The organism is Paenibacillus rigui (genome assembly GCF_002234615.1).
GTDB classification, from domain to species: domain Bacteria; phylum Bacillota; class Bacilli; order Paenibacillales; family NBRC-103111; genus Paenibacillus_S; species Paenibacillus_S rigui.
Map to the genome: position 1 here is coordinate 288,357 of NZ_NMQW01000008.1, position 57,671 is coordinate 346,027.

A 57,671-nucleotide genomic window follows, 5' to 3' on the forward strand; every position below is an offset into this window, starting at 1 on the left:
GGCGATGTGTTATTTGCGCTTATGCTGTATGGGGTATTCGGAGACCGGTCTTTCGTGGGCATACTCAAATTCGGACTGGCGCTTGGCATCGCGATGCTCATCTTCCTGTTCTTCGTCGTCATCGCGGGATCGCTGGCGTTTTTTATGGGGAATGCCGAAGGGATCAGCCAGCAGCTGTTCAACGGGCTTCTTGCCTTCTCGACTTATCCGACGGGAATATTCAGCGGGTGGGGGAAGCTGATATTGTTTACGATCATCCCTGCCGGCTTTATAAGCTATTTGCCCATCGGCTTGCTGCGCTCGGTCGATCCCTTCTTTTTGGGGCAAGCGCTTGGTGCAGCTCTTCTGCTGGCTGTCGGGGGAACGCTGTTTTTTTACGCAGGCTTGAAAAAATACAGCTCAGGCAATCGGATGGATATGCGAATGTGAGCCGTGTCTTCCCCAGAAAAGCCCGGGGTCCCAGGTTGTTTTCCCGCGGATGGTGTCAAAAGTTGTATACTTATCGGACAAGATTAGGTATAATGATAGGGAATAGAGACCTATGGACACGGAATGATTTTGCCGCAAAGGAGACCGGAACTCATGAAGGCTGAATATATTAATCCTTTTTTGGAGTCTGCCAGAATTGTCATTGAGCAAGTCGCAAATATACGGCCTTCCACGGGGCAGCTTGGGATCAAAGACGTCAAGTTCGTAGAAAAGTACATATGGATTCAGATCGGAATGACCGGACAAATGCAAGGGGATGTCGTTTTCGGGCTGCATGAGGATGTAGCGTTGAAAATGGTTTCGGCTATGATGGGCGGATTTACGATTACGGAAATGGACGACATGAGCAAGAGCGCTATCTCGGAGCTCGGCAACATGATCAGCGGCAATGCGAGTACGATGCTGTTCAATCAAGGGGTTAAGGTGGATATTACACCGCCGAAGCTGCTGCATTCCGCGAACTCGGCCGGATTTTTACCGAAGAAAGCTCTAACCATTCCTCTGATCATGGATGGCATCGGCGAACTGGATATTCAAGTATTAATGATGTAAATGGAGAGTGGGACGTCTTCCTGTGCAGGGAGCGGACCACTTTTTTTAAATAGATAAGCGCAGCATTCCTATTGGCGATAAAAGCAGCCTCTTACCGCGGTCGGTCTTGTGCAGACCTGGATAGAGGTTTTTTCATGTGCAATCGTGCTACAATAACTTATCTGCATCTATATAGAGGGAGGTTATGATCATGTGGAAGGGTAAAATTGCTGTCATCACAGGGGCGTCCAGTGGAATCGGAGCGATCATGGCGCAGCAGCTTGCAGCCCGGGGCGCCGTACCGGTACTCATGGCGCGCTCGGAGGAAAAGCTGGACGCGGTGGCAGCCACGCTTGGCAGTAGTGAATACGGCAAGTACACGCTGGACGTTACCTCGACCGGGCAGGTGATGGAGGTGATGGGTCGGGTGATTGAACGCTACGGCCGGATTGATATATTGATCAATAATGCGGGCTACGGGGTGTTCGATGCGTTCGTCACGGCATCCCTCGAAGAAATAGACAATATGATGGACGTAAACTACATGGGGACCGTGCGGTGCACGAAAGCCGTACTGCCTCATATGCTGAAGGCGGGCAGCGGTCATATCGTAAATATTGCCTCGATGGCGGGCAAGATCGGGTCGGCGAAGTCATCAGGCTATACGGCAACGAAGCATGCTGTTCTCGGTTTCACGAACTGCTTGCGCCAGGAGCTGGTCGGGACCGGCGTCTATTTGAGCGCAATCAATCCCGGGCCGATTGATACGCCCTTCTTTGATAAGGCCGATCCTTCCGGCAATTATGTGAAAAATGTGAAGTGGTTTATGCTAAAGCCGGAACGGGTGGCCTCTAAGGTGCTGCACGCCATTGAGAAGCGAATACCGGAGGTGGACATGCCTTTTGTAGCGGGCTTAGGGGTGAAAATGTTTCAGCTGTTCCCGCGGTTTTTCGACAAAGTCGCCTCCGGTATGCTCAATAAAAAATAATTCGGCTGTGCCGGGAATCATACTGAGGAACAGAGGCTATTCCTCTTTGCCGGCTGCATCGTCCTTGTTGCGGGCTTTCAGAGCAAGGTTCAATTCGCGAACCTCCTCGTATAAGGAACGAATCGCAGCTTTGCCCTCAGGATGGGACTGATTCCAGTGGCTGGCCAAGGCCGGCATCGTTTTATGGATATGATTGTAGATCGACCAGATCTTGATTTTCTCAACCATCTCGGGAGAAGCATCGCCGGTCAGCAGCTCGGCAAATTTCTCGACCAGGGATTCAAATTCAGTAGCAAACGGATTGCCCATAGAAAGAAGCTCCACCTTTCAGAACATAATAATAATCAGTCTAGCGTACGACGGGGCACGTGTCAAAAGAGGGGCGTTCCTTTGCCGGCTGCATCAGGAAGGACGGGTCTGTTTCATCTTAAGAGGAAGAAAGGGGGGAAGCTGTGAAGCACAGGGATACAGAGCGATTGCAGGAGCGCAGCAGCCTGACCGATCCTGTGATGGCAGTGTCGGCAGCGCCGAACGGTGCTTTACTGGAGCGGGAGACGCTGAACAGCTTGCGGAAAGGAATTTTACTGTACCGGCTCACTTATTGGAGCGAGGGGTTAAAGGTTAAAGGATACTTGGCCGTACCCGAAGGAAAGCCGCAAAGCCCGGGACTTATATACTGCCGCGGGGGCATCCGCAAAGTAGGCATGGTGCGCAAACGGCGCATCCTGTCGATGGCCCAAAGGGGATATGCGGTATTCGCGCCATTTTACCGTGGCAATGAAGGGGGCGAGGGGCGCGAGGATTTCGGCGGTGAAGACCGCCATGATGTGTACCATGCCATCACACTGATGCAGTCGCTCCCTGAGGTGGAGCCGGGTCCTGTGCCGCTCATCGGTTTTTCACGCGGGGCCTTGATGGCACTGCAGGCAGCCAAGGATTGCGAGCTGGCGGGCCCTGTCGTCGTATGGGGCGGCGTAAGCGATTTGTTCGATACGTATGAGGAACGGGTCGATCTGCGGAGGATGCTCAAAAGAGTAGTCGGTCACCCCCGCAAGCAGCCGGAAGCGTATGAGGCCCGCTCCCCTGTATATTGGCTGGAGCAGGTGAATTCCCCGGTTTTCATTGTACACGGTACCGCGGATCCGCAGGTCGGCGTCGGTCATGCACGCAAGCTGGCGGAGGGCTTGGAGCGACTCGGCAAAGATTATGCAATGGAGCTGTACGACGGGCTGGAGCACCGGTTTCCGAAGGAGGATGACGAGCGGGCGCTCGATGCGGTATTCCGCTGGATAGCCAAGAAACAGGAAGCGGGAGGCAGCGCTTGATGTTCTGTCTTTGCATTGGTATGATGCAGTTATGAAAGGAGGCGTTTCTAGGTTGAACAGCCATTTTACTTCTTTACCTATTGATGATTTTTATGTGCGCCGGCTTCGCGAATTGAATATTGAATCGCCCTCAGCTATCCAGGCTGAAGCTATTCCCGTTGCGATGGAGGGTAAGGATGTTGTTGCGCAATCACAGACAGGTTCAGGCAAAACATTGGCCTATTCACTGCCGTTACTACATAAAATAGACAAGACCGCCAAAGACATACAAGGGGTTGTGCTGGTGCCTACAAGAGAGCTGGGCATGCAGATTGTACAAACCCTGGAGCAATTAACGGAGGGGACCGGTATTCGTGTCCAGTCCTTGATCGGAGGTGCGGCGATCAGCAGGCAAATCGATCGATTGAAGCTTCGTCCTCATCTGGTTGTCGGGACACCCGGACGGATTATGGAGCTGCTGAAGATTCGCAAGCTGAGCTTTCATCATGTCCGTACGGTCGTCGTAGACGAGGTCGATCAGGTGTTCGAGCTGGGCTCCATGCAGGAAGTCGAGGCGATTTTGAAAAGCATGATGCGCGACCGTCAGGTGCTGTTCTTCTCCGCAACGATGCCGCAGCCGGTTCAGGCGGTCATTGACCGCTGGATGCGCGATCCGGTTTATGTGCAGGTGAACCCGGAGCACCGTACTTCACAGACGCTGGAGCATCTGTTTTTCGTATGCGATGAGCGGGATAAAATAGATACCCTGCGCAGAATTGTCCGTTTATACAATCCTCCTGCGGCTATTGTCTTTGTCAATGAAACGGATGACGTGGCGGAGGTTGTAAACAAGCTGCAGTACGCCGGATTATCCATCGAATCGTTGTACGGCGAGGCGGGCAAGCAGGAGCGGGCCAAAGTCATGCAGCAGTTCCGTGCAGGGAAGTTCCAGCTTTTGCTGGCAACAGATATTGCCGCGCGCGGACTGGATATTCCGCATGTGACACAGGTGATCAATCTCGATCCGCCGATCGACGCTGATCATTACGTTCACCGCGTCGGCAGAACCGGCCGAATGGGCAAGCGGGGAACCGCGATATCGATCATTACGCCGAAGGAACGGTTCATCATTAACAAGTTTTCCAAAACCCTTGGCATCGATATTCAGGAAAGAGAGCTGTCTTACGGCAAAGCCGTTGAGCCGGGGCAGGAGCGCAAATGGGATGAGCAGCGTCGTGCCCGCGTAGAACCGGCCCGCCGAAGCAGTCCAGGTACGGCGGAACCGAAGCCTGCCGACAAGCCGGCGCCACCGAAGCTTGAGGCAGCCAAGGCACGTATTTCCGCTGAGCCGGCGCGTCCGGTGAAGAGTTCAGCCCCAGCCGAGGCTTCCAACGGTGCCGCGCCAGTGAAGCAGCCGTCTGCCGCTGCGCCGGCGAACAAACGCAAAAATGACCGGGTACGTACGAAGGAACGCAAAAATAAAGGGGCGCCTCGTTGGTTGAAGGAGAAGCAGCAAAATAAGCCTACAACGTAAAAGCGCGGTGAAACAGCAGCGAAGAGGGCGAAGCGTTTTGGAGAAGTGTGTGGTATAAGCCGACTGACTTTGGAAGCACAGCCTTGGGAGTAGAAGCCCGCCATGCGGCGGGCTTTTCTCGCCGGAGCTCTTTGACCCGGGAGGGGTTAGGGAAATGGGGAAGCTTTTTCGTTCGGTATTGTCTTTGGCTGTTGTGGTCGCCTTGCTGGCAGCCGCCGCCTATTGGTATGCCCGTCCGACGCAGGCGTTGGATCTGGCCTACTCGGAGCTGCCGGTGCGCAGCAAATTGACGGAAATACTGGCTAACCGCAAGCTGGAAGTGACTCTGAACGAGTCTGAGGTCAATAGCCTGCTGAAGAAGGCTTTGGCAGCGCATGCGGAGGTTCAGGAGGGAGTGCGGATAACCGGTGCCCGGTTCTCGCTTGAGGGAGACCGATGGATTGCCGATGTAAACCTGCTGTACAAGCAGCAATGGGAGGTAGGAGCGAAGCTGTATTTTACCATGCAGTGGCATGAGCCTTACCTTACAGCGGTACACACAGGGACGCAGATCAGGCAGGCGGGAATACCTGTCGAATGGTTCCAGCTGAAGCCGCTGCAAATTCCGCTTAATGATTATTTACCCAAGCCGGCTGGCGTGCGGGGGATTGCATTTGAGAACCATGAGGTGAAGCTCGCCTTAAAGCTGCGCTAGTAAAAAAAGAAAGCCTAATCCCGAAGTAGCGAAGAGGGGATTAGGCTTTTTTGCAATAAAATGTCGCAGGTGCGCTCCTTGCTGCGGCTTGGCCGTGCTTTGGGAGCCGTTATCCGCATGCGCGGCGGCGGGCTCCCTTACCGGTTGCCGCGCTCGCGCTGCTGCTTGTGAATCTTCTTCCATCGCTCCTTCTCGACGCGGGCCGCGGCTGCATCGGTTCGCCGCTTGGCGTAGGCCGCTTCGCGCTGCAGCTTGAGGAAGCTCGCGTAGCGGTTCGCCTGCAGCGTCCCGTCGGCCAGCGCGGCCTGGATGGCGCAGCCGGGCTCGCTGTCGTGGCTGCAGTCGGCGAAGCGGCAGCGCAGGGCGAGCTCGTCGATGTCCGCGAACGCTGTGCTCATCGCGTCGCTGCCTTCCCACAGCTGCAGCTCACGCATGCCCGGCGTGTCGATGACCAGCGCACCGCCGGGCAGGACGACGAGCTCGCGGTGCGTCGTCGTATGCTTGCCCCGGTCGTCGCCTTCGCGGACGCCGCCCGTTCTTTGCCGCTCCTCACCGTACAGCCGGTTCAGCAGCGTCGATTTCCCGGCTCCCGAGCTGCCGAGCAGGGCGATCGTCTCGCCCGCGGCCAAGGACTGAACGATGGGCTCCACGCCATCATCGGTCAGGCTGTTCACGGCGTGTACCGGCACGCCGAAGGCGATGGCCTCGACTTCGGCGATACGGCTTGCCACGTCACCGCACAAATCTTTTTTGGTCAGCACGATTTCGGGTTGGGCGCCGCTCTCGTAGGCAATGAGTAGATACCTTTCAAGCCGCCGGACATTGAAGTCCAGATTCAAGGCCATGACGAGAAAGACGCGGTCGATATTGGTCGCGACGATCTGCTCCTCTACGGTATTTCCCGCCGCTTTGCGGGAAAACTTGCTCAGCCTAGGGTACACACCGTGGATGATGGCCTTGTTCTCTCCCGGCAGCTTGGTCATCCAGACCCAGTCGCCGACAGCGGGGTAATCCTCGCGCACAGCCGCCTCATGCCGGAATTTCCCTGACAGCTCACCCAGCCATTCGCCGTCCTCCGAATAAATCCGGTACATGTGCTTATGCTCCAAAGCAATGCGACCGGAACCATAACCTTCCTTCTGCTGCTCCGCCCAAAAGGGCTTAAAGCCCAGCGCCTCGAGTGTATAAATGGGTTGCGTAATATCGTTCATATATCCTCCCGTTATCGTATAATTTCATTTTTACTTGATTTGCTTGAACATGAACTCTCATACAAACATCACTCCGTTCGATTAGAATACGCACAGTATATGCAATAAAAGACAATTTCAACAGGTACAAAATGATTATCATAAAAACTTTACCGAATAAAAGCCCCTCGCCCGATGAATCGACGCGCGGTCAAAGGGAAGGGGCTTGCCTATTTGCCTGCCAGGCTTTATTTTTTTCTTGTTTTTACATAGGACGGGTACGTAATTTCGCCGGTATCGAGCTTGGCGATTTCGTCCGCGGTCCAGCCGGCGATTTTGTTGTTGCCGGTTACACCGGTCAGCTTGATTTTGTACTTGGTCTGCAGGTAGCTGTCCAGCTTCGGCATATCCGCTTCCTGCAGCTCCTTCAGTTTTTTCTTGCCCTGCAGCTGTCCCATCAGAATGCCGATCGTCTCTGCCGCCAGACTCGTATTCGGCTGAATACGAGCGCTGCCGAAGGCGATAGCAGAGGCGCCGACATTTTTGCCTGCCATAATGACGTTATCGTAATTTTTGAGCAAAAAGCTCCGCAACGGCATCCCGTATTTATCCGGACGGCCCATTTCGATTCCCCACTTGTTGGCGCTGGTGCCTTGAAGATCAAGCGGGTAGCCGGCGATACTGACGTTGTCCCAGAACATTTTGGCGCCGAGCATATCCGACGGCTTCAGCACATAATCGCTCTCATAATGGTTGTACTCACGGATGTACAAATAGCTCGGGAACCCGTTAAGCTCCGCGTGCTCCCAGCCGACGATATTTTTACGGAAATGGTTCAGAATGAGCGGCATTTCCTTCTTTCCAAGCTCCATAGCCTCAGCTACCGATTTATCGTCGGAAGGATCCACCGTGTAGACCAGGAAGGCATTGATAATGACTTCGCCGTCCCGCTGGTTCACCGCGTTCAGCCCCCGCAGGAAAAGCCTGTCGCTGCTCGGCTTGTAAGCCGAGGTCATGCCGCTTAACCCGATCGCAAAGCTCTCATTGACCGACCCGCCGCCGTATTTGGCGCTGCGCTGCTGTGGGGTCAGGCTGTTGAACGAGGCGTTAAATTTCGCCCAATCCACATTTTTGAACTTCATCATGAAGCCGGCACTCATATATTCGATGTTCTTTTGACCATAAAATTGCTCCAGGCCCGGCATCCGTTTTACGTCGAGCTTACTGAGCAACGCGGCATAATCCGTATTGTCGACCCAGTAGCCTGCCTTGATTTTTTTCTTGGTGCCTGCTTTATCTATGTAGTTGACGGATTCGATGGCATGGGGGCCGAATTGCCCTGGAATTTGCTTGACCTCTTGGATTTGGATGCCGGATTCGACGGGAATATCCTTTTTCAGCTTATCAAAATAGGAGGTGAACTCCGGCAGCTTGCGAATTTTTCCGCTGCGGAAGCCGTCGAACAGCTCTTTGGCCCGTCCTTGTACAAGCAGCTGGTATTTATCATCCCGGGTTTCATCCAGGAACAGCATTTCACCCTGCAGCACTTGTCCTCCAAACGCTTCACGGGGATCGAGGACCTTCACCTTCAAGCCTTCGTCTGCCGCGGCTCTTGCCAAATACAGCCCTTCCAGTTCACTGCCGAAGACGACGACATCGACTTTCTCGCTAGGGATTTCAGGCTCCGGCGCTTGTTTTTTCACCAGTTCGCCGGTTTTGGCATCGCCTGCCGATGGGGTCGCCTGCTGCTCCCCGGGAGCTGCTCCTTTTCCGTAAAAAAATATGCTGTACACCGCGGCCAATGCGACTAAAGTAAAGATGGCTATGCCGATCGACAGCTGCTTTCCTTTCCGTTTCATTCCGATGGCTCCTTTCCAGCTCTGCGGTTTCACGAGCTTCGTGTGATGGCGACGTGACGTGGCACCACACACCTTAGTAGAATAACATTTTTGAGGCTTGTTCAAAAGACCCCCACAAACGATCCGGGCCCGGCGAAACGTTTAGTAAATCCTAGGAGATGCTTCACCAATACTATCGTATCTATTTAAAAAGGAGAATGACGATGAATAATACGTTTAAAAAGGTTATGGCTACGGGCCTGACAATGGCTATGGTATTTGGGGGAGGAACGGCTGCGTTTGCCGATGGCAAAGGGAAAGACAAAGCTAACTTGAAATGGAACAACAAAAAATCTTGGGATAGCAACAAAGTGTGGGACAGCACCCGCAACGTATGGAACATTAAGAGCGATGATAACAGCAAAGACATTAACATAAATATTAAACTGACTTTTGACGATGTAAAAGGCTCCGATGTGGAATGGGCCATGAGATACATTGCAAGCCTGGCGTCCAAAGGCGTATTTGAAGGTTACGAGGACGGTACGTTCCAGCCTCGCAAAACGATTACTCGCATCGAGGCCATCACGGCGGCGGTTCGTCTGATGGGCCTGAAGGATCAAGCGGAATCGGCTGAAGCGAAGCAGTCTAACTTGAACTTCAAAGATGCGGATAAAATTAAATCCAAGTATCCATGGGCTGTCGGGTATGTTGCGGTAGCGCTTCAAAACGACCTGTTCGAGGAATCTGACGATTCGGTACAGCCGGAGAAGGAAGCGGACCGTCTGTGGGCGACGACGCTGCTGATTAAAGCGATGAAGCTTCAGGATGAAGCGAAAACGAAAATGAATACGAAGCTGACCTTCAAGGACGCGGACAAAATCCCGGCAGGCTCCGTCGGTTATGTCGAGGAAGCGATTGAGAAGCATCTGGTTGACGGCTATGAGGACAACACGTTCCGTCCGAACCGTCCTGTCACTCGTGCCGAGCTGGCTGCATTGCTGGATCGCACAGGCAACCAGCTTCCGGATAATGCATCCTTCAGCGGCGCGACCTTGTCTTCTGCCGTAACCAATAACACATTGACTTTGACGAAGGATGGTCAATCTTACAGCATCGAGCTGGATGCCAACGCCTTTATTTTCCGTGACGGCTCCAAAGTGAGTGCATCCGCGCTGCAAAGCGGCGATGTGGTCACAGTTCGCACTTATAATGGTAAAGCCTACTATGTAGAAGTAACAACGCTGGTCAATGGCGGACAGCAGCAAAAAGATTTCACCGGAGCTACACTGACATCTGCAGTGAACAATAACGTCATCACCTTTACAAAGGACGGCCAATCGTTCAGCTATGAGCTGGCCTCCAATGCAACAATTGTTCGTGACGGTGTTACGAATGCAAGTGCATCTTCGCTCAAAAACGGCGACATTGTGACGGTCCGCACTTCGGGCGGCAAAGCTTATTATGTGGAAGTAACGACACCGGTCGTAGACCAGCAAAAAGACTTCACAGGAGCGACAATCACTGCCGCGGTAAACAATAACACACTGACGTTTACGAAGGACGGGCAATCGTACAGCTATGCATTGGCTTCCAACGTAACGATTATTCGTAACGGCTTAACGAATGTCAGTGCATCCGAGTTGAAAAACGGCGACGTGGCAACCGTGCGTATTTCTGACGGTAAAGTGTATTTCGTGGAAGTGACGACGATGGCAGCGAAGGAAATAAACTTTACAGTTCTGGGAACCTTCAATTCGTTGACTCGCAATTCCGGTGGCAGAATCAACACGATCTCTATCAACCAAACCTTGAGCAGCGGTACTGTGCAAACAGCCGTGTACAACGTGACAACGACTTCAGATTTGACTTTTGAATGCGGCAGCCAGTCTGATTTGACGGCCAATCGTTCGATCGAGCTGAGAGGAAAAGACCAAGTGGTTCACACCATTGTGATTCGCTAATAAGATATAACAGAAAAAGGTTAGAATACACGAAACCCGTCTTTCAGCCAGGCTCACGCAGCTTGGCCGGAAGACGGGTTTTATTTTGTAGATATATAAGTTACACAACATGCGTCTACCTTGACAAACGCATGCCATCTGGTAAGATGGCGAAGCTGTTTATCCTTATTCGATCGAAACCAGATCCCGGGTTAACCGGTTCAGCCTCTCGCATCCGTTCTCTGTAATGAGAACCATATCCTCAATCATCATTGAGCCCAAGCCGTAGCCATAATAGGGCGTTTCCAAGCAAATGACCATTCCCGGCTGAAAAACGGTTGTCTCCGAAGGAGCGAGGAAGGGGCCTTCCTCTGCGGCAAGGCTTAAGCCCGCGCTGTGGCCGAGATGGCCGCGATTGTAATTGGCCAAGCCCGAGGAGCGAATAAGATTCATCGCCTCTTGAAAGGCCGTCTGCATTGGCATTCCTGGCTCGATCATTTGCAGCAGGCGGTCATGGCCAAGCTTGAGCGCGCCATAGATGCGCTTCATTAAGTCCGTCGGTGGACCCAACACGAAGGTACGGGCAATATCGGAGCCATAGCCGGCAACATCGACACCAACATCAAATTTGATCAAATCTCCCCGTTGACTGGGACGTGTATCAAATACTTGTACAGGGGCAAATTGAGCCCCGACAGAAACCATATGAAAGCGGGCGTTGGAGCCGTCACTATATTTCATTAATCCTCTGCGGAAGGCTTCCACAATTTCTGCCGCGGAGCTGCCTTCCTTGATTTCAGTTACTGCGGAAACAATGCCGTCCTCCGCATAAGTGCATGCCTTGCGCAGCTGGGCGATCTCCCATGGGGTTTTTATCGCACGCAGCTTTGTGAACAGAGGGCCGGCTTCCACCAGCTGGGCTATGCCGGGACAGGACTGCTGCAGTGCAATGATGGAAGGGTGCCGCATGGCACTTAGCTCGACAGAGATTCTTCCCTGGGCAGCACCATGTTCAGCGAGGAGCTGCTGCAGCACCTTGAACATTTCCTCTGCTTGTGGAGAGACCGGCCGTTTTCCTTCGAATTTCCCGCCGATGAGACCCAAGGGATCGTCTACATCTACCCAGGTCGGATAAGTCCGGATTTCCAGATGAGGGCTGTTTGCTACGCCTGCCGCTTCAAAATCATTCATGATCAAGACCGTTTTACGGCTGGGGTCCCGGAACAGGACAGCAAGCGCCACATCACTCATACGCAGCGTGTACATGAATGCGCTTTGGTGGCCGGATAAATAATAAAAGTTTTCACAGCTGGAGGCAATGAGAGCATCGATCTGTTCGTTCTCCATGATCAACCGGGCACGCTCGGTAATCGTTCTAAAATGCTCCTGATCTACATGAACCACAATCTCAACTCCTTCGGATTAGGTTGACCTATCTCCGGCTTTATTCGGACTCGTGAGCCATCTGCCGCAAAAATTTGCGTGCCCGCTCCGTTTGGGGCTGGGCAAAAAAATGCTCAGGGGCTCCTTCCTCTTGAATGATGCCTTCGCTCATAAAAATGACCCGATTCGCCACCTCTTGAGCGAATTTCATCTCATGCGTGACGACAATCATCGTCATCCCTTCCTCGGCCAGCTGCCTCATGACCAACAGCACCTCGCCGGTCAATTCCGGATCCAGTGCCGATGTCGGCTCATCGAACAGCATTATCTGAGGCTGCATTGCCAGAGCGCGTGCAATGGCAACCCTCTGCTGCTGTCCTCCCGACAGCCGGGAAGGATATTCGTGCTTTTTCTCTGCAAGTCCTACTTTACTCAACAGCGACTCGGCCAGCTCGATGGCCTGCGGCTTAGGCATATTTTTCACTGTTACAGGAGCCGTGATCACATTTTCCAGTGCAGTCAAGTGGGGGAACAAGTTAAATGATTGAAACACCATCCCGGTCAAGCCGCGAAGCGCACGGATCGCGTTCTTCTTTGCCGAGCCCGTCATGGAGGAGTCCAGCAGGACGCTGCCAACACGAATCGATCCTGCATCTGCCTCCTCAAGCCCGTTCAGGCAGCGAAGCAGAGTGCTTTTCCCTGAGCCGCTGGGACCTAAGAGAACGACAATTTCCTTGGCACGAACGCTGAGGTTGATATCCTTCAGCACCGTCAAAGTATCGAAACGTTTACTAAGATTTGCAACTTCTATCAAACCCACTCACACCCTTAATAAGCCTTTGATAATTTTTTCTCGATGCGGTCAAGAATGTTGGAGAAGAACATGCTCATAATCCAATACATGAGAGCGATGGCAATGTAAAAAGGCATGGCGACATAATATTGCGCAATAAGCAGCTGGGCGGAGCGCAGCAGCTCGGTTACCGTCACGATCGAAACGAGTGAAGTCTCTTTCAGCATACCGATAAACGTATTCCCCATAGGGGGAATCGCCACTCTTGCCGCCTGGGGAAGTATAATCTTGCGCATCGTCTGCCAAGGAGACAGCCCGAGAGATAGAGCGGCTTCCGTTTGGCCCTTCGGCACCGACAGGATCGCCCCCCGGAATGTCTCGGATAAATAGGCTCCAATATTGATACTAAGCGAAATATAGGCCGCTGTGAGCGGCCCTAGGGTAATACCGTAATCGGGTAAACCGTAATAAATGATGAAGATTTGCACAATAATCGGCGTACCGCGGATGATGGAAACATAGCCTCTAGCCGCATTGCTAATCAGCCAATTACCTTTAAGCCGGGCAATGGCGACCAGCAGTGCGATGATAAATCCGAAGAACATCGAGACGATGGTGATCAGCAGGGTATAGTATGCGCCTGTAAAAAGAAAGCCCAGATTTTCTAAGACGAGTTCCATGAATTGCGGCCTCCCAAGGCATGATTACTTAAAAGCTCGGATCCACACCAAACCATTTCTGATGAATTTGCTTCAGTGTTCCATCGGTTTTCATCTCATTCAACGCTTTGTTGATGGCTTCCACCAGCTCCGGATTATTTTTACGGGTAGCGACACCTGCGAAGTCTTCCTTGATCGGTGCGCCTACCGCTTTTAAGTTCAATTTGTTTTTCTCAATCAGCGGCTTCAGGGCAAACATGTTGTTGATGGTCGCATCAATTCTTCCAACGTTCAAATCTGTGAGAGAGGTGATGACATCGTTGTACGTGGCGATTTCAAAATTGCCGACTTTCGGCATTGCAGTTTCGCGCAAATATTTCTCGTCATTCGTGCCAAGACCGACACCGATCTTCTTGCCTTTGAAATCCTCAATTGCCTTGATTGTGTTGTTATCGCCTTTCACGACGACATTAACCGAGTTCTTGATGTAAGGAATAGAGAAATCCATTGTCTTCTTGCGATCTTCCGTAATGGTTACCTGGCTGATCAGCACGTCGTATTTCTCTTTTTGCAAACCTTCAATCAATCCCGAGAATTCCCCGGTAATGAATTCAGCTTGTACACCCAGCTTTTGTGCCACGGTTTTTGCAATGTCAGCGTCATAGCCGTCAACTTCTTTTTTATCGTTCAAGAAGTTGTAGGGGGCGTAAGTTCCCATCAAGCCCACTTTGATTTTGCCGTTTTTCTTAATTTGCTCCAGCAGATTGCCGGAAGCAGGGGTCACCGCGGCTGTGTTTTTGTTGTCAGTCGCCGGATTGGCTGCCGGCTGCTTGTCCGCTGCCTTTCCGCATCCCGCCAAGGCAAGTCCAACGATAGCAAGCAGCGAGACGGTTTTTAATAATGGTTTAACCTGAAATTTCATTTTGATGCACCCCTTAGTCGATTTTTATTTATGGTTAGCCAAGCAATCCCCGGAATTCGAACCTTGCCGTTTCTTCAGCAATTTGGGATGGGGTATACGGGGAATGGTAATCCACATCCTGCATAGGCCCGAATAACCACTTGGTCAAAACTCCTGTAATTAAGGAAACGAGAATGTTGACACGAAGAGCGACATCGGCCAACTTAGGAATCATTTCCAGCTCAATGGCCCGGTTCACATTTTTCTTAAACGCGTCCTCGAAGCTAATCCAGGTTTGCGATACGGCCTCGCGTACTGTCGGATCCGCGCCTTGACCCTTAATAAGTAAAAATGCCATTAAATCTCGATTCTGATGACCGAATTCGAATAAATCCGTCAACAATCTGGCAGAGGAGCTAATCATATCGTCAACCGTTCCCGCATGCTTACGATACCCCTGCTCAATCACTTGAGTCAGCTTTGCTTTGCCGTTGTCGATGAGACGGATAGCAAGCTGCTCCTTACTTTCGAAATACCAGTAAAACGTGCCTTGGGATACGCCGGAAGCCTTCACAACGTCTGAAATTTTCGTATTGTGATATCCTTTGCGGGCGAACAATTCCAAAGCCGCTTTCATTAATATCTGCTCCCGCTGCTGTTCTTCATTCGATAATGTTGCCAGATTCATAAACTCCTTTCTTCTTAACTGACTCGTCAGTCAAGTCAATTCCGATGGGTTTACTATAGTATATTAGCTTATAAATCGTCAAGCTTTAATTATTATGCACTCGAATGCACTGTATTATAAAAACGACAAATTCTTGATTTTAGTGACAAAATTATACAAATATATTAGAATGAATAGGAATCAATAGGACTAAGTATTCAATTTTTTGCATTTCTTTTCGACACGAGGTACAAATCGCCGCTACTAGGAAGTGATATTTCCTAATTACGAAATCGTCTGACGAGAGGGGTGTTGATGAAGTGAAAGATGCTGTGCATCCTATTTTGGATAGGCTGCTGGACAAAGACAAGGAAACCTATGAGCACGTTTTACGGGTAGGGACACTTGCCCATTGCTGGACTTCCCAGCTGGAGCTGCTTGAGTATGAGGAGCGTGAAGCCTTTGTCGCGGGATGCTTCATCCACGATATCGGGAAAATTTTGATTGATACGAACATTTTGCAAAAGACCTCCAAGCTGGATCGGGAAGAATGGACCCTGATGAGGATGCATCCGGAGCTGGGGGTAACTTTGCTGTCCATTGAAGAGATTAAGAATCCCAACATACTGGACATTGTCATGTATCATCATGAACGCTGGGATGGGCTTGGCTACCCTCAGGGACTTCAAGGTACAAATATACCGAAGCTTGCCCGGATGTGCTCTATTATTGATGCGTTCGATGCCATGCTGTCAGACCGTCCGTATAAAAAAGGGATGTCGCTGGAAGAGGCCAAGGCAGAGCTGCTGGCCCAAGCGGGTATTCAATTTGATGAAATGTATGTGAAGCAGTTTTTGAGCCTGCCGGATCACCTTTTACATCATCCGACATTAGACGATCTGGAGCAGATGGAACTCCAAGGAACTATTTTAATGAGCATACTTCCCAAAATGGGAAGTTGTTTGTAGAGCCCCTTGTACGGTAACCTTGATTCCAATTTGGGAGGAGCGGACACCTTGTCCTTACGGCCTGTCAAGATTGATCTCTAATTTGAAGTGTTTCGCAGAGATTTCACCAAGCGACAGCGTACCATCATTCATTTCATCTCCTTATTATCCTTTGAGCTGGATAAGTCGTCTGCTATTATTCCTAAGCTGCAGGACTTTGAGCTTTGCGGAATTTCATCAACCAAAATTAAGGCTGAGCTGGTAGAGCTGGCAGAAGCCCAGGTTATTATTTGGGATAAAGACATTCATGAATTCAAAATGAATTTGAATTTCGAGGAGTGGCGCGTGGCCGTGAACAGCAAATGGATGGAATCGCGATTCCAGGACTTGCTCCTCATTAATAAACGTCATTCGGAATGGCAATGAATTGAAATAAAGGAGTTTTTATATGAATGCCAAGAAAGTGTTCTCAAGAAAAGCAACCCTTTCCTTAAAAATGTCGGAGTTTGAAGTGCCTCCCATGCAGGATCTGCTTGTTATCGGACGTAAGGCTCCTATTGGACCGGAGGCAGTGAGACGGATGGCTGAGGCCCTATCGCCCGAGCAATTTACCGTTATTAAGATCGATCATCCTAAGGTGGAAGCGGTCTTAATCCGTAATTCTCTGCTGCAGATGCTGGAGAAGGAGGTTTTAATCAATATTGTATTGGAGGAGGCAGAACGTTTGATCAATGATACGATGGTCATTCGATCCGAGCTCAAAATCGAAGTATCGGTGCAGCGGGAGGTGGAATTGCTGTGAAGGTGAAGGAGATCATGTCTTCGCCGCTCCGAACGGTTTCCTCTAACAAAAGTGTCCAGTTTGCGGCAGAGCTCATGGAAGAGCTTAGAATCGGGTCACTGGCGGTTATGGACCACTCGGAAATTACAGGAATCATTACATCACGTGATGCCAGAAAAGCACACCCGAACCGGATTGTTGCGGATGCGATGACCCCTGAGCCGATTACTGTCTCTACAGACAGCTACGGCTGGGATGCACTGCAGGTGATGGAACGCCACGGCATTGAACGGCTGCTTATCAGGGAAAGCGAACAAGTCGTCGGGATCATTACGCGAGATGCGATCCGTGTCCGGTTGAGCGAGCTTTTGGACCCGTTAACGGGCATGTTTCGTTCAGGTTACATTCAAAGCATTGGGGAGGAGATGCTGGACAACCGGCAGCCCTTCCATTTACTTTTTGTAGATATGAATAATTTCGGTAAAATCAACAAGGTTTACGGACATCCTGTCGGAGATGATGTGATCAGAGGCTTTGCGGAACGGATTCGAGCCTTGTCGACCTCCCAGGATTTTTTCTGCAGGTATGCCGGGGATGAATTTGTTATTGTTACGCTGCAAGCGGAGGAGGATGTACAAAGCCTGGTTCGGAGGCTGAGCGAGCCGTTTATCGTCTCCGGGGTCCCGGTTACATCCGCAGTTGGTGTTGTAGGCCCCTCAGAGCCGGCGTTTTTTTCCCTTTCCTTCCGGGAAATTGTGAGTAAGGCAAGCCTCCAATCGTCTACGATTAAGAAGATGGAGCTGCTTCGGCGCAATTAGTAAATTTTCAGAAAATTCACTGGACAGACGTTTCCAAAGGTGTATAATAATAAAATTACTTAACAACCGGAGGAAGCTATGACCCATTCATCCATCAAGCTTGAAGATATCCTTGTCGCCAGTCATGTTCTGAAGGATGTCGTACATCACACGCCTTTGCAAAAAAACTTTATTTTGTCGGAGAAATATAATTGCAACGTCTACTTGAAACGGGAAGATTTGCAGGTGGTGCGTTCCTTTAAAATCCGCGGAGCTTACAATTTGATGCGCAGCCTGCCGGAGGAGAGGCTCCTTCGGGGTGTCGTGTGCGCAAGCGCGGGCAACCATGCCCAAGGGATGGCTTATTCCTGTAAAGCGCTAGGCGTACAAGGGAAAATTTTTATGCCTACGACCACGCCGCGCCAAAAAATTTCGCAGGTGAAGCTGTTCGGAGGATCATTCATTGAAGTCATTCTCATCGGAGATACCTTCGATGATTCGTTGAACGAAGCGCTGCGGTACAGCGAGCGGGAGGACCTGCAATTTATTCATCCCTTCGATCATCTGAAGGTTATTGCCGGGCAAGGGACGGTAGGGATGGAGCTCATGTCAGATATGCGTGATCCCGTTGATTTTGTATTCGCAGGCATCGGCGGGGGCGGCTTGGCTGCAGGTGTAGGTACATATATCAAAAGCATCAGCCCCTCAACCCGGTTCATCGGAGTCGAATCAACCGGAGCGCCCTCGATGAGGGAGGCTTTCGATCGAGGTGAGATCGTGACTCTGACGGATATCGACAAATTCGTGGATGGTACGGCCGTCAAGCGGGTTGGTGAGGTGACGTATGAGATTTGCCGAGATGTCGTTGACGATATCGTCGTGGTGCCTGAGGGCAAAGTATGTACGACGATTTTGGATCTGTATAACGAGAATGCGATCGTCGCTGAGCCGGCTGGCGCGCTGACGATCACTGCGTTAGATTTTTACCGGGAACAGATTGCCGGCAAGAACGTAGTCTGCATCATCAGCGGCGGAAATAACGATATCGACCGGATGCAGGAAATCAAGGAGCGCTCCCTCATTTACGAGGGATTGAAGCATTACTTTACCGTCGAGTTCCCTCAGCGGGCAGGAGCGCTGCGTGAGTTTCTGGATGAGGTGCTTGGGCCTAACGATGATATCGTCCGCTTTGAATATACGAAGAAAACGAGCAAGGAGAACGGCCCGGCGCTTGTTGGCATCGAGCTGAAGAACAAAGAGGATTATGGGCCTTTGATTGAACGAATGGCGGCCAAAGGCATCAAGTATGTGGAGATTAACAAAAATCCGCATTTGTTCAACTTATTGATTTAATTTATTGATTTTGATCGTGACCCAATGACCGGCCGGGCTCCCTTCCAATGAGGGGAGCGTCGGTTTTTTTGTTCTTAACAGGGATGGGGGAATCGCTTCATGCATGGCTGCTTAACCTATACCGCGTCAACCGGTTATGATTGGAGGCTTCACCTATAAAAATCCCCTCCGCCTGGAATCGCTTGAGCCAGTTGACGGCGGCACGGCTGGTCATTTGGAACGCATCAGCTACATCCCGCGGCTTCAAAATCCCGTTTCGCTGCCGGGCCATCTGAATCAATAGGCTCCTGCGCAGCTTCCAAATATCCGCATCCTGCGGCTGAAGCTCCGTCTTGCTCTGCTGGGACCACCAATGACCAATGGCCTGCTTGATTTGCCGCTGGCAGTGATGCGGTTCATTCTCTACTTGATCCGCAGAAAACCGGAGGACGAGCCAACCCGAGAGGACAAGCTGGTTGTGTGCTGTCCACCTTTTATTTAGCTCCTCCTGTGAGATGGACGAGGAGAGAAGAGGGCAATCGGTAATTTCAATGAGCAGCTTCAGGTTGAAGCGGTTGTACATGAATTGAACCCAATCCTGATGTGCCTTATGGGATTCTTCACATACTTCGTATGGAAAACCGGCTTGCAATCCGTGGTAATCGTACTGAAAAGCAGGGCCCCAGACTTGCTCCAGGAAGAGCAGCTCGGAGCGCGTCCAATCGTTTTCTTGCCTGCATTGCTGTTGGCTGTATCTTATTAAATTCGGATTCATGGGCTTGTTCTCTCCTTGGTATAGAAAAATAAAACACCCCACAGCAGGTAAGACTGCCGCGGGGTGTGCTTCACTCCGAATAGGGATTCAATTCGTTATTCAAAACATGTGTTAATTATTGTGCAGCGACCTTCTCCAAATCCTGTACGCCTTGGAAAATGGTTTGGAAGAGCTCTTCCAGATTCGCTTCCTCAATGCAAGAGAATGCGACGCGCAGGTCGGTATCGCCAAGAGCAATCGTGCCGACGCCGTACTTATCAAGCAGGTGAACACGAAGCGTTTCCGCATCGACGGTTTTCAGCTTCAAGCACATGAAGTAGCCGGAGTTGAAAGGATAGTATTCCCATGCCGCATCGAAGCTTCCTTGATCCAGCAAATCCTTCACTTTGTTGGCACGGCCCTTCATGATCTCGAATTTCTCCAGCTTTTGGGCGTGGAATTCGGGTGCTTTCAATGCATGAAGCACGAATGTTTGGGAAGGATGCGGTCCGCTTGAGATCGTCGCACGGATGATTCCCAGCGTTTTTTGCTCCAGCGCCGCCAAGGTTGCTTCGCTTTGTCCGGTATAGGTAATGAAGCCGACCCGGAAGCCCCATACGAATTCTTCTTTGGTCGCGCCATCGATTTTGATGGACAGTACACGCGGATGAAGATCGGTCAATTGACCTGCCAACGATTCTTGCAGCGAATCTTCAAAGAAAAGACCGAAGTAAGCATCGTCGGTAACGGCAACAACATTGATTCCGGCTTCCGCCCCTTCTTTAATCGCCGCGACGATCTGCTTGCCTTCCTCCGGACCTGGCGTGTAACCGGTAGGGTTGTTCGGGAAGTTCAGAACGACAATGGCTTTCCCCTTGCTTTGCTGCGCGAGAATCGCTTGCCGGAGGCCTTCCGCGTTGAATTGACGTTCGCTATTGTACAAAGGATAGTTTACGATCTCGGCGCCGCGGCGAATGCCGAACGTCAGTTCATAGTTCTCCCAATTTTTATCCGGAATAATGACGGCATCACCTGCATCTGCAAACAGATCGGCTACGATGCTAAGGCCATGTGTCAATGCGTTGGTTACGATGGGAAGGCCAAGGCTTTTTCCTTGCAGCGAAGGATTCTCCTCAAGCATCTTCACACGCCAAGCAGCACGAAGTTCCGGTTTACCGGCAGGAGGAGCATACTCGTAAATGTCTTTCGGATCGTAAGCGGAAAGAGTGTCCTGGATCACCTTAAGATGCATAGGCTTGCCGTTTTCCAGCGCGGTTCCGATCGTAGCATTAAACTTTTTGGCTTTTTGCTTGGCTTCAGCAGATTGGCTAAGAATGCCTACCTTAGGGAAATAAATTTGTTTACCCAGGTTGGACAGCATGTCATAAACATGCGGGTTTTCTTTGGCAATCGTATCATTCAGCTGTTGTGCAAGAGGGTTCATTTCTTGTTCATCCTTCCATTGAGCTAGCTAATATTAGGCTATATTATATCATTTTACTTCAGGTGCGTCACTGTTGAAATGGCAAAAGTGAGAACAATTTTCAATCCTGTGAAGATCGGCGCCGATTGTAGCGGGATGCGGCAATTTATGTTACGATAGAAGACGTGTGGAGGGGACGGTCTTTGCCTATGGCTTAAGTTTAAACGTTTTATTATTGGCTTTTGCCTGGATTCGATTCCCCAAATTATTTTGAGGAGGCTTTTTTTACAATGGAAATCAGATACGCTAATAGTCCTGCTGAAACGAAAACGTTCGATACGGATCGTTTGAGAAATGAATTTTTGATTGAAGAGCTGTTCGTTCCAGGCCAATTGAACATGGTATACAGCCATGTGGACCGTTTTATTACAGGTGGTGTAATTCCAACAAACGAGCCGATCAAATTGGAAGCGGACAAGCATGAAATGGGTGCGGACTTCTTCTTGGAGCGTCGTGAAATCGGGATCATCAACGTTGGACCTAAAGGCTCCGTTACTGTAGATGGTACGGTTTATGAACTGGATACGAAAGAATGCGTATATATCGGTCTTGGTAACCAAGACGTATTGTTCAACAGCGCGGATCCTAAAAATCCGGCTCGCTTCTACTTCAACTCTACTCCGGCTCACAAAAACTACCCAACGGTAAAAGTTACACTTGCCGATGCGGAAACCGAGCACTTGGGTTCGATCAATTCCTCCAACGAGCGCGTTATTCACAGATTCATCCACTTGAACGGTGTACAAAGCTGTCAATTGGTTATGGGGATGACTTTGTTGAAGCCGGGCAACATGTGGAACACTATGCCTTGCCACACGCACAACCGCCGCTCCGAGGTATACTTCTACTTCGATATGCCGGAAGACGGTCTTGTGTTCCATTTCATGGGCGAGCCTAGCGAAACCCGTCACCTGGTTGTCCGCAATGAACAAGCTATTATCTCCCCAAGCTGGTCGATTCACTCCGGCGTAGGCACGAACAATTATACTTTCATCTGGGCTATGGCCGGCGAGAACCAAGTATTCCACGATATGGATAAAGTAGCACCGCAGGATTTGAAATAATCATTTTTTGTTACAGATGTAAGCCATATGAATGACGAAAGGGCGCTGAGAAGCGCTCTTTTTTGTGCTTTCTATAGATCATGACTGAATATTGTGTAGAAATTTTAATTATATGGTTTTAAAAAAAGGATTTTTGTATCGACCTGTAGAATATTAATTCTTCGTGTAAGTAAAAAATTACCAAAAAAGGGATAGTGTAGAAATCTGTCGAACGAAATCGAAAATTAAACCGAGGGGGAGATGGATGTTATGAAGGCTGTAAAAGCGGTAGTTGATTATCTTGTAGAGGGTGGAATTAAGTACGTATTCGGGATTCCGGCCGGATCGGTCAACGCTTTCTTTGATGAACTGTATGACACGCCACAGCTGACACCCATTATTGCGAAGCATGAGGGAGCGGCTGCTTATATGGCGGGCGCTTATGCCAAATATGCCAATCAACTCAGCGTATGCATCGGCTGCAGCGGACCGGGCAGTACCAATTTGATTACGGGGGCAGCCAATGCCATGCGGGAGCATCTGCCCGTACTCTTTTTAACGGGTGCGGTACCGGTACGGACCTTCGGCTTGAATGCTTCTCAAGAGCTGGATGCCGTTCCTTTGTTTCAAGCCGTTACGAAGTACAGCGTTTCGGTGAAAAACGCGGAGGATTTGCTTCCCGAGGTGGAGAAGGCGATTGGCATTGCGCTATCTGGCGTCCCTGGGCCTGTCCACGTGCAGATGCCGATTGATATTCAAATCCAGCAGGTGCCTTCAGCAGAGCTGCCTCCATTTCCTAAGTTTCTGCCCGCTGTCCCCGATGCTTCACAGCTTCGTCTTGCTGCTGGGCAGCTTGGTAAAGCATCAAAAGGCATCCTGTTCGTAGGGCAGGGAGCCCGGCGCGCTATCGGTGAAGTAATTGCTTTGGCAGAAATGCTGGATTGGCCGATCGTCACAACGCCGCAAGCCAAAGGCTTGATTCCGGATTCCCACCCGCTGCATCATGGGGTATTCGGATTTGCGGGTCAGCAAAGCGCATCCCATATTATAGAAGATTCGAGCTTTCCTACGCTGTTTGTCATCGGGTCGAGCCTCGGGGAGACGGCAACAAGCAACTGGAAGCCGGAGTTGTCGGCCGACCGTTACATGATCCAGCTGGATATCGATGAAAAGGTGTTCCATCGAGCGTATCCTGCGAACCTTGCGCTGCAAGGGGATGCTGCAGCGACCTTGAGCGCCCTGCTCCAGGAGCTGGAGCTTATGGGGCTTCACCGCAGCTCTTATTCGCCGGTTAGCTCCGCCTCCACCTCTCATTCGTATCAGGCATATAACACGCAAAATGTACTGCTGTCGCTGCAGCAATATATGTCGGGCTCAAGCCGGTATACCGTAGACATCGGGGAATTTATGTCCTATGTCATTCATTATATGAAGGTACCGGAGCCGGATTGCTTCGATATTAACGTTCATTTCGGCGCTATGGGGACGGCCATCGGATCCGCGATCGGGATGAGGCTTGCAGATCCGGATCGTCCGGTTGTCTGCATTACGGGAGACGGCTGCTTTTTCATGCACGGCATGGAGGTGCTTACTGCCAAAGAGTACGGGCTTCCCATCCTCTTTATCGTCATCAATAACTCCCGTCTTGGCATGGTGTACCACGGGCACGAGCTCCAGTACCGGAGAAGTCATCCCCGTTTTCAACAGCAGCCCGTATCCATTTCGGATATGGCGTACGCCATGGGGATTCCGAGCTGGAGAGTGGAGACACTGGAGGATATATCCCAAGGCATGCTGAACGATTTGTGCATCGACGGGCCTGCTGTTTTGGAAATTTCCATTATCGATAATAACATTCCACCTATGGGGGATCGGGTGAAATTCCTTTCTTCCTTTAATAAATAAAAACCACGGTTATTCCGCGTAAAAGCCAGCGCAGCTATAACCGAAACCAGTGGCGACTTATATCTAAAGGAAAAGGGTGTTTCATACCATGCATGCTCAAGCAGATCAAACCAGATATGCTCGTCTAGCCAAAATCAGTCAAGCGATTAATTCCAACCTGGATCTCAATGCCGTACTCGATTCGGTGGCGGCCGCCATCTCCGAAGAGATTGTTCTATGCGATTCGGTCGGCATTTATCTTCCTCAGCCGGACGGTACCTTCAGAGGGTACATAGGGAAGCCGAACAACATTAACGGCGTTACACTGGATCAATTGATTGTAGATCCCAAAGTGGACTCTTTGGCCGCAGACATCATTCGTACGAGAAAAAGCATCTATATTCCGGATACGTCGCTGGACCGTCGTCCGGATCCCCGTCCGATCGAGATGTTCAAGATTCATTCGCTGCTCGGGCTTCCGATTTCGTACGGGGAGGAGCTGTTCGGCCTTGTCTTTTTGTTCAACTATGGGATGTCGATGAATTTATCGGAATCTGCGATCCAGACTGTAGAGGCCTATGTCAATATGGCCGGGGTTGCGATTCATAACATGCACCAATTCAATGCAATCCAATCCCTGCTCAGGGAAAAGCAGCTGCTGCTCGACGTCACACGCGAGCTGTCTTTATGCTCCACCACAGAAAAAATATTGGATACGTGCTTCCGTTATGTGGGCCAGGTGCTAAACAATAAAAATATCGGCGTTCACTTATGCGATTCCATCGGAAGCACGTTCCGGCCGGCGCGGTTAAGTAATCACTCCGACTGGACAGAAGAGGAATGGCGCAAGACACACAAGCACATTAAGCTGAATTATGATAAGGATTTGCTGTTCCAGGAAGTGATCCAGACGAAGAAATATGTGCTGATCCCGGATATTGACGCCGACCCCAGACCGAACCATGAGGCCTGCCATCAATTCGGCATTAAAGGAGTGTTCATGCTGCCGTTGGTTGCAACCGCTGAAGTATTGGGTACCATCGCCGTGGTCAGCCTGGGAGAGGTGCGTACTTACTCGGAGGTCGACATGCAGCTCGCACAGTCCATCATTGATGTAACGGCTGCTGCGCTGTCCAATGCGATACGAATGGAGCAGCTTGAGCTTATCATTAACGATCGAACGGAAGAACTGCGGGAGAACCACCGGATTCTGGAGCTGATTCTGAATTCGGCCGGGGAAGGCATTTACGGACTGAATCTCGACGGCAGAATTACATTCTGCAATCCCGCGGCTGCCCGAATGCTGGGACTGACGGTAAACGAACTTATCGGTCAAAAGCATGAGCATATTCTCCAGCCTCCCGACATGCAAAGCGGAGCTTCGGCGGCGTCTATCTTTGACGTTTTTGACGGAGACAGCGTCATATTTATGCAGGAGGACCTGTTTTATACGGCAGACGGCTTGATGTTTCCCGTCGAATATGTGCTGACACCGATCGTGGAGGATAACAAAATCCGCGGCGGTGTGGTCACCTTTCGTGATATTTCCGAGCGGAAAAGCACGGAGGAAATCATCCGCAAAACCGATAAGCTATCCGTTATCGGAGAGCTGGCGGCCGGGGTCGCCCATGAAATCCGCAACCCGCTGACAACGCTGCGCGGATTCATTCAGCTGCTGCATACGAGCCCTCACACGAAGCGTGAGAATCTCGATATCATGCTGTCCGAGTTGGACCGGATTAATTTTATCGTCAGTGAACTGCTGTTTATTGCCAAACCGCAATGCATCACCTTCCACCAGAAGGATCTTACCCTCATTCTTGAAAATGTCATTCAGCTGCTTCACGCGCAAGCCAACATGAACAATGTGGAAATCCAGATGGAAATGACCGGTGAGATTCCGCATATTACGTGCGCAGAAAGCCAGCTGAAGCAGGCATTTATCAATATTGTAAAAAATGCAATCGAGTCCATGGAAGACGGGGGACAGCTGTTCATTCAAGTGAACGTAAAGGATGAGCTTGTTGTCATCCGATTTAAGGATTCGGGCTGCGGGGTAGCAAAGGATCGCATACCTAAGCTGGGAGAACCGTTCTACACAACCAAGGAAAAAGGAATCGGACTGGGCTTGATGGTTACGTTCCAAATCATCAAGCATCATCATGGCCGGATTCATATCGAAAGTGCGGAAGGGGCTGGGACGACGGTTCAAATTGAGCTGCCCATCGTGCTGCCGGAAGACTACGTGGAGCATCTGCCTTACACGTACAGTACGTTGTAGAGGGAACTTTCATCGAAAGAACCGGAAAAGCCGGGGTCCCAAGCAAGGGACTCCGGCCTATTTCTTTTGATGATGAGGACAGTACGCTTTCATTAAAGCAATCGTCTCCGCGTCCAGCCCGGCATCGCGCTGCTGCAGACCTTCGGTGACCTGTTCGAATTTCGTGCTGTTCATGTTTTGTCCGAATTTGTATTTGGCGGACAGCTCTTGAATAGCGATGCGTACCACAGCAGTAGCTTTCAGCTGCCCGGCATAATCGGGATCGGCCGGATCTATAGGGTTGTAGCCGCCTTCGGGCTGAAGCTTTCGCATGAAAGCGGACAGAGCCGATGCTTTTTCCGCAGGGTCGGAGACCGGCTCGGCATAGCCCCGGATAAGAACCGATTTGAAAAAAGCGGTCGCCGGGCACGCCAGCTCCGGATCCGTGAAATAGGAAGGAATAATGGCATATTCCTTGGCCACGGCAAAGGTAACTTTGGGATTAGACTGAATCTGGTTCATTTTCTCTCCCGCCCTGCTTCCATGAAAGTACAGGCTTCCTTCGTGAAATACAAAATTGAGCGGAGTCAGTCTCGGCCAGCCGTCCTCTCCCCATGTCCCAAGGAAACCGAAGCTCATTTCATGCAAAAACTGCTCCGTTTCCTGGTCATCCATCACTTCGAATTCTTTTCTTCTCATGGTTTTCTCCTCCTTGGGTAGTCCGTTAAGCATGAAACCAAGATATCGCATATGTTGACAAATAAAAAGTTCCAATTTACATTGATTTTAATAGACCAATTTAGGAGAGCTGAGGAGGGGACCGGACATGCAGTTTCAAATTCCTTTTCACAGCTATAGCGGGAAGTATGCGACGAAGCGCCTTGCCCTGTATCATGCCATCAGAGATTCAATTATTCATCTCGTGCTGCCTTACCGCACGAAGCTGCCTTCCAGCAGAGCTTTGGCCGCTTTATATGAAGTATCCAGAGGAACCGTGAACCAGGTATATGACATTCTCTCCTCTGAAGGCTACTTGTCCAGTGAAGCGGGCAGGGGCACCTTCGTGTCCTATCAAGAGGATAGGCTGGAGCCGCAGAAGGTAAAAGAGGACGCCTACCGGTTGTCTGCATGGGGGGAGCGGTTAAGCCGCGTTCTCCCACAGTCATGGGAGCAATTACACACAGATGGTGAGCGATGGGTTGTGGATTTTCATGCATTTGCCTCCGACCCGGATTGGTTCCCGGGGGACGAATGGAACCGCTGCCTGCATGAGCAGGCAAGGCGGTTGAGACACAGTGATCCAAGGCATGCCGCGGTCTCTACCTTGGGGGATGATGAGCTTCGCGAGTGCATTGCCCAGTATTTGCGGCGCGCCAGAGGGATAGCTGTTCCATCGGAGCAAATTGCAATTGTGAACGGCTCCATGCAGTTCATCGCGTTAATTATTCAGCTGTTCATCAATGAAAACGACAGGGTGATTGTTGAGAACCCGGGGTATGCCGGCGTGCGGAGCGCTGTCCAGGCAGCCGGGGGGCAATGCGTACCGGTTGATGTGGATGAGCACGGTATTGTCCCGGGGAATTGGGACGGGAGCATGGCCTTTATCACCCCGAACAGACAGTTCCCTACGGGTGTCGTACTTCCCATGGAAAGGCGTCAGCAGCTGTTGAAATGGGCATATGAGAGGGACGCTATCCTTATCGAAGATGATTATGACAGCGAGTTTCGTCATCGCGGCAAATCATTGGAGCCCTTGAAGGTGCTGGACCGTGAAGAAAGGGTCATTTATATCGGGAGCTTTACGAAGACGCTGCTGCCCAGTGTCCGGATTGGTTATGCCGTACTTCCGCCGGCACTGGTAGCGCCCTTCACCAAAGCCAAGGCGCTGTATGAGCGCCAGCCGACCAACCTGTTGGAGCAGAGGACGCTGGCTGCATGGATGCAAAACGGCCAGTATGAGAGGCATTTAAGAAGAATGAAGCGAATTTACGGAAAAAAATTTTACAAGCTGCATGAGCTGCTCCTCTCCCGGCTGTCCTCTTTGTTTGCATGGGTTGCCGGCGATGCAGGCTTGCATATTTTCGGATGGTGGCGGGGCACCCGGGAGCAGTATGTGCAATTTGCAGCGCAATGCAAGGCTGAGGGCATCCGCTGGTCGGAAATAGAGACGACGGATAGTGTGGGCAGGGAGCCGCGATACGGCGCCTATTTCCATTTCCCTCACCTTCGCGAGGAGGCCATGGTTTACGGTGTAAACCGGATGGAGGAAATAGCGGTTGAGCTTGGACTACAGGAACAGACGCTCAAATAGCCAGAATCCCCCTAGCAGTGTAATGGTAACAGAGCCATAACGAATGGAGGCACCCGAAATACGTGCTTGGTGAAAAAATTTCAGTACAGGGAACAGCAGAAGGACAATGCTTAGTTGAATCACCTCAATCCCGAGGTTAAAGCTGACGAGCGAAATCGCCAAATGGCTTTTAGGCAGCTCCATTTCTTGGAGAATAGAAGCGAAGCCCAAGCCATGAATCAGGCCAAATGCAAAAGTAAGCAGTGCCCGATGCTTGATTTCCCGGCGGAAAATGTTTTCCAAAGCTACGTAACAAATGCTTAAGGCAATGGTGGATTCAACAAGACGCGAAGGGAGGGTGACCCACCCTAACACAGCCATTGTTAAAGTTAAGCTGTGTGCTATTGTGAAGGCGCTGATAATGGCTGCATATTGTTTGAAAGTTTGCTTTCGAAGCAGCAGGGCGAGTAAAAACAACAAATGGTCATATCCCGTTAAAATATGATGCATGCCCAGCTTGAAAAAAGAGAAGAAGCCGGAAGCGGCTCCGTTCGAGGAGGCGGGGGCCGCTTTGACTACGGGGCTGCTGCCTTCTGATTTCATAGTGGAAGCAGGTGTCGGGGCCGCTTCCGCTTGATTTCCTGCAGCAGCTTGCGGTTTCTCAGGAACAGCAAGTGCTGGCTGCTGCTCCTGGGCTTGTTGTCCTCCCTGATCTTCACTCAGCAGCAGGATCCAAGTGCGGTCCTTGCCTTGAAGCACGGCTTGATTAACCTGCCCCCCTTGTTTGGCCGTCAACAGATTGACATAAGAAGTCCCTGCCGGTGCCGTAGACTGCGTATACAATCCATCATTAAGGCTGATCGTTTGGCCTGCTGCATAAGCAGGGAAACGGTATGTCCACGTAACGACCTGCTTGTCCCCTTTTTTCTCCAGCTGTATACTTTGCAATTCTCCTTCCTGCTGCCGCTGGTTCATCTCCAGCACTACACTGTCATCAATCCATTCTTCCAAACGTCGATGAAGTGCCCCCAATTCCTGCTCATCCAATGCTCCATCATGATTCGAGTCCCCTCCCATGCTTTCCATTACCGAGAGCATATCCAGTGAAAAGGACATATCGGTTTCGGTCGTATTAAAGCTGATTTGAGTAAAGGATGCGCTTAACGCGTGGGCCTGCACCCCATTGCCGAATGAAAAAAGCAAGATTCCAGGCAGCATAATAATCATGAGAATCCAAGCGCAGCTCTTTGTTTTTAATGTCATTAGATGTAAAAAAATGGTGTTTAAGGATCGCTCTTGCACGGATGTTCCTCCTAGTGGATGTGATAAGAAAATAACAAAAGCTTGTTTTTCCTCATCATCGATTGTATCCTGCCAGTTTCATCGCAGTATTAAGCTAATGTCAACCGAAGGTTAATAATTTTACAAAATCTTTGAACGGCGAGAACAATGGTATAACAAAATGCTGGTATAGTTGGTATGGTTTTCGATGTCCTTGGCCAATTGGCAGGAAGTAATAGACGAATCGGGGAGCATATCCATGAAAGAGAGGAAAGAGAACATGACAGCTTGGCTTCAAAAGGGAAAAAGGTGGACAAGCCTTGCCTTGGCTTTTCTGCTGCTGATCGGCTCATTCGTTCCACAGCCCATGCTGCAGCAGGCGAAGGCGGCAGCGCAGCACGTCGTTATTAATCAAATTTATGGAGCGGGCGGTAACGGCGGAGCCACATACAAAAATGACTTTATTGAACTATATAACCCTATGGATCAAGAGATCGATCTTAGCGGTTGGTCTGTACAATACGCTTCCTCCACCGGAAGTACGTGGCAGGTCACCAATCTAACGAAGAAAATACCCGCCTACGGCTATTATTTAATCAGCGAAGCGGGTGGTACGAACGGCAGTGCCATACCTAGCGCTGATGATACCGGTGCTATCACTATGTCTGCAGCAGCAGGGAAGGTGGCCCTCGTTCGTTCCACGAAGGCACTAACCGGAGGTGCGCTCCCTGCAGATTATGCCAGCGTGGATGTAGTGGACTATGTAGGCTACGGAAGCGCCGCAGGGTCATATGAAGGCACAGGACCGACCCCTGCACCATCGCTGACCAACAGTGTTCAACGAAAAGGGAATGGACGAGACACGGACGACAATAAAAACGACTTTGCAGCCGTGCCTGCCAACCCTCACAATTCATCCAGTCCTATCTCGATTCCTAATAACAGTGCCGATCCGAATCCTTTGTTGATCCAATTTGTGAATCAGGCAGGAATAGGGACAATAACAGGGGATGCCAGCTCGGTGACAGGCGGAACCTACGTTTCGTTATACACAACAAATCCTACAGTAGGAGGAGCGGTTATCGAATCCGTTTATGCGGCGGCAGACGGAGCGTTCAGCTTGCATTTTACGAATGCCATGAACGCGTCCTCGGTATATGTTACTTCAACGGAGCCGGCAAAGGCCGAAAGCAATGCCGTAACGATTCAAGCTGCGACTCCGGCCGTCATACCCGTATCCGATAAGATCAACTACACAATAGACGCCACTGGAAAAGGGACCTTAGGGGGAGCCGCAGGGGCGGCAGCACCGAATGCTTACATATTCGTTTATCCAAGCTCAGATACGTCTGTTGGCAACCGGTTCATTTCCCTTGCGGACGGCAAAGATTATGTAAAAGCCGACGCTAGCGGGGCGTTCACCGTCTACTTTAGCAATGGGACAAATGACGTATACGTAACCCAGCTTACCTATGGCAGCCAAGGCAAGAGCTTGGAGAGCGCTGCAGTTGCAATCACAAAGAAGGATTCGAATCTCATCACACCCATTTCCAGCTTGCATACGAATGATAGCAACGGGAAGTCCGACAAAATAAATTTGGCGTTTACCGTTCAAGGGGTTGTCACCGTAGCTCCTAATGTCATAGGCTCCAAGGCCTTCTACATTCAGGATGCGACCGGCGGGATCAATGTGTATGGGCTCCCGGCAGGCGTTACCGTAACACAAGGAGACCTTGTGACCATCAACGGTACGATAGCCTTTTATAATGGACTGACGGAGCTGGTTCCTTCAACGATTACGAAGGACGGTACGGCACTGCTGCCGGAACCGGCGGTGAGAACGGTAACGGAGCTGACCGATTACACCAAGGCAGAGTCATGGGAAGGCAGCCTTGTGAAAGTAACGGGCAAAGTGACCAGTGTACCGGCAAGTGCCGATACGGGAGGCGGCTACAATGTTACTATCGCGGATGACAAAGGCAAGACGATGACACTTCGCGTGATGGCGACAACCGATATTCAGGTGGCCGCAGATATTATCAACGGACTCACCTATACGTTTACCGCTATGTTTAGCCAATATGATTCCAGTTCGCCTTATACGACCGGATATCAGATTTTCCCGCGCTCCAAGGCGGATGTTGTTGAAATGAAACAGGTTTCGCTGCAGCACAGCGCATTAACAGAAGCGTATACCGATACCGATGTCCAATTCACCGCTTCTGCCAGAAATGCAGATTCAGTCACGATCTACTATCGTGCGGTGGGTGCTTCCGGTTACGAGACGCTATCGATGGTCTCAACGGATCAACAGCAATATATTGCTGTACTGCCCAAGGCTTCTGTACCAGCCAATGCTTTCGAATATTACGTAGAAGCCAAGGCAGGAAGCGACATAAAGCAATCCGGGTCGCCAAGCGCTCCATATACGGTGAATGTGGTGGCGGATACGTTTGCCCCCGTTCTAGATCAGGAGCTTCCAGGAGACATGATGAAGGTGGAGGACAATCGTCCAAGCATCTCCGTCCACTTTAACGAACCAAGCGGGTTAAATGTACAATCCTTGCAGGTACTTATCGATGGCGCGGATGTTACTTCACAGACCTCCGTTGGAACGGATACGATCCAGTTGACACTAAGCTCCGATTTATCGATTGGCAGCCATACCGTAAACGTGATGGTTAGCGACACCAAGGGGAATCCAGGAACACGTTCGTGGACGTTCCAGGTAGTTCCCGTATTTACAGGCGGTAACCACTACAGAGGAACGACGCATAACCATACGAATATTTCGCATGACGGTGCCGGAAGTCCGGAAGCGGCGTTGCAGGCGGCCAAAGCGCATAAGTATGATTTCTTTGCTTTCTCCGATCATTCCCATGATATTGATTCGACACAGGTGGATCAGGATACGGTAGAACACAAGGGGCAGCCCGAACGGACCGGGGGGGCCGATTGGCAGTTAACGAAGAAACTGGCCAAGGATTACACAAATGATAGTTTTGTTGTATTCCCTGCATTTGAGATGACGGCCACCACATGGGGCCACTCCAATGTGTTTGGAACGGACAATTTTATCGATCGTAAGCAAAATGGCGGACTCTATCAAGATCTGAACAAGTATTATGCATGGGTCATGACTTATGATGATGTAGCGGCACAGTTTAATCATCCCGACATGTCGGCCAATGCTTTCAATAACTTCATGCCTTACGATGCCAAGGTTGACAATCTGTTCACCATGCTTGAGGTTGGAAACGGATCGGGACATTACAATTATTACAACGCCGAGAAAAAGTTTTACAGCGCCCTTGATTTGGGCTGGCACGTAGCTCCTACGTTCGGTGAGGATAACCATGATGCGACATGGGGGCAAACGATGAGAAGGACGGTTATCGTCGCTGACGATCTTTCCCAGGAATCGCTGCTGCACTCGATGCGCAACATGCGGGTTTACATGGCGGAGGATCCGAACTTTACATTGGATGTGCTAGCCAATGGCCAGTATATGGGCGCTACCGTAAAAGGAAAAACATTGAATTTCTCCGTTTCCGGTAAAGATGACGTGGCGGAATCCGGCACGATGCCCGAATATAGTTATTTGCCAGCGTCTTACCAGGCTGATGACCGAGTCGCCAAAGTCGAGCTGATCACTAACGGAGGAAAGGTTATCGATTCCTACTCCCCGATGACGGCTAATTTCACCTGGAATCCGAATTATACCGTAACGGGCGGACAGCAATGGTTCGTCGTTAAAGTCACGCAAAAAGACGGCGATCAAATCTATTCGTCGCCTATCTGGTCCGAGGTGGTGAATACGGACGTTAAAATCAGCGGCGTCAACGTTGTTGGAGACAGTCTGACAGCGACGATCCCTGCGACGATTCAAGCGGGTATTTCCAATTTGGGTACACAGGATATAACGAATTTGAAGGCACACTTTTACTACGATTCGGCAGATTCGAATCATCTTATCGGCGAGACGACCATTGCCTCCATCGCCTCCAAAGGTACGGCTACGGCGAGTGTGATATGGGGGAGTCCCGTCTCTGGAAATCATACTATTCTTGTTGTCATTGATGGTCCACCGGGGGATGCTGCCGGAGATAATATCGTTCAATTGCCTGTTCAAGTGAAAGAGCCTCTTGGCATAAAAATTGTCATAGATGCTTCCCATCAAAATGAAAACACGACTAAAGACAGCAGCAGCTACAAGGATAATTTGAAGGCAGTGACCAAACAGCTGCAGCAAGAAGGGTACACGGTGGTCGAAAGCACTTATTCGTTGGCTTCGCCTTCTACGCTTTCAGATGCGCAGGTGCTCATGATCACGTACCCGATGACAGCTTTAACGGACGACGAGAGCCTTGCCGTTACCGCATTTGTTCACAATGGCGGCTCATTATTCCTGGCAGGCAAAAGTAATAACAGCACCAGCCCAGCAGAGGATAATAAATTGCTGGCCCAAATAGGCTCATCCATCCGTATTAATGATGACGGGATTTTTGACACCAGTAAGGATGGGAATTTCTTCGGTGACCCGGTGAATACGGCCTGGGCTGTCCGGCTTCATCCCGGTTTAGTGAAAAATAGATTAACCGACCGGGTGTTGACGGTTGAATATTACAGTGGAGCAAGCTTGGAGAGTACGGGGCATGCGCCTTTGACGGATACCGATGCCGTGACGATTTTGGCAAGAGGGAACGAAACATCGTATCAATCCAATATCAAGAATGGAAGCTATGCTTACGATATCACGAACGATACTTCAGGAGGCTCGGCCATTCCGGTGATTGCCTCCGAGCAGTTGGGCAAGGGAAGAGTGGTCGTGTCGGGCATGAATTTCCTGAATGATAAGCAAATGGATGAAGCATACAATCCCAAAGGGAACAATGAGCTTTCCTTGAATGTAATGAACTGGCTTGCCCACCGTGAACCTGTCGTCAGCAGCATTGCAGAGGTGCGTGCCAAGGAGGATGGAGTTCCGGTTGTTATTGAAGGAACGGTGACGACGGCAGCCGGCGTTTTCTTCGATGCCTTCTATGTGCAGGATGCGACAGGTGGTATCATGGCTTATAAGGAAGCGCCGGAGGGAAGCCTGAAGCCTGGGGACAAGGTTCGCATTTATGGTCAAATGAAAACATTCGAGAACAACAAGGAGCTTGATTTTGGCTCATTTAATCTCGATGTCATCAAGCTCGGCCATACCGATCCTGTCGAGCCGTTACTCGTGTCGACAGGGGAGGCGAGCCTGGAGAAGAACCAAGGGCTGCTTCTTAAGGTGAAGGGAAAGGTAGCATCCAAATACGACGAGAACTCCTATGTTGTTGACGATGGAAGTGGCCCTATTCTGGTATTTACCGACGGCTATATTGTGAACCAAAGCGGTTCTGTGCCTGTTCTGCAAGCAGGGGATACGTTAGAAGCAGTGGGTCTCGCAGGGAAATACGCAGAAGGGATGCGTATCCGCGTTAGAGATACGAAAGAATTGATCAAGACCGCGGCGGAGCCGTCCCATGATGCCACCTTATCAGGACTGAGCGTTAGCGAAGGGACGTTGACACCGGCGTTTGATCCGAATACAACAGAATATACCGTAGAGGTATATTCGGCTTCGGTTGCCGTAACACCAGTTGCATCGTCTTCTGCATCCGCAATGAAGGTCAATGGGACAGCTACGGTGAGCGGGGCTGTGTATACACAATATTTACAAAGTGGAGTTAATTCCGTTTCCATTCAACTGACTGCCGAGGATGGAACGACAGCGAAGGAATATAAGCTTTCTATTTACCGTCTGAGCACAGGACACGGAAACAATCACAAGCCTGGCGGCAGTACGTCTGCCACTATCCCGGAAGAACAAGCCGGCGGGGTACAAGGTGAGATGAAGTCGGAGAATGGAAAGGCAAGGATCGATTTTACCTATGAACCGACAGCTATGGATGCTGCGATCAAGGGAGCAAGCAACGGGAAAGTAACTTTAAAGGCTGTCTCAAATGAGATTGTTGACAGCACACGGGTTGTCGTAAAACAAGGATCTCTACAGGCACTGCTCCGTGAGCCAAGCTTGAAAATCCTTGCCATTGCTACCCCCTTGGGCTCCTATGAGATTCCGGTAGCTCAGATCCAGCTTGGCAGCTGGTCTGCCATGTCCGGTATCCCTCAGACTCAATTGGATCTGACCATCGATATCCGTCACGATGATTATGCCGCAGCAGCAGCCACGAAAAAAGGCTTGCAGGCTAAAGCAGCCGTTGAATTTACTTTGACGGCTACGACAACCGAGGGTCAAAGTAAGGTAATTTCCAAATTTACCCAGTATGTACCTCGGAAATTAGTTATCGACAGCACATTAAACGGGAATAATCTGGCGGTTGTACGAGTGGAGCAAGATGGTGAGGGCAATACCATCTATAATCCGGTGCCTTTCAGCATAACAGGCAGAGAGGTCACGATATTCAGCAGGACGAACAGTACGTATCTTGTAGTGGAAAATACGAAGGAATTCCAAGACATGAGCGGTCACTGGGCTCGAGCGGAAGTTCAGTCCATGGCCAATAAGCTGATCGTTCAAGGGACCACTGACGAGAAGTTCGCACCTGACCGTACGGTTACCCGCGCAGAATTCGCGGCATTGCTTGTTAGAACCTTAGGTCTTACTTCTTCAATAGATCCGAAATCCAAAGCCTCCTTCAACGATATTCAAATGAAGGATTGGTATAACGGTGTAATTGCCGCAGCAGCGGAACACAGACTTGTATCAGGCTTTGAGGATGGGACGTACCGACCTGACGATCAAATGACCAGACAAGAAATGACGGTTATGATCTACCGTGCGATGCAGTTTGCGGGTTATTCGCAGGGCACCAGCTCGGCTCCATCATTTAGCGACGAGAAGGAAGTCGCGGGCTGGGCAAAAGAAGCCATGGCTGCTCTAGCAAATATGCAGATCATCAATGGCGTAACAGCTAACAAGTTTGCTCCTAACCAAACGGCAACACGCGCGGAAAGTACAGTGATTTTAAACAGAATGCTTAACCATCTGAGCTTCAGCAAATAAAAATAGCGTTACAAAAAAACAAACCCTTTTAGTCCTTGGCGACTAAAAGGGTTTTGCTTTTGAAGTGGTAAAAAGAAAATCTATTACTCTGCCTCCGCCGCCCATTCCTTAAGCGTGCGGTCCGACGGGAGGAGGAAAGTCAATAAGCCGAGCAGCGGCAGAAAGCTGACCATCTGCATGACAAGAGGTAATTTAAAAAGGTCGATCAATCCGCCTAGAGCAACGGCGCCAAGGGCACCCAGTCCAAACGCCAAGCCGGTAATGAGGCCCGACACGGTGCCAACTTTTCCCGGAATAAGCTCCTGGGCGTACACAACCGTGACTGAGAAGCTGGATAAAATAATAAGTCCGTTAATTAATAGAATGACATAGGCCCAAAATGCATTGGCGTAAGGCAGTACCAGCGCCAGCGGGGCTGATCCGAGCATGGAAAAGAAAATCATATTGCGGCGGCCGAATTTATCGGCGAGCGGTCCGCCCAGGAAAGTGCCCACCGCACCTGCAGCGGCAAATAAGAAAATGTACAGCTGGGCGTGTTCCAGTGTAATGTTGAACTTCTCCATCAAATAGAACGGATAGTAAATAGAAACGCCGGAATGGTACCATGATCTCGCGAACACAAGGAAAATGAGCAGCATGACCGCGAAGGTAATCTGCTTTTTCCGGTGGGGACTCATTCGGCGTACAACGGCAGACTTTACCGGTCTCGGGTGCGCAGCCAAATATCCCCCATACCACCGGGCGATGAACATTTGCACGGCAATCCCCAGTCCCGCGACGACTGTGAACCAAATGGCTCCCTTTTGACCGAGCGGTACAAAAATGAGCGCAGTCATAATGGAAGCAAGCGATTGGCCAGCATTGCCGCCAACCTGGAAGATGGACTGGGCCAATCCGCGGCGCGACCCTCCGGCCATGTAGGCAACCCGTGAGCCTTCCGGATGGAAGATGGCGGAGCCGAAGCCGACGAATATGACAGACAGCAGAATGAGCCAATAGTTCGGAGAGAACGCCAGACCGAATACCCCTAAGCAGGTGAGAGCCATACCCAGAGGGAGCATGTAGGGCGACGGCTTCCGGTCCGAGTACATGCCGACGGCGGGCTGCATCACGGAAGCCGTCATGTTCAGACCGAAGACGATCATCCCCGACTGCATATAGTTCAGGTGCATCGTATCCTTCAGAATCGGCAAAATGGCGGGAATGATGGATTGAATCGAATCGTTAAACAAATGAACGATACTAATGGCCAGCAAAATACGAAATACCGTCGGCCGCGCATCGGGGATCTGACTGTATTTCGTTGACTTCAAGGCTGCCGTTCCGGCTTGAGCTTGCATGATGTCCAAATCTCCTCTTCTGTGGGCCGTACGGTTTACGACTCTTTAATGGTACCCAAGGCTTCTCCCATTTTGACTTTACTGCCAACCTGAAGGTCCTTACGGCCCTCGAAGGTACCGGATTCCATCAACAATACGACGGTGGAACCGAATTCGAAGTAAGCCAACTCATCTCCGCGACCCGGCTGTTCCGGAAGCGGTGACACATATTGAATGCTGCTGACGTTCATTGCGCCGACCTTGACTACGGCCAGCTCACCGCCCTCATGCTGCATGTAAGTGATCAGCCTTTCATTGCGGCTCAATACTCTGCGCATATGGCGAAGACCGAACTCATTCACCGGATAGACTCGGCCGGGCACATGTTCTTTTTCAATAATCGTACCTTCTACAGGGGTATGGATCCGGTGGTAATCGGTAGGACTCAAATAAAGCACATAGTAAAATCCGTTCGTATAGTTTACGGTACGAGGAGAGTGATTCAACAGCTCCTCCACCGTATAATCTTGTCCCTTCACATTCAGGATAAGTCCTTCGCTGATGGGTCCCATACCGGTAATGGCGGCGTCCACCGGACTTACGATTTTATGTGGAGCTACATCCACCGGACGAAGGCCGGTCTTGAGGCGCCTTGTGAAAAAATCGTTCAAGGAAGCGTACTCGCTCAGCTTTTTCTCAGCGTCCTCAATTCGAATTCCATATATTTTGGCAAAGCGCGGAATGAAGCTGCGGCTTGCTCTTGATTTAGCAAAGGCGCCGGTCAATCGGGAGATCGTCTTGCGGGAAGATAGCTCCGTTAACAAGCGAAAAAACGATTTGGTCATAACAGTCAATTCACCTATTCTTTCGTAATGTGGTCTAACGATTATCTTGACATAGAACCTGCTTTTAAGCAAGAAAAAAAGAACCCTCCTAAGCACCGCTCAGCGGTGAAGAGAGTCTTAAATGGATTCCCGGGCTGCAAGTCTAAGCGGTCTTGGTTTCCGTGGTTTCAGGGTTTTCTGCGGTTGGCCCTGATTTGTATTCCCCGCACGATAAACAAGAGGATACATTTACCATAATAGGGTTACACGAGCCGGAAAACTTGGTACAATGAATGGGTGTTTTGCTTTGCGGGTCTGCGGAAATCATGATGCAATACGAACAGCTGGAGACGAGTTCTGCGGTCACGTGCAGGAGAACTTTTTGTGTCTGTTGGAGTTCTTCCACGAATCGGTGGCCCCCTTACATGAACTTATTGTTTGCGGCTCATTGATAACGCATACATGTCAATAGTAACACAATGCAACTCACAGATAAACCATAATATACCAAATAATGGTTTGGACAATTTGTGAATCGAAGGAGAGAGTAACCTGTGCCTAATGTAGATTATCCCTTATCCCAGCTTCTGCAATATGTTCCCGAGCTCACGGCCGAGCCTGATTTTGATGCCTTTTGGGACCGTGCCAAAGCGGAATCGTCAAAAGTGGCATTGGATGCTAAGATCGAGCTGGTAGAGAACCATCCGTTAAAAAGCATCCGTATTTATGATGTGGTCTACAACGGAACTGACGGGACACCGATCCATGGCTGGTATGTGACACCTCAAGGTGAGCATGGGCCGGGCTCGCTTCCGGTCATTGTGAAGTATCACGGATACAGCGGGGACCGAGGCAGACCTAACGATTTGCTGCAATGGGCAGCCATGGGCTTTGCTGCTTTTGCGGTAGATGTCAGGGGACAATGCGGTGCATCCCCCGATTATGCAGTGTATCCGCAGGGCAGCTCTCCAGGCTGGATGACGCTGGGCTTGCTGGACCCGGAAGCTTACTATTACAAGCAAGTATACCTCGATTGTATTCGTGCATTGGATTTCGTCGTTTCCCGAGAGGAAGTGGATGCCGGCCGCATGGCCGTATATGGAGGGAGTCAAGGCGGGGGATTGGCTTTGGCTGTGGCGGGACTGGACAGCCGTCCTAAGCTTTGTATGCCTGTGTTTCCTTATTTGTGCCACTTCCGCCGTTCGGTTGAGCAGCATAGTACGGGACCGTATGCCGAAATTAAAAATTGGTTCCGCAGGTTCGACCCTGCGCATGAGCTGGAGGAGCAAGTGTACCGTACCCTCAGCTATTTTGACGGGATGAATATGGCGGCTAGAATCCAAGCGAAAACCTTGATGGCGATTACGCTCCAGGATACGACCTGCCCGCCTTCCACATGCTTTGCGGCTTACAATCATCTGACTGTGGAAAAGGAATTGAAGCTGTATCCTGATTTTGGGCATGAGGCTCTGCCTTTCCATGAAGAAGCCATGATGCGTTTTGCTGATCAATATTTGTAAAAAGCTACCTGCACCAGATGCATTGACATTTATTACAAACATGTTAATATGGATATGTCACTAGGGGAGCCTTAACGGCTGAGATTGGATCAATAGATCCTAGACCCTCTGAACCTGATCTGGTTTGCACCAGCGTAGGGAAGTGGAGAACGTTAGAAGCGTGTGTTCCTACATAACATGCAGACCACTTCCAAGCCTTGGAGGTGGTCTTTTTGCGTGTACAGGAAAGTATATCGCATAACAGAGGTTCAGTACGGAACCCCATGAAATGAAGAGGAGTGGTTCATCATGTCCAAAGGTTTGAAGCTATCCGATATTCTGGTCACGATCGTGATCGCCATTGTGTTCGGCATTATTTATCGTTTATGGGGCGATGTCTCCAATGTAGTCAAGCTCGCGGGCTGGCAGCTGGATCAGCTTCTCTACGGTTTATGGTTTATCGCTTCGACGGTAGCTGCGCTATTGATCCGCAAGCCGGGCGTGGCACTGCTGGCTGAAGTAGCGGCTGCGTCTGGCGAGCTGATTGCAGGCTCGCAGTACGGCGTAGAATCACTCACGTACGGTATCGTTCAAGGCTTGTGTGCTGAGCTTGTCTTTGCGTTGTTCCGTTACCGCAGCTTCTCGGCCTCAACGGCTTGTCTGGCGGGGATCGCAGCGGCAGCTGGTTCGCTTGTGTTCGACGGGTTTAAAGGGTATTTGCTCGATTTGCAATCCTGGAATTTAATCCTGTACTTCGTTTTCCGCTTTATCGGCGGCGTTTTCATTACGGGCTTATGCGCCTACTGGCTCGTTAAAGCGTTGGAAGCGACTGGCGTCACACAGCTTGTTCGTCCGGCGAGCCGTGACGATTTTGATGCGCTGGAGCGCAAAAACTAATGGGTGCACGTACATCGGTTGACGGCCTGCGGCTGAAATTCGCGGGCAGTCCGTCGCTGTTGTTCAATGAGCTGTCTCTGGCTATCGAGCCTGGACAAAAGGTACTGCTGCTTGGACCGAGCGGATGCGGGAAATCAACCCTGCTTCAGGTGCTTTCGGGGCTGATTCCAAGCGCTATCGATGTACCTGTGAGATATGACCGCATTGAGGTGCCCTCCTCTTGGGGATATGTGTTTCAGGATCCCGATACGCAATTTTGCATGCCTTACGCCGATGAGGAATTGGCCTTTGTGCTTGAAAATCTTGGTGTGCCCAGAGAACAGATGCTGCCCAAAATTCGTTCCGCAATAGCTGAGGTAGGTCTTTCGCTGCCGGAGCTTCATTACCCGATTGCATCGATGTCCCAGGGGATGAAGCAGCGCTTGGCCATTGCTTCCGTGCTGGCTTTGGAGCCGGAGGTATTGTTTCTGGATGAGCCTACGGCGCTGCTTGATCCTGAGGGCACCTGTGAGGTATGGGAAACGATAAAAGCGGTGAGTTCCGATAAAACGATTCTCATTGTGGAGCATAAAATTGACGAAGTGATTGACTTCGTGGATCGGGTCATTTTATTTCAGCACGACGGACGCATTCTGGCGGACGGAGCTCCGAGGCAGGTGTTCTCCCAATATAAATCAGAGCTGCAGACGTATGGTATCTGGTATCCAGGCGTATGGAAGGACTACGTGGAGGGGCCGGTTTACAGCATGCTGCAAGGGGGCCTTGAGCTGCGTGCGGCTCGGCCTGTCAATCCGCCAGGTGAGCAAACGGATCTGCTCAAGCTGCGGCAAATGACAGGGTATCAAGGGCGCGAGCCCAAAATATTCGTCGAGTCGGCCAAGGTGAACCCCGGCGACTGGATTGCCGTTGTAGGCGAGAATGGAGCGGGAAAAAGCACGCTGCTGCAGAGCATGATGCAGCTTATACCGACGTCGGGAGGAAGCTACGAGCTGCAGGGACGAAACGTGCGCAGCTTCAAGGATGTAATCGCAGCGGCGGCTTACGTTTTCCAGAACCCGGAAATGCAATTTGTCACCAACTCGGTCTTTGATGAATTGGCATTCGGCTTCCGCAAGGACCGGCTTTCCGAAGCGGAGACAAAGCGGCATGTCGGGGAGCTGTTAAGGGATTTCGCTCTTGAAGAGCAGCGGGATCAGCATCCTTACCAGCTGTCCCTCGGCCAAAAGCGGCGGCTTAGTGTGGCTACGGCCATGACAAGAAACCAACAGCTGATCCTGCTCGATGAACCGACATTCGGCCAGGATGCGGCGAATACGTTTGCTATTCTGGAGCGGCTGGAACAATGGCGCCGCAAAGGCACTGCGATCATTATGGTGACGCATGACCTCGAAATCGTTCGTTATTTTGCAACAAGGGTGTGGGTTGTTGAGGGGGGGCGGCTCCTTGCCGATACGCGACCCGAAGCTTACTTGAGAGCTTCCGAAGCAGACTCGGTGATTTCGTCCTCCATGGAGAGGGCTCCTATGGTTCATTGATCAGATGAGGGGTATAAAGGAAGTGTTAAAGCCGTGCATTCGATTTGGAATTACAAGGAAACCTGGCTGCATCGAGTTAATCCCAGCCTGAAGCTGATCTGCTCCATTGTGCTGTTCTTTGTTGTGCTGCTGACGGACAACATCAATGTGCTGATTAATTTGACCGCGGCTCAGTTGGCGCTGCTGCTGTGCTTTTCAGGTCAACCGATACGAAGACTCGCCCTGATGTTTCTCCCGTTCGGGCTATTGTTCGTCTCCTCCTCCATGTCGATGATGATGTTCGGCAAAGGGGACACGGTATGGATTCAGTGGGGGCTTGTCCGTATCAGTGAAGAGAGCTTTTTCCGGGGGCTGCACATCGGGCTCAAAACCGTCAATATGGCACTTATGGGGCTGATGTTCGCCCTTACGACTCAGCCTGTCGCTTTATTCTACTCGCTCATGCAGCAGTGCAAGCTGCCGCCGAAATACGCCTACAGCTTCATGGCCGCTCTACGGCTGATGCCGATTATGGCGGGAGAATTCCGCACGCTCGGCATGGCGTTGAAGGTGCGGGGCGTGGAGCGGAAGGTCGGGCTCCGCGGTTTTTACGAAACGCTGCGGCTGTACTCCGTGCCGCTGCTGGCCCAGAGCATCCGCCGCGCACAGCGGATTGCCGTGGCCATGGAAGCAAAGCGGTTCTCCATGGCGCGCGCTCGGACTTATTATTACCGCATCGGCTTCTCAGCGGGAGATGCGTTTCTTCTACTATATTTGACCGGTATGCTGGCTGCTGCTTTGTATGCAGGACTGCATTTTCCTTATTTTCATATCGGGGATGTGCGGTATAAAGTAAATTAAACACAAGGAGTGAGACTTACTCATGACGTTGAAGTTTTCTCAAGAGCTGCGGCAAGCAGTAGATCAAAGCTGGAATGCCAGCTTCGAGCATCCGTTTGTTCAAGGCATCGCCAAGGGGACGCTGCCTTTATCGAGCTTCCGCCATTATGTATTAAATGATGCATATTATTTGTCGCAATTTGCCAGGGTACAATCCCTCGGCGCTGCCAAAGCGGACAGTCTGGCTGTATCCAACCGGATGAGTGTGCACGCTCAAGGCACCTATAACGCCGAGCTGTCCCTGCATCAAACGTTTATGCAGCAGCTGGGCATTACCGAGGAGGAGCGACGCGCATTCCAGCCGTCCCCTACGGCCTATGCCTATACGTCCCATATGTTCCGTGCGGCCTATAACGGGCATTTGGGGGATATCATCGCAGCGATTTTGCCGTGCTATTGGTTGTATTACGAGATCGGCGAGAGGCTGCAGGGCTCGACACCGAAGGAGCCGATATACCGGGAATGGATCGCCGCTTACGGCGGGGAATGGTTCGGGGAGATGGTCAGAGAGCAGATCGACCGGCTGGATGAGCTGGCGGAAGGGCTGTCGGAAGCCGATCGAGCGCGGATGAAGCAGCATTTTATCATCAGCAGTCATTATGAATATATGTTCTGGGAAATGGCCTACACGCATGAAGTTTGGCCTTCGTACAAGTAATAGCACAACCGCTTGCTGCCTTTGGGCGACAGGCGGTTTTTTTGCTGAACAGGGCACGACAAAGCCGTCTATACCTGGGTGTGAAGCTGTACTAATTTGGGTACCGGCCTAATACACTATGTTGAAAACGCTCCCGGACGGTGGCGTAAATCTAACATGTATTGGAGGTAACCCCCATGAAGGCCAAAGCGTTGTCTTATAGTGAAATCGCGCAATCCGAGCGATTCCAATCGCTGCTGCGCAGGAAAAAGCAATTTTTACTCCCCATGTCCATATTTTTCTTCGCTTATTATTTCCTCCTCCCCTTGCTAACCTCTTACTCCACCGTGTTGAATAAGCCGGCATTCGGGCCGATTTCGTGGGCCTGGGTGTTTGCGTTCTCGCAATTCATCATGACATGGGTTCTGTGTATCATCTATTCCCGCAAATCGAATGCGTACGACAAAATGATTGAACAGATTCGTCATCAATTCGAACAATAACCATTCGGGGAGGCGGAGCCTTTGAATACGACGGCCTTTATTTTGTTTCTCGCCATTGTTGCGATGACTCTGGTCATTACCTACTACGCTGCCAAAAAAACGAATAGCACCAACGAGTTTTACACGGCCGGAGGCGGGCTGACCGGATGGCAAAACGGGCTTGCTATAGCAGGCGACTATATGTCGGCGGCCTCTTTTCTCGGGATTGCAGGAACGATTGCGTTATCCGGCTTTGACGGCTTCTTTTACAGTATCGGCTTTCTGGTCGCCTATCTTGTCGTGCTGTATCTTGTGGCCGAGCCGCTGCGGAATCTTGGCAAATATACCGTAGCTGACATGATCGCCGCACGCTTCGACGATAAGAAGGTAAGGGGGATGGCGGCGCTGAACACGGTGACCATCTCGATCTTTTATATGATCGCTCAGCTCGTGGGGGCGGGTTCGCTGATCAAGCTGCTGCTTGGGCTGGATTATACGACTTCGGTATTGATCGTAGGGGCGCTGATGACGGTGTACGTCGTATTCGGCGGCATGCGGGCTACGTCCTGGGTGCAAATTGTGAAAGCGGTGCTGTTGATGGGGGGCACATTCATTTTGTCACTCATCGTGCTGGCTAAATTCCATTTCAGTGTGACCGAAATGTTCACGCAGATGCAAACGGCGACCCCGCTCAAGGACAGCTTCCTGAATCCGGGCAACAAGTATAAAGTTCCGCTCGATACGCTATCGCTGAATTTGGCTTTGGTGCTGGGGACCGCCGGCCTGCCGCATATTTTGATCCGCTTCTTTACTGTGAAGGATGCGCCGACGGCAAGAAGCTCGGTTGTGCATGCGACCTGGCTGATCGGTATTTTCTATGTAATGACCATTTTCCTCGGTTTCGGGGCGGCGGCGTTCGTAGGCTACGACAGCATCGTTGCGGCGGATAAAGGGGGGAATATGGCTGCACCGCTGCTGGCCAAAGCACTCGGCGGCGATTTCTTCTTTGCCTTCATCTCGGCTGTTGCGTTCGCGACCATTCTGGCCGTTGTGACCGGGCTCGTGCTTTCAGCGGCATCCGCATTTGCACATGATTTTTATACTCATATCGTTCGCCGCGGCCAAGCGCGGGAGCAGGAGCAGATGAAAGTCGCTCGCTGGGCATCCGTCGGCGTAGCCGTCATTTCCATTCTGCTGTCGCTGTTCGCACAAAAGCTGAATGTGGCCTTTCTCGTTTCCGTTGCCTTTGCCATTGCGGCTAGTGCTAATCTGCCGGTCATTTTATTTACGATTTTCTGGAAGAGGTTCAACACGACAGGTGCGGTGGCCGGGATGCTAACTGGGTTGATCAGCGCGCTTATTCTTGTGGCAATCAGCCCCAGTGTGTGGAATCCGGAGGCCGGGAAAGCGATTCTCGTTGGCGTTGCATGGTTCCCCTACGTGAATCCGGGTATTATTTCTATCCCTCTCGGCTTTATTGGGGCGATCGTCGGCACCTGGCTCTCCCGTCCTTCGGATGCAGCAAAGTTTGATGAAATCGTCGTGAAGGCTCACACGGGGATAAACCGCTAACCGGAGGGGAGTTCGTATGGCAGGTTGAGGGGCAGACGCCAGGAAAGGACGCTTCCGGCTTCACTTTAAGTGGTGCTGGAGGCGTCTTTCCTTAGCTTTAGGAGGGGGCAGTTCATTCGTTTTCCATTATATGGTATGATGAATGGTAGATGTCTGTAAGGAAGGTGGACGGAAAACAATGCATTCCCACGCATGCTTGGGCTGTCGATTGGCGCTTGGAATCGACCCGGCCCATATCGTATTGGAGAACGATTGGGTCACTTGTTTGCTTGATATCGACCCTTTATCGGAAGGGCATACGCTCATTTTACCGAAAAATCATGCGGTTGAATTGGACGAGCTGGAGCCGTCAACCGCACGAGCGGTGATGGATGCATCGATGCTGCTTTCTAGGGCGCTCAAAGCATTGTATCGTCCCGACGGGATTACGGTGATCCAGAACGGCGGGCGGTTTAACGACCTGCGCCATTACCATATGCACGTCTTTCCGCGTTATGTCGGGGACGGCTTTATGTGGACGGAGCCAAAGACCTCGGGGCTTGCCAAGAAACGGCTTGATCTGACGAAAGAGCAGCTGGTTCGAAGCCTCCGGCTGCTGCAGAATCGCTAACTCGCAGTCACACGGTCACCGCGGGTTTGCGGATGAGATATCACGAGAAATTCCACATCGCTATCCGATGTGTTTTTCATTTGATGCGGCACGCCGGGTGCTACCTCGAGGCCTTCCTGGGCATGGAGCTGGAAGGTCTCGCCCTGCATCTCCAGCTCCGCGGTTCCGGACAGCACGAAGAAAAATTGCCGTGAATGGACATGATAATGCCTGATTTCACTTGTACCGGAAGGCATCCGTTCGTGGATGACACTTAATTCCGGCTGCTTCACCAAATGCCAGCCGTCACATTGGCTTCCCCATACATAATGTTCCCCGTTCTGTTTGCTTATTTTCATATCGGTCCTGTATCTCCTTTTCACAATCTGTGTTCTAAGTTATCGATTCCGTCCCGGATTGCTCCAGCCAACGCATCCTGTAACAGTTCATTCCGATTCTCCCCAGCTCCTCAAGCAGGCCGTAATTCGCCCACGCGCCTACGACAGCGCCGATGCCCGGGACCAGCTGCAGCATTTTCCGGAAATCGATCGTATCCCGATATTCCTGCTGCAGCTGCAGCCAATCGATATGCTGTGCGTACGACTCCGCGGGTGGCAAGGTACGGGAGGTAACCGGCCAGCTGCGCAGCGTTTCAAGCAAGGCCGGTCTTTTACGTTGACTGGAGAAAGCCAGCTGGAACACATGAAGGATGTACAATCTTTCCCTGTAATCCTGTGTGGAATGACCGTACAGATGCGCCAGCTCGAATAAAAATTTCATCTTGATGCCAATAAGAATCGGGAAGTCCGCCAATCCGAGCAAAATTCCGCCAGCCCCCGTCCCGGCTCCTTCGGCCGCGGCCAGCTTTTTGTAAAAGGCAAGCAGCTCCTCTGATTTATGATCCCGCATGGCAAGCGTCAAGCCGAGCAGGGGAGGATGCTTGGGCATATATTCGATACTGAATAAGGCGGTCTGAACGATGCCCTTGACTGTAGCGGTAATCGTCTGATGTACTTTGTCCGGAATGACCTGGTTGATGCGGACCGATACGGCCTTGGACGTCTTCTCCAAAAAGCCCGGCGGCTTAAGGAGTTCTTTTTCCCACAGCCTCAACTCCCGGGCAATTTGCTGCTCGTACAAGCTCCCGCTGGAATTCATGCGTATATCCCCCTCATGGAATGCTATTCACGTTTTTGAGAATATACTCTCATTATACATGGCTTTGGCTTCAATTCCATATGGCGACGCGGGTGTGCATTATGTTGTATTTGTGTGTGAGTTCAGCTTCATCAAGGGATTGAAGTTCATGTTGTATTCTTGTACACTATTCATCAAACAGTCGCATATGGTTATATTTGGATTATTGTCTTTAAAATTAACAAATAAGGTTATTTTTCTAAAGGAGGCTATAGAATGATGACACGTCTCCCTGCTCTTCTCTTGCTTCTTATGTTTCTTTTAACAAGTTGTGAGAGCGGTTTCATTGAGGAGAGCACCTCAGGCTCAACCATTTGGAAGGAGTCGCAAATGACTGCAAATGCTGTTAGCAAATCAAAAGACACGATAATTACGATCGTACCCAAATCGCTGAACAACCCTGTTTTCTTGGAGGCTAAGGAGGAAGCAGAACGGACGGTTCAGAAGTATGGAGCCAAGTTGGAATGGCTAGGTCCAATGAACACGAAGTCAGAGGAGCAGGAAAAAATTATTGAGGGCTTAATCCGACGCAAAGTCGATGGGATCATAGTCAGCTGCATCGCCCCGGAACGCTTAAGCCCGTTGATCAACAAGGCTGTGGATGCCGGAATCAAGGTGGCGACATTCGATTCGGATTGCCCGAACAGTAAGCGCCTTTTTTATGTCGGGACAAATAATTACGATATTGGCCGGGCAAGCGGCTTGCAGATGCTGAAAATACTAAAGGAAAAGGGCAGACTCCACGAACCCTTGAGAGCGCTTGTAATGACGGGGAGCAGAGACAGTCTGAACTTAAATCAACGGCTTAAAGGCTTTCAGGATGCCCTTGCGGAGAGTGCGAACATCAATTATCAGGCGGTTCTTGAATGTAACGATGATCTCACTTTGGCGGGCGAGCTATTGGAAACATATATTCGAACGCACGATGGCATTGATTTGTTTTTTAGTACCGGCGGCTGGCCGTTGATTGCCCCATTGGATGCGCTGCCCAAATACAAGCAGTGGCGGGAGGAAGGCGGGTTAGCTGTGGCCATAGACACCTTCTATCCGATGATAACGGCTGCTAAAAATGGGATGGCCGACAGCTTGGTCGGGCAAGATTTTACGATGATGGGGCGCTGGAGTGTGGAACATATGATTGAGGCTATGAAAGGTGAACTGTTAGGACAAACCGAGTTTTATACCGATTTGGAATATGCAGACCGCAGCAACTTCGATAAGCTTTTGCAAAGGAAAGAACCTTGGGAGATAAAGTGATATTAATGAAAAATTTCGTCGCTACGAGCATAAAGGTGAAGCTGATTATATGTTTCCTGACGTTAAGCATAGTTCCTATTTGCATCGTCGGGTATATATCCTACCAATTTTATATCAAAAATCTTCAAGAAAATACGATTGTGTATTCCAATGAGGTTATTGGCCGGGTAGATAAAAATATGGAGACGTACGTTAGTGATATTATCAATGTATTGAGTATGCGGGATGACTACTATCTACTGCAGTATTTGAAGCTCACAGAGGCCGGAAATATCGAAAAAAATCGAAAATATACCGTGCGCATGTGGGAACAATTCAATCAATTCAAAACGATGAAAACAGACCTTGAGGATATTCGGATTATTATGGAAGACGGGAAAACGATCGGGTCCAACGGGGTGTACTGGTCTGATCCGCGAGACGCGATTTTTCAATATTTAAATAACAAACAGACGGACGAAGCGATCATTCTTTCTCCACATCAAAGTTTACTTAATGAAAGTGTGTTCTCGATATGCAAAAGAGTGAATTCGATCGCTTTAAGTAAATCGAGTGCGATTTGTATAGATGTGAATACCGAGTTTCTTAATCGTATTGTGAAAGACATTGAAATGGGGAAACGCGGTTATGTGTATTTAACGGATGAGCAGGGGAGAATGATTTATCGGCAGGCGGATACGGGTAAATTCGGATATCCCAAAGCGATGATCGAGAATGAGCGGATTATTCATTCGGAGAGCGGCAGTTTTAGGCATACGGAACAACAACAGGCCTATATCGTGACGTTTAAAACTTCAAAGATGACTAATTGGCGAATTGTAGGGGTATCGTTGGAATCGGAACTGGTTAAGGGAGTCGACCGGATTCGCGGGATTACGATCGCTGCGGTAGCCATTTGTATCTTGGCTGTCGTCCTCCTATCCATCTACATCACGAATATTATGACGAAGCCGATACGGGAACTGCAAGTACTGGCTTCTACGGCGGCCGATAGAAATTTTACCGATTACGCTAGAGTCAAGGGGCGGGATGAGATCGGATTATTGGCGGTAAGCTTTAACCGGATGATTATGCGCATCCATGAGTTGATGGAACAAATTGTGCATGATCAGGACAAAATGCGAAGGATGGAAATCAAAGCGATGCAAGAATTGATTAAGCCGCATTTCGTATATAATACGCTCGATTCGATCATTGGTTTACTTGAGCAAAACCGCATCGAAGAAGCTTCAGATATGATCGAAGCACTGGGCAAGCTCTTTCGCACGAGTCTTAGTCATGGCAAGGAGATCATAACCATTAAAGAAGAAGTCGAGCATGTTTGTACCTATGTTCATATCCAGCAATTCCGCTTTTTCAACAAATTTGATTACTTATTCGAGATTGACCCCGCCATACAATCCTGTTTAACCGTTAAACTTATTCTCCAGCCGCTTGTGGAAAACAGTATCTATCACGGTGTGAGAGGAATGAAGCAGGGACGGATCGTCGTCAGAGGCTGCATGCTGAAAGATCATATCCGACTAGAAGTGATCGATAACGGCGCGGGCATGGATGAATACAAAATCAAACACATCAATAATGTGCTTTCCGGACGCGAGTGGGTAGGCGATGAATCGGATTATTTCGGGATTCGCAATGTGAATGACAGGATCAAGCTTACTTTTGGACCGGAGTTTGGTTTGCAATTGGAGAATGTCGCGGGCGGAGGAACGAAATCAGTCGTGTACCTTCCTGTAACTGTAACAAAGGGTTAGCGCTAGGCGGAATTTTACAAAGCAAAGCTCCAAGGAGGTAAGTTTATGCTGAGGGTATTGATTGCAGAGGACGAAGATATGATTCGGGACAAGATCAGGAACAATATCGACTGGCAGGCGAATGGATTCGGAGAGATTTATGAGGCTGGCGACGGGAATGAAGCTTGGCGTTTATTTTTGCAGCATCGCCCGGAAATCGTCATAACGGATATTCAAATGCCAGAGATGAACGGGATTGAATTGACGAAGCTCATCAAGCAAGGTTTTCCAGAATGCAGAGTTATTATTATTTCTGGACATGCAGAATTTGATTATGCGGTCGAATCCATTCGTTTGAATGTATACGATTATATCTTAAAGCCTTTTCAATGCAAGAATTTGCTGATAAAAATATTAAAAGCCAAGAAGGATATTGAGTATTCACAGCATGAGCTGGAGGCGCGGGAAGAAATGCGCAGACAGCTGATAGAGAATCGGGAGATGCTGCGGGAAAAGTTTTTTCGGGATTTACTTAGTCACTGTGTCGTCAATGAGCCTTTAAAACAAATTTCGTATTTAGGTTTGAACGATCTTCAAGCCCGTTCCTATCATGTGATTGCTCTGCAAATCGATTCGGTGCTTGAGGGAGCGTCCGATGAGGATTTATACATAACGAATCTCATGCTTTATCAATGGCTTGAGCGGGAGACGGTGGGGAAGGAGCCCATCTATCTCGTTATCAATTATAAGCTGGAACAATTAGTCCTCATCGGATTTGACCATATTCATGCATTGACTGCAAAACTGGAACAATGGATTGAACGGGCGTGGATGGAAAAAGGCTGCCGCCTGACAGCCGGTATCGGAGGCATGTGCGCTTCCCTTCAGGCGATGTACGGCTCTTATCAGGAGGCTTGTACGGCGGTGACGTTGAGCAAAATCCATGGAAGAGGAATCGTATATACGATTTCTGATCTGAATAGCGAGCGAGAGGCTTACAGCAAGCAGTTGCAAATGCTCGTCGACCATCAGCTATATGGACATATGAAATATGGTTTGTTCCAGGACATAAAAAACGACGTAGATGAAATCTTGTTCGAGATCAAGAATGCCCGGATGGATCCGGAAGCTTGCGGCAACGTGATTAACCATATGCTGTTGTTGGCGTATAAGGCTGTCAATGAATTAGGTTTTAATGCGTTTCAGATTATAGGCCGAGCCGAACTATACCGGGTGAACGTGGGAGATTTCGAGGACTTTGAGATGCTGCGCAAGCACATTCTCCACATCTTCCAACAGATCAATCAGCATATCCATATGAAACATAATAATCGCAACGTTTCCCTCGTCATAACCATTAAGCAATACCTTGACGAGCATTATAACGAGCACATTACGTTAACTTCACTTGCAAAAGAATTTAAAATTAGCCCCAGCTACTTAAGCTTATTGTTCCGCGAGCAAACCTCCCTAAATTTTATCGATTATTTAACGAAAATTCGCATCGACAAAGCTAAGGAATTGCTGAGGACTAGCGATTTGAGAAATTACGAGATTGCTGAACGTATTGGATACCGGGATGCTCATTATTTCAGCGCCGCATTTAAAAAAGCAGTAGGAACCAATCCCACCGAGTATAGGGAATATTTGGATCATAAAGAGAATGTGTAAAAAAACAAATACTAAAAAAATAAATCACATCGTGATTCGGAAAAGTTCCAGGTAAAATAAGTCTTGTAAAGGAAATGGATCAAGAAAACCGCAAATGTCGGAGGTGATAGAAAAAAGGTTCCTACAATGAAAAGCAAAGCAATAAGAAGCATTTGTTTGTAAGCGCATTCAAAAAAACTGAAAGACAAGGGGAGAGCAAAGAATGAATAGATGGCGTAAATTCATAGGTTTGGGCTTTAGCGGACTGCTGCTGGCTGCAGTGGTATCAGGATGCGGAGTCGTATCGACGGATAGCAAGAAAGCCGATAGCACGGGAACGGATGCCGGGAAAAAGGGTGACGGAAAAATCGTCATCGGTATGTCCATGGATACGCTTAAGGAAGAACGCTGGCAGAAGGACCGGGATCTTTTCATTGCAAAAGTGAAGGAATTAGGCGGTGAAGTGAAGGTTTTGGGGGCCAATGGGGATGATGCCACTCAATTGAGCCAAGCAGAACAGCTCATTTCGCAAGGCGTAAACGTATTGGTGGTTATCCCGCATAACGCAGAAGCAACAGCAGTGATTGTGGAAAAGGCGCATAAAGAAGGCATTAAAGTCATCTCTTATGACCGGCTGATCAAAAATTCCGACGTGGATTATTATGTCTCCTTTGATAATGTTCGGGTAGGTGAGATGCAAGCAAAAGCGATTACGGCAAAAGTGTCCAAAGGTAACTTTGTGTACATTGGCGGAGCAGACACGGACAATAACGCGCATATGTTTAAACAAGGCACAATGAACATTTTGAAGCCTTTGCAGGATAAAGGCGACATTAAAATTGTATATGATCAGTTCTCCAAGGATTGGAAGCCTGAGGAAGCGTTGAAGAATATGGAGAATGCGCTGACTGCCAACAATAATAATATTCAAGCCGTTGTGGCGGCAAATGACGGCACTGCTGGCGGTGCCATTCAAGCACTGAATGCGCAAGGTATGGCAGGAAAAATTCCTGTATCCGGTCAAGATGCCGATCTGGCGGCAGTTCAACGCATTGCTGAAGGCAAGCAAACGATGACCGTTTACAAGCCGATTAAAGCCATTGCGACCAAAGCTGCGGAAATGGCAGTTGCTATTGCGAAAAATGGCAAGGTAGATGGTGCTTCCAGCAAGGTCAATAATGGCAAAATTGATGTTCCATCCATTTTGCTGGATCCGATTTCCGTTGACAAGTCGAACCTGGCGGACACGGTTATCAAGGACGGCTACCACAAGGTGGAGGACGTTTACAAAAACGTTCCGAAGGATCAATGGCCGAAATAGTAATTTCTTTTGGAGGGGGAGCGTCCTGCGGGCGCTTCTGCCTCCAATCTAGTTTCTGGAATATGAATGGTTAGGAGCTGGAGAAATGTATGCATTAGAGATGATGAACATTACCAAGGAATTTCCCGGAGTGAAGGCGCTGAACAATGTGAATTTTAAAGTGAGGCAGGGGGAAATTCATGCGCTCTGCGGCGAGAATGGCGCAGGGAAATCAACATTGATGAAGGTGCTGAGCGGTCTCCATACGGCACGGACCTATTCCGGGGAAATTCGGATCAACGGTGAAATAAAAGAATTTCAAACGATAACGGATGCTGAGCATGCGGGAATTGCCATCATTCATCAAGAGCTGGCTTTGGTCAAAGATATGACCATCGGGGAAAACATTTTCTTGGGTCGGGAACCAACCAAACGGGGGATGATCCAATGGGATCAGCTTTATCATGATGCGTCCGTCTTGTTGAAGCGGGTTGGGCTTCATGTGAGCCCGGATACGCTAATCGGATCACTGGGTATCGGTCAGCAGCAGCTCGTTGAAATCGCCAAGGCGTTATCCAAGCATGCGAAAATCCTCATTTTGGATGAACCGACAGCCGCATTAACCGAAAGCGAAGTCGAGATTCTCATGGAGATTTTACAGCAGCTTCGTCAGAATGGCGTGTCCTGCGTCTACATTTCACACAAAATGCCTGAAGTTTTTCGCATTTCTGACAGTATTACTATATTGCGTGACGGGCAAACGATTGCAACCATAGAAACGGATCAAACCAACGATGATCAAGTCATATCTTTGATGGTTGGGCGCGAGTTGACCGATCGCTATCCAAGGGTAGAGCATAAACCAGGAGAAGTGGTTTTGGAAGTTCGGAACTATTCGGTATGGCATCGAGAAAAGAAAAATCAGAAAATCATTAAAGATGTCAATTTTACATTACGTAAAGGCGAAATTTTAGGCATTGCAGGACTGATGGGAGCAGGGCGGACCGAACTGGTCACCTCTCTTTTCGGAGCATACGAGGGGAAATCTGAAGGAGATGTTCTGATTGAGGGGCAAGTCGTAAGCATCCGAACGGTTGCGAATGCTATCCGTGCGGGCATCGGTCTCGTATCTGAAGACCGTAAAAGACAGGGATTGGTGCTCGGGTTGGATGTTAAGATGAATACAACATTGGCCACGATGGATCGCGTATCCCGTTATGGAATCATCAATGATAATGAAGAGATCAATTGGGGTCAAAAGTATGTACAGGAACTGAAAACCAAGACGTCTTCACTGGAAACTCTTGTCGGCACATTATCCGGTGGCAACCAGCAGAAGGTCGTTATCGGGAAGTGGCTGATGTCCAATCCGAAGATTTTGATTATGGACGAACCGACGCGGGGGATTGATGTCGGGGCCAAGTATGAGATTTATAATCTGATGAATCGGTTGATAGAGGAAGGCGTCGCGATTATCATGATCTCCTCTGAATTGCCTGAAATTCTCGGGATGAGTGACAGAATTCTCGTGATGTGCGAAGGGCAATTTATCAAGGAGATGGACTATCGGGAAGCAACACAGGAAAATATTATTTTAGCCGCTACTGGGGGGAAGTAGACATGGGCATGGCCACACAACAAAGAACCGATCCAACCGAGATGAGTCAGCAAAACACATGGTGGAAATCTTTATTCAAAATGGATGTTCGCGCCTATACGATGGTGGGTGCCTTAATTTTAATATGGGTTTTATTTGGACTATTAAACGATACGTTTCTGACTCCTCGAAATCTATCCAACCTGTTCACACAAATGTCGGTTACGTCCATCTTGGCCATTGGTATGGTGCTGGTCATCGTAGCAGGGCATATCGATTTGTCCGTCGGCTCCATCGTCGGATTAACGGGCGGGATCGCTGCCATCCTCAGCAATTGGTTGGGGCTGCCGACAATTGTTGTCATACTTGGCACCCTCGCGGTGGGCTTAGTGCTGGGTATGCTGCAGGGATGGCTTGTTGCCTATAAAGCGGTCCCGGCATTTATCGTGACTTTAGGCGGCATGCTTGTCTTTCGGGGCCTGTTAATGGGGGTAACCAAATCGGTAACGGTTCCCGTATCGGATCCTGTATTTGCACTTATGGGCAATGCTTATTTTGCCAAAGGATTTGGACTGATTTTAGCCGCAATAACGATTATTTGCCTGGTCTGGTCCGCTTTTAACAAACGTAAGTCAAGACAGCGGTATGGATTTCATGTCGAGCCGCTTGCGATCGATTTGCTGAAGGTAACCGGTCTTAGCCTGCTTGTCGTCGCTTTTGTACTGATTGTAAATAGTTACAAAGGAATTCCGTTTCCGATAATTTTCGTACTCGCATTGGCGATCCTCTTTTCGTTTATATCGACGAAAACATCTTTCGGACGCCATATTTATGCGATAGGGGGGAATATCGAGGCGGCACGGATGTCCGGAATTAATATCAGGTTGAAAACGATGATTGTTTTTATTTTCAGCGGTTTGCTGGCTTCCGTAGCTTCGATCGTACTAACCTCCCGTTTGACCTCCGCTACGATTTCTGCCGGGAATATGGCGGAGATGGATGCGATTGCAGCTTGCGTTATTGGCGGAACCTCGCTAATGGGCGGATCCGGTAAAGTAAGCGGAGCGATTCTCGGCGCCTTGGTGATGACGTCGTTGGACAACGGAATGTCACTCATGGGTTTGGAATCGTTTTGGCAGTACTTGGTGAAAGGCAGCATCTTGGTTTTCGCCGTTTGGTTAGACATCTCCAATAGAAATAAAAAAAGTGTGTGATCAAGGTATGCCACTGTCGGGTGTATAATAAAAAAGCTGCAGGTCCCTGAGGACCTTGCAGCTTTTTGTATATTGGGTGAGTCCGGCGGAAAAGCAGTGCAGCTGCACATGATTTCGGCGGGCTTTTTTTTGAATGACTACACGTGTTGAATCTTGATCAGGTTCGTCGAACCGGATTGTCCTACAGGAACGCCGGCAGAGACGACGACAAGATCGCCGGACGCTACCATGCCGGTTTGCGTCGCACATTGAATTGCGGATTCAAACATGGCATCGGTGGAAGTCACCGACTGACCTTTCACAGGAATGACACCCCAGAAAATGCTGAGACGGCGCTGAACCCGCTCGTCCGGCGTAACTGCGATAATGGGTGCCTTCGGACGGTATTTGGCCACCATTCTCGCGCTGAAGCCGCTCTCTGTCGGGGTAATGATAGCCTTCGCCTCCAGGTTCAGCGAAGAGCTGACAGCAGCCTGGCTGATCACTTCCGTAATGTTCGTTTTGTGAATGGCTGTCTTCTTCAAGAAGATTTCATCGTAAGATAGCGAGGATTCGATGTTAGCCGCGATAGCGGACATGGTACGAACTGCCTCGATCGGATATTTTCCGGCAGCCGTTTCTCCGGACAGCATCAGCACATCGGTACCGTCATAAACCGCAT

48 protein-coding genes and 1 riboswitch (2 of these 49 cut by a window edge) are annotated in these 57,671 nt (G+C 50.0%); of the genes, 31 read left to right on the forward strand and 17 right to left on the reverse strand.

Features of this window, described 5'->3' with window-relative positions; genetic code table 11:
• The 3 genes from CF651_RS06555 to CF651_RS06565 all read left to right on the forward strand — a co-directional run.
• A protein-coding gene (locus tag CF651_RS06555; RefSeq protein ID WP_245855742.1) for an ABC transporter permease crosses the window boundary here: on the forward strand, positions 1-429 show its 3' portion. Its footprint begins 375 nt before the window's first position; the window shows 429 of its 804 coding nt (coding positions 376-804); its start codon lies beyond the left edge, outside the window; its stop codon occupies positions 427-429.
• 153 nt (positions 430-582) lie between these two features.
• Positions 583-1,041, forward strand: a complete 459-nt coding sequence (locus CF651_RS06560; protein ID WP_094014039.1) for a chemotaxis protein CheX — start codon at positions 583-585, stop codon at positions 1,039-1,041.
• Between the two features lie 190 nt (positions 1,042-1,231).
• The gene (locus tag CF651_RS06565; protein ID WP_425436218.1) at positions 1,232-2,008 is read left to right on the forward strand and encodes an SDR family NAD(P)-dependent oxidoreductase; all 777 of its coding nucleotides are present in this window, start codon (positions 1,232-1,234) and stop codon (positions 2,006-2,008) included.
• Positions 2,009-2,044: 36 nt separating this feature from the next.
• Here CF651_RS06565 and CF651_RS06570 read toward each other — a convergent pair whose 3' ends face one another.
• Positions 2,045-2,317, reverse strand: coding sequence for a DUF2573 family protein (locus CF651_RS06570; protein ID WP_094014040.1), 273 nt, complete (start codon positions 2,315-2,317; stop codon positions 2,045-2,047).
• A gap of 200 nt (positions 2,318-2,517) precedes the next feature.
• Between CF651_RS06570 and CF651_RS06575 the strand changes: the two genes are divergently transcribed.
• From CF651_RS06575 to CF651_RS06585, 3 genes are all read left to right on the forward strand, one after another.
• On the forward strand, positions 2,518-3,333 hold the full coding sequence (locus CF651_RS06575) for an alpha/beta hydrolase family protein (protein WP_094014127.1): 816 nt from the start codon (positions 2,518-2,520) through the stop codon (positions 3,331-3,333).
• Between the two features lie 52 nt (positions 3,334-3,385).
• Positions 3,386-4,846: a DEAD/DEAH box helicase gene (locus tag CF651_RS06580; protein ID WP_245855744.1), complete on the forward strand. Its 1,461-nt coding sequence runs from the start codon at positions 3,386-3,388 to the stop codon at positions 4,844-4,846.
• 154 nt (positions 4,847-5,000) lie between these two features.
• Positions 5,001-5,540, forward strand: a complete 540-nt coding sequence (locus CF651_RS06585; RefSeq protein WP_094014041.1) for a hypothetical protein — start codon at positions 5,001-5,003, stop codon at positions 5,538-5,540.
• A 137-nt stretch (positions 5,541-5,677) separates the two neighbouring features.
• On the opposite strand, the gene rsgA is transcribed toward CF651_RS06585, so the two are convergent.
• Positions 5,678-6,751, reverse strand: a complete 1,074-nt coding sequence (gene rsgA / locus CF651_RS06590) for a ribosome small subunit-dependent GTPase A (RefSeq protein ID WP_094014042.1) — start codon at positions 6,749-6,751, stop codon at positions 5,678-5,680.
• 227 nt (positions 6,752-6,978) lie between these two features.
• Positions 6,979-8,589 carry an FAD-dependent oxidoreductase gene (locus CF651_RS06595; RefSeq protein WP_094014043.1) on the reverse strand — a complete coding sequence of 537 codons (1,611 nt, stop codon included), beginning with the start codon at positions 8,587-8,589 and terminating at the stop codon, positions 6,979-6,981.
• A gap of 203 nt (positions 8,590-8,792) precedes the next feature.
• Between CF651_RS06595 and CF651_RS06600 the strand changes: the two genes are divergently transcribed.
• A complete protein-coding gene (locus tag CF651_RS06600; protein WP_094014044.1) occupies positions 8,793-10,532 on the forward strand; it encodes an S-layer homology domain-containing protein in 1,740 nt (579 codons plus the stop codon).
• Between the two features lie 165 nt (positions 10,533-10,697).
• On the opposite strand, the gene CF651_RS06605 is transcribed toward CF651_RS06600, so the two are convergent.
• From CF651_RS06605 to CF651_RS06625, 5 genes are read right to left on the reverse strand one after another with little or no spacing between them, the layout of a single operon-like run.
• On the reverse strand, positions 10,698-11,915 hold the full coding sequence (locus tag CF651_RS06605; RefSeq protein ID WP_094014045.1) for a M24 family metallopeptidase: 1,218 nt from the start codon (positions 11,913-11,915) through the stop codon (positions 10,698-10,700).
• 40 nt (positions 11,916-11,955) lie between these two features.
• Entirely contained in the window at positions 11,956-12,708 is a 753-nt protein-coding gene (locus tag CF651_RS06610; RefSeq protein WP_094014046.1) for an amino acid ABC transporter ATP-binding protein, read from the reverse strand.
• 14 nt (positions 12,709-12,722) lie between these two features.
• Positions 12,723-13,367, reverse strand: coding sequence for an amino acid ABC transporter permease (locus tag CF651_RS06615; RefSeq protein ID WP_094014047.1), 645 nt, complete (start codon positions 13,365-13,367; stop codon positions 12,723-12,725).
• A 28-nt stretch (positions 13,368-13,395) separates the two neighbouring features.
• Positions 13,396-14,268 (reverse strand): transporter substrate-binding domain-containing protein, encoded by an 873-nt coding sequence (locus tag CF651_RS06620; protein ID WP_094014048.1) that lies wholly within the window; start codon positions 14,266-14,268, stop codon positions 13,396-13,398.
• A 34-nt stretch (positions 14,269-14,302) separates the two neighbouring features.
• Positions 14,303-14,884, reverse strand: coding sequence for a TetR/AcrR family transcriptional regulator (locus CF651_RS06625; RefSeq protein ID WP_094014129.1), 582 nt, complete (start codon positions 14,882-14,884; stop codon positions 14,303-14,305).
• Positions 14,885-15,234: 350 nt separating this feature from the next.
• On the opposite strand from CF651_RS06625, the gene CF651_RS06630 reads away from it, so the two are divergent.
• The 5 genes from CF651_RS06630 (at position 15,235) to ilvA (ending at position 18,792) form a co-directional block, all read left to right on the forward strand.
• Positions 15,235-15,882, forward strand: a complete 648-nt coding sequence (locus CF651_RS06630) for an HD-GYP domain-containing protein (RefSeq protein ID WP_094014049.1) — start codon at positions 15,235-15,237, stop codon at positions 15,880-15,882.
• An 87-nt stretch (positions 15,883-15,969) separates the two neighbouring features.
• Positions 15,970-16,287 (forward strand): replication protein, encoded by a 318-nt coding sequence (locus tag CF651_RS06635; protein WP_094014050.1) that lies wholly within the window; start codon positions 15,970-15,972, stop codon positions 16,285-16,287.
• Between the two features lie 22 nt (positions 16,288-16,309).
• Positions 16,310-16,663 (forward strand): hypothetical protein, encoded by a 354-nt coding sequence (locus CF651_RS06640; RefSeq protein WP_094014051.1) that lies wholly within the window; start codon positions 16,310-16,312, stop codon positions 16,661-16,663.
• Positions 16,660-17,460: a GGDEF domain-containing protein gene (locus tag CF651_RS06645; protein WP_094014052.1), complete on the forward strand. Its 801-nt coding sequence runs from the start codon at positions 16,660-16,662 to the stop codon at positions 17,458-17,460. Before CF651_RS06640 ends, CF651_RS06645 begins: the two co-directional genes overlap by 4 nt.
• A 78-nt stretch (positions 17,461-17,538) precedes the next feature.
• Positions 17,539-18,792, forward strand: coding sequence for a threonine ammonia-lyase IlvA (gene ilvA / locus CF651_RS06650; protein ID WP_094014053.1), 1,254 nt, complete (start codon positions 17,539-17,541; stop codon positions 18,790-18,792).
• Positions 18,793-18,889: 97 nt separating this feature from the next.
• Here ilvA and CF651_RS06655 read toward each other — a convergent pair whose 3' ends face one another.
• Positions 18,890-19,546: a hypothetical protein gene (locus CF651_RS06655; protein ID WP_094014054.1), complete on the reverse strand. Its 657-nt coding sequence runs from the start codon at positions 19,544-19,546 to the stop codon at positions 18,890-18,892.
• Positions 19,547-19,661: 115 nt separating this feature from the next.
• On the reverse strand, positions 19,662-20,969 hold the full coding sequence (locus CF651_RS06660; RefSeq protein WP_094014055.1) for an aminotransferase class I/II-fold pyridoxal phosphate-dependent enzyme: 1,308 nt from the start codon (positions 20,967-20,969) through the stop codon (positions 19,662-19,664).
• A gap of 269 nt (positions 20,970-21,238) precedes the next feature.
• Between CF651_RS06660 and kduI the strand changes: the two genes are divergently transcribed.
• From kduI to CF651_RS06675, 3 genes are all read left to right on the forward strand, one after another.
• Complete coding sequence (kduI, locus tag CF651_RS06665; RefSeq protein ID WP_094014056.1) at positions 21,239-22,072, forward strand: 5-dehydro-4-deoxy-D-glucuronate isomerase; 834 nt, start codon at positions 21,239-21,241, stop codon at positions 22,070-22,072.
• A gap of 249 nt (positions 22,073-22,321) precedes the next feature.
• Positions 22,322-23,956, forward strand: coding sequence for a thiamine pyrophosphate-binding protein (locus CF651_RS06670; RefSeq protein WP_094014057.1), 1,635 nt, complete (start codon positions 22,322-22,324; stop codon positions 23,954-23,956).
• 88 nt (positions 23,957-24,044) lie between these two features.
• Entirely contained in the window at positions 24,045-26,216 is a 2,172-nt protein-coding gene (locus CF651_RS06675; protein ID WP_094014058.1) for an ATP-binding protein, read from the forward strand.
• Positions 26,217-26,273: 57 nt separating this feature from the next.
• Here CF651_RS06675 and CF651_RS06680 read toward each other — a convergent pair whose 3' ends face one another.
• Positions 26,274-26,894, reverse strand: coding sequence for a pyridoxamine 5'-phosphate oxidase family protein (locus tag CF651_RS06680; RefSeq protein WP_094014059.1), 621 nt, complete (start codon positions 26,892-26,894; stop codon positions 26,274-26,276).
• Positions 26,895-27,021: 127 nt separating this feature from the next.
• Here CF651_RS06680 and pdxR point away from each other — a divergent pair, with 127 nt between their 5' ends.
• Positions 27,022-28,506 (forward strand): MocR-like pyridoxine biosynthesis transcription factor PdxR, encoded by a 1,485-nt coding sequence (pdxR, locus tag CF651_RS06685; protein ID WP_094014060.1) that lies wholly within the window; start codon positions 27,022-27,024, stop codon positions 28,504-28,506.
• Here the strand turns inward: pdxR and CF651_RS06690 are convergent.
• Positions 28,483-29,787, reverse strand: coding sequence for a HupE/UreJ family protein (locus CF651_RS06690; RefSeq protein ID WP_245855746.1), 1,305 nt, complete (start codon positions 29,785-29,787; stop codon positions 28,483-28,485). The two genes, pdxR and CF651_RS06690, sit on opposite strands and share 24 nt — an antisense overlap.
• A 238-nt stretch (positions 29,788-30,025) precedes the next feature.
• On the opposite strand from CF651_RS06690, the gene CF651_RS06695 reads away from it, so the two are divergent.
• On the forward strand, positions 30,026-36,826 hold the full coding sequence (locus tag CF651_RS06695; protein ID WP_094014061.1) for an S-layer homology domain-containing protein: 6,801 nt from the start codon (positions 30,026-30,028) through the stop codon (positions 36,824-36,826).
• A gap of 83 nt (positions 36,827-36,909) precedes the next feature.
• Here the strand turns inward: CF651_RS06695 and CF651_RS06700 are convergent, their stop codons facing one another.
• Positions 36,910-38,166 (reverse strand): MFS transporter, encoded by a 1,257-nt coding sequence (locus tag CF651_RS06700; RefSeq protein ID WP_094014062.1) that lies wholly within the window; start codon positions 38,164-38,166, stop codon positions 36,910-36,912.
• Between the two features lie 35 nt (positions 38,167-38,201).
• Positions 38,202-38,990, reverse strand: a complete 789-nt coding sequence (asd, locus tag CF651_RS06705) for an archaetidylserine decarboxylase (protein ID WP_094014063.1) — start codon at positions 38,988-38,990, stop codon at positions 38,202-38,204.
• Between the two features lie 533 nt (positions 38,991-39,523).
• Here asd and CF651_RS06715 point away from each other — a divergent pair.
• From CF651_RS06715 to CF651_RS06750, 8 genes are all read left to right on the forward strand, one after another.
• Complete coding sequence (locus CF651_RS06715; RefSeq protein WP_094014065.1) at positions 39,524-40,489, forward strand: acetylxylan esterase; 966 nt, start codon at positions 39,524-39,526, stop codon at positions 40,487-40,489.
• Positions 40,490-40,541: 52 nt separating this feature from the next.
• Positions 40,542-40,647, forward strand: a riboswitch (TPP riboswitch).
• A 130-nt stretch (positions 40,648-40,777) separates the two neighbouring features.
• Complete coding sequence (locus tag CF651_RS06720) at positions 40,778-41,365, forward strand: ECF transporter S component (RefSeq protein ID WP_094014066.1); 588 nt, start codon at positions 40,778-40,780, stop codon at positions 41,363-41,365.
• On the forward strand, positions 41,365-42,900 hold the full coding sequence (locus CF651_RS06725) for an ABC transporter ATP-binding protein (RefSeq protein WP_094014067.1): 1,536 nt from the start codon (positions 41,365-41,367) through the stop codon (positions 42,898-42,900). The genes CF651_RS06720 and CF651_RS06725 overlap by 1 nt, the downstream gene beginning before the upstream one ends.
• A gap of 33 nt (positions 42,901-42,933) precedes the next feature.
• Complete coding sequence (locus CF651_RS06730) at positions 42,934-43,740, forward strand: energy-coupling factor transporter transmembrane component T family protein (RefSeq protein ID WP_094014068.1); 807 nt, start codon at positions 42,934-42,936, stop codon at positions 43,738-43,740.
• A gap of 28 nt (positions 43,741-43,768) precedes the next feature.
• A complete protein-coding gene (gene tenA, locus CF651_RS06735; protein WP_094014131.1) occupies positions 43,769-44,437 on the forward strand; it encodes a thiaminase II in 669 nt (222 codons plus the stop codon).
• A gap of 176 nt (positions 44,438-44,613) precedes the next feature.
• Positions 44,614-44,919 carry a DUF485 domain-containing protein gene (locus CF651_RS06740; RefSeq protein WP_094014069.1) on the forward strand — a complete coding sequence of 102 codons (306 nt, stop codon included), beginning with the start codon at positions 44,614-44,616 and terminating at the stop codon, positions 44,917-44,919.
• A 21-nt stretch (positions 44,920-44,940) separates the two neighbouring features.
• On the forward strand, positions 44,941-46,470 hold the full coding sequence (locus CF651_RS06745) for a solute symporter family protein (protein ID WP_094014070.1): 1,530 nt from the start codon (positions 44,941-44,943) through the stop codon (positions 46,468-46,470).
• 178 nt (positions 46,471-46,648) lie between these two features.
• Complete coding sequence (locus CF651_RS06750) at positions 46,649-47,080, forward strand: HIT family protein (RefSeq protein ID WP_094014071.1); 432 nt, start codon at positions 46,649-46,651, stop codon at positions 47,078-47,080.
• Here CF651_RS06750 and CF651_RS06755 read toward each other — a convergent pair.
• Positions 47,077-47,418 carry a cupin domain-containing protein gene (locus tag CF651_RS06755; protein WP_094014072.1) on the reverse strand — a complete coding sequence of 114 codons (342 nt, stop codon included), beginning with the start codon at positions 47,416-47,418 and terminating at the stop codon, positions 47,077-47,079. The two genes, CF651_RS06750 and CF651_RS06755, sit on opposite strands and share 4 nt — an antisense overlap.
• 34 nt (positions 47,419-47,452) lie before the next feature.
• On the reverse strand, positions 47,453-48,217 hold the full coding sequence (locus CF651_RS06760; RefSeq protein ID WP_094014073.1) for an EcsC family protein: 765 nt from the start codon (positions 48,215-48,217) through the stop codon (positions 47,453-47,455).
• Positions 48,218-48,586: 369 nt separating this feature from the next.
• Between CF651_RS06760 and CF651_RS06770 the strand changes: the two genes are divergently transcribed.
• From CF651_RS06770 to CF651_RS06795, 6 genes are all read left to right on the forward strand, one after another.
• A complete protein-coding gene (locus CF651_RS06770; protein WP_179232708.1) occupies positions 48,587-49,513 on the forward strand; it encodes a substrate-binding domain-containing protein in 927 nt (308 codons plus the stop codon).
• A gap of 5 nt (positions 49,514-49,518) precedes the next feature.
• Positions 49,519-51,270 (forward strand): cache domain-containing sensor histidine kinase, encoded by a 1,752-nt coding sequence (locus CF651_RS06775; RefSeq protein WP_094014076.1) that lies wholly within the window; start codon positions 49,519-49,521, stop codon positions 51,268-51,270.
• 45 nt (positions 51,271-51,315) lie between these two features.
• On the forward strand, positions 51,316-52,920 hold the full coding sequence (locus CF651_RS06780; RefSeq protein WP_094014077.1) for a response regulator: 1,605 nt from the start codon (positions 51,316-51,318) through the stop codon (positions 52,918-52,920).
• Between the two features lie 202 nt (positions 52,921-53,122).
• Positions 53,123-54,220, forward strand: coding sequence for a D-xylose ABC transporter substrate-binding protein (gene xylF / locus CF651_RS06785; protein WP_094014078.1), 1,098 nt, complete (start codon positions 53,123-53,125; stop codon positions 54,218-54,220).
• 85 nt (positions 54,221-54,305) lie between these two features.
• Positions 54,306-55,817: a xylose ABC transporter ATP-binding protein gene (locus CF651_RS06790; protein WP_094014079.1), complete on the forward strand. Its 1,512-nt coding sequence runs from the start codon at positions 54,306-54,308 to the stop codon at positions 55,815-55,817.
• 8 nt (positions 55,818-55,825) lie between these two features.
• The gene (locus CF651_RS06795) at positions 55,826-57,010 is read left to right on the forward strand and encodes a sugar ABC transporter permease (RefSeq protein WP_094014132.1); all 1,185 of its coding nucleotides are present in this window, start codon (positions 55,826-55,828) and stop codon (positions 57,008-57,010) included.
• Between the two features lie 137 nt (positions 57,011-57,147).
• Here CF651_RS06795 and pyk read toward each other — a convergent pair whose 3' ends face one another.
• Positions 57,148-57,671: the 3' portion of a pyruvate kinase gene (gene pyk, locus CF651_RS06800; protein WP_094014080.1), read on the reverse strand. 895 nt of this gene lie beyond the right edge of the window; only the last 524 of its 1,419 coding nucleotides appear in the window; the start codon falls outside the window, past its right edge; it ends in the stop codon at positions 57,148-57,150.

What these genes read in the sequence shown, in the direction of transcription:
- CF651_RS06670 (WP_094014057.1), top strand. Translation starts at nt 22,322, where the DNA reads ATGAAGGCTGTAAAAGCGGTAGTTGATTATCTTGTAGAGGGTGGAATT.
- CF651_RS06775 (WP_094014076.1), top strand. Translation starts at nt 49,519, where the DNA reads ATGAAAAATTTCGTCGCTACGAGCATAAAGGTGAAGCTGATTATATGT.
- kduI (WP_094014056.1), top strand. Translation starts at nt 21,239, where the DNA reads ATGGAAATCAGATACGCTAATAGTCCTGCTGAAACGAAAACGTTCGAT.
- CF651_RS06640 (WP_094014051.1), top strand. Translation starts at nt 16,310, where the DNA reads ATGAATGCCAAGAAAGTGTTCTCAAGAAAAGCAACCCTTTCCTTAAAA.
- CF651_RS06790 (WP_094014079.1), top strand. Translation starts at nt 54,306, where the DNA reads ATGTATGCATTAGAGATGATGAACATTACCAAGGAATTTCCCGGAGTG.
- CF651_RS06720 (WP_094014066.1), top strand. Translation starts at nt 40,778, where the DNA reads ATGTCCAAAGGTTTGAAGCTATCCGATATTCTGGTCACGATCGTGATC.
- CF651_RS06750 (WP_094014071.1), top strand. Translation starts at nt 46,649, where the DNA reads ATGCATTCCCACGCATGCTTGGGCTGTCGATTGGCGCTTGGAATCGAC.
- pdxR (WP_094014060.1), top strand. Translation starts at nt 27,022, where the DNA reads ATGCAGTTTCAAATTCCTTTTCACAGCTATAGCGGGAAGTATGCGACG.
- xylF (WP_094014078.1), top strand. Translation starts at nt 53,123, where the DNA reads ATGAATAGATGGCGTAAATTCATAGGTTTGGGCTTTAGCGGACTGCTG.
- CF651_RS06755 (WP_094014072.1), bottom strand. Translation starts at nt 47,418, where the DNA reads ATGAAAATAAGCAAACAGAACGGGGAACATTATGTATGGGGAAGCCAA.
- rsgA (WP_094014042.1), bottom strand. Translation starts at nt 6,751, where the DNA reads ATGAACGATATTACGCAACCCATTTATACACTCGAGGCGCTGGGCTTT.
- CF651_RS06585 (WP_094014041.1), top strand. Translation starts at nt 5,001, where the DNA reads ATGGGGAAGCTTTTTCGTTCGGTATTGTCTTTGGCTGTTGTGGTCGCC.
- CF651_RS06600 (WP_094014044.1), top strand. Translation starts at nt 8,793, where the DNA reads ATGAATAATACGTTTAAAAAGGTTATGGCTACGGGCCTGACAATGGCT.
- CF651_RS06770 (WP_179232708.1), top strand. Translation starts at nt 48,587, where the DNA reads ATGACTGCAAATGCTGTTAGCAAATCAAAAGACACGATAATTACGATC.
- CF651_RS06740 (WP_094014069.1), top strand. Translation starts at nt 44,614, where the DNA reads ATGAAGGCCAAAGCGTTGTCTTATAGTGAAATCGCGCAATCCGAGCGA.
- CF651_RS06570 (WP_094014040.1), bottom strand. Translation starts at nt 2,317, where the DNA reads ATGGGCAATCCGTTTGCTACTGAATTTGAATCCCTGGTCGAGAAATTT.
- CF651_RS06700 (WP_094014062.1), bottom strand. Translation starts at nt 38,166, where the DNA reads ATGCAAGCTCAAGCCGGAACGGCAGCCTTGAAGTCAACGAAATACAGT.
- CF651_RS06595 (WP_094014043.1), bottom strand. Translation starts at nt 8,589, where the DNA reads ATGAAACGGAAAGGAAAGCAGCTGTCGATCGGCATAGCCATCTTTACT.
- asd (WP_094014063.1), bottom strand. Translation starts at nt 38,990, where the DNA reads ATGACCAAATCGTTTTTTCGCTTGTTAACGGAGCTATCTTCCCGCAAG.
- CF651_RS06560 (WP_094014039.1), top strand. Translation starts at nt 583, where the DNA reads ATGAAGGCTGAATATATTAATCCTTTTTTGGAGTCTGCCAGAATTGTC.
- CF651_RS06655 (WP_094014054.1), bottom strand. Translation starts at nt 19,546, where the DNA reads ATGAATCCGAATTTAATAAGATACAGCCAACAGCAATGCAGGCAAGAA.
- CF651_RS06660 (WP_094014055.1), bottom strand. Translation starts at nt 20,969, where the DNA reads ATGAACCCTCTTGCACAACAGCTGAATGATACGATTGCCAAAGAAAAC.
- CF651_RS06760 (WP_094014073.1), bottom strand. Translation starts at nt 48,217, where the DNA reads ATGAATTCCAGCGGGAGCTTGTACGAGCAGCAAATTGCCCGGGAGTTG.
- CF651_RS06675 (WP_094014058.1), top strand. Translation starts at nt 24,045, where the DNA reads ATGCATGCTCAAGCAGATCAAACCAGATATGCTCGTCTAGCCAAAATC.
- CF651_RS06780 (WP_094014077.1), top strand. Translation starts at nt 51,316, where the DNA reads ATGCTGAGGGTATTGATTGCAGAGGACGAAGATATGATTCGGGACAAG.
- CF651_RS06695 (WP_094014061.1), top strand. Translation starts at nt 30,026, where the DNA reads ATGAAAGAGAGGAAAGAGAACATGACAGCTTGGCTTCAAAAGGGAAAA.
- CF651_RS06795 (WP_094014132.1), top strand. Translation starts at nt 55,826, where the DNA reads ATGGCCACACAACAAAGAACCGATCCAACCGAGATGAGTCAGCAAAAC.
- CF651_RS06615 (WP_094014047.1), bottom strand. Translation starts at nt 13,367, where the DNA reads ATGGAACTCGTCTTAGAAAATCTGGGCTTTCTTTTTACAGGCGCATAC.
- CF651_RS06565 (WP_425436218.1), top strand. Translation starts at nt 1,232, where the DNA reads ATGTGGAAGGGTAAAATTGCTGTCATCACAGGGGCGTCCAGTGGAATC.
- ilvA (WP_094014053.1), top strand. Translation starts at nt 17,539, where the DNA reads ATGACCCATTCATCCATCAAGCTTGAAGATATCCTTGTCGCCAGTCAT.
- CF651_RS06620 (WP_094014048.1), bottom strand. Translation starts at nt 14,268, where the DNA reads ATGAAATTTCAGGTTAAACCATTATTAAAAACCGTCTCGCTGCTTGCT.
- CF651_RS06725 (WP_094014067.1), top strand. Translation starts at nt 41,365, where the DNA reads ATGGGTGCACGTACATCGGTTGACGGCCTGCGGCTGAAATTCGCGGGC.
- CF651_RS06625 (WP_094014129.1), bottom strand. Translation starts at nt 14,884, where the DNA reads ATGAAAGCGGCTTTGGAATTGTTCGCCCGCAAAGGATATCACAATACG.
- CF651_RS06575 (WP_094014127.1), top strand. Translation starts at nt 2,518, where the DNA reads ATGGCAGTGTCGGCAGCGCCGAACGGTGCTTTACTGGAGCGGGAGACG.
- CF651_RS06680 (WP_094014059.1), bottom strand. Translation starts at nt 26,894, where the DNA reads ATGAGAAGAAAAGAATTCGAAGTGATGGATGACCAGGAAACGGAGCAG.